We start from the raw sequence: 55,857 nt of genomic DNA, 5'->3' as shown, positions 1-55,857 counted from the left end.
TCGTCGGAGAGGGCCGGGTCGAGGTCCGGCGCCGGGGCGGTGACCTCGGCGCAGACGCCGTTCTCCTGGAGGCTCTCCACCACCGGGTAGGCGACGGCCTGGCCGCTGGGCGAGCGGACCACGTTGGCGGCCAGCTCGCGGACGAAGTCCACCTTCTCCTCGGCCAGCACGGGGACGCCGGCCAGGAACGGCGCGTGCGCCTGCTGCTCGTCGTCGACGACCCAGACGCCCTTGCCGTCGTAGCCGCCGCGGACCGTCTTGAGGACGACCGGGTAGCCGGCGCCCTCCTCGGCGAAGGCGGTCACGTCGGCCGGGTCGGCGACGAGCCGGTGCCGGGGGCAGGGCACCCCGATGGAGTCGAGCTTCGCGCGCATCACGCCCTTGTCCTGGGCATTGACCAGCGCCTCCGGGCCGGGCCGGACGGCCACGCCGTCGGCCTGCAGGGCCCGCAGGTGCTCGGTCGGCACGTGCTCGTGGTCGAAGGTGATCACGTCACAGCCGGCCGCGAAGCGGCGCAGCGTGTCGAGGTCGCGGTAGTCGCCGAGGACGGTGTCGGAGACCACCTGCGCGGCGGAGTCCTGGGGCGTGTCGGCGAGGAGTTTGAACCTGACCCCGAGCGGGATGCCCGCCTGGTGTGCCATACGGGCCAGCTGCCCGCCGCCGATCATGCCCACCACTGGAAAATTCGCATTGCCCGGGGAAGTCACCCCGCCAGGATATCCGGGCCGGTCGGGGGCCATGGAACCGCTCCACCGCCGAGCACCGTCCCAGAGGGCGAGGAACCCTGGGGGCTGAGCCGATCGGCGGAACCGGGTAGCCTGGACCGCTAGGTCCTGGTACGCGTGATCCGATCATGTGCGTGCACGCAGGGCTCAAGGGCCAGCCGCGCATCCGCTCCGGGCCCCCTTGTCCGCTGGCACATGGAGGCAGCCCGGTATGGCGACGACCGCAGCGTCGAACCCCTCGCTGGCGCAGAAGTTGCGCGGGCTCAAGGGCGAGGTCGTGAAGTTCGGCATCGTCGGCCTGAGCGGCGTGGTGGTCAACTTCGCCCTCTTCTGGATCTGCATCAACGCGCTGGGCCTCGCCTCGGTGCGGTCGAACATCGTGGCGACGGTCGTCGCGATCGCGACCAACTACCTCGGCTACCGCTACTGGCTGTACCGGGACCGCGACGCCGCCGCCCGCAAGCGCGAGATCACGCTGTTCCTGCTGTTCAGCGGCGCCGGGATGCTGATCGAGACCGGCGTGCTGGGCTTCTCGCGGTACGTGCTCGGCCTGGACACGCCGTTCGAGCAGCTGGCCGCCAAGGTGGTCGGCCTCGCGGTGGCGACGGTGTTCCGCTTCATCTCGTACCGCACGTGGGTCTTCACGGTGGTCCCGGAGACGGCCGCCGAGGCCGAGCCGGCCGCCGAGGTCGTCGCGCAGGCCGAACTGGTGCTGGCCGCCGAGGAGATCCGGTACGCCAAGGCCGAATAGGCCGCCGCGCCGGTAGCCCCGCCCGACGGACCGCCCGACGGCCGCCCCACGTGCCCCGCCCGACAGGGCCGCCCCACTTGCCCCGCCCGCGCCCGCGGGAGGACAGTGGTGACCGAGGGCGAGCACGGCCGGCGAACGATCGAGGCCCGGGGGTTCCCAGGAGGCTCGCCATGGCGTTCGTCCAGATCATCGACTGCAGAACCGACAAGGTGGACGACCTCAACCGGCTGATGGACAGCTGGGCCGAGCAGACCGAGGGCCGGCGCACGGTCGGGCACGCGATGGTCGCCACCGACCGCGCCGACCCGCGGCACCTGGTGGAGATCGTCGAGTTCGCCTCGTACGAGGACGCGATGAAGAACTCCGCACTGCCCGAGACCGACCGGATCTTCCGGGAGATGGTCGCGCTCTGCGACGCGCCGCCGACCTTCACCGACCTGGACGTGGTCCGCGACACCCGGTTCTGAGCGCGGCACCCGGTCCGGAGAACGGGCGCCGCCGTCCTAGTCGTCCCGGCGGCTGCGCCCGAGGAAGATGGCGAACACCGGCGGCTTCAACGAGAGCAGTTCGAGCCTGGCGCCGTCGGCCTCCGCGAGGTCGCGGGCCACGGCCAGGCCGATCCCGGTCGAGTTGCGGCCGCTGACCGCGCGCTCGAAGACCCGGTTGCCCAGCTCCGGCGGCACCCCCGCGCCCTGGTCCTGCACCTCGACCACCACCGACGTCCCGGACGGCCGCACCCGCAGGGTGATCAGCCCGGCGCCGTGCATCAGCGAGTTCTCGATCAGGGTGGCCAGCACCTGCGCCACCGTGCCGGGGGTGCCGACCGCGGTGGCCCCGCGCAGGCCCTCCACCTGGAGCACCCGGCCGGCTTCGCGCAGCGACGGCCCCCACTCCTCCACCTGCTGCTTGACCACGTCGTCCAGGTCGAAGGCGACGGCGGTGGGGCTGCGCGGGTCCCGCTGGGTGGTGAGCAGCCGCTGGACGACGTCGGTGAGCCGTTCGACCTGCTGGAGGGCGATGGTCGCCTCCTCCTTGACCGTCTCCGGGTCCTCGGCGACCGCGGTGATCTCCTCCAGCCGCATCGAGAGCGCGGTGAGCGGGGTGCGCAGCTGGTGCGAGGCGTCGGCGGCGAGCCGCCGCTCGGCGGTGAGCATCCGGGCGATCCGCTCGGCGCTGACGTCGAGGACCTCGGCGACCCGGTCGAGTTCGGGCACCCCGTAGCGGCGGTCGCGCGGGCGCGGGTCGCCGGAGCCGAGCCGCTCGGCCGTCTCGGCGAGGTCGGTGAGCGGGCGGGCCAGCCGTTTGGCCTGCCAGACGGCGAGGGCCACGGCGGCCTGGACGGCGAGCAGGGCGACCACGCCGAGCAGCAGCAGCATGTTGGCGATCTCGTGGTCGACGGCGGCCCGGGACTGCTCGACCGTGACGGTCTCGCCGCTGGCGCCCTGCTCGACGGCCTTGAGCAGGTGGGTCCCGGCCGGCCGCTCGCCGCTGGAGACGACGGGCTTGCCGGGGATGTCCACCTCGACGTACTGGCCGTCGGTGACCTGGTTGGCGAACTTGTCGCCGGTGACCGGCTCGCCCGCCGCGAGCCGGTTCTCCACCAGGGCGAGCACCCGGACGGCGGCCGCGTCCACCCGGTCCTGCGCCGAGTTCACGATGGTGCGCTTCTCGACCAGGGCGAGCGGGACGCAGAACACCACGACCACCACCAGGACGACGCCCAGCAGCGAGTTGATCATCCGGCGTTTCACGCTGCCGCTCCCCGTCGTGGTTCGTACCCCTTGCCGGGGCTAGTTCTTCTCGAAGCGGAAGCCCACGCCGCGCACGGTGGCGATGTAGCGGGGGTTGGCCGCGTCGTCGCCGAGCTTCTTGCGCAGCCAGGAGATGTGCATGTCCAGCGTCTTGGTGGAGGTCCACCAGGTGGTGTCCCAGACCTGGCGCATGATCTCCTCGCGGGTGACCACCCGGCCGGCGTCCCGGACCAGCACCCGCAGCAGCTCGAACTCCTTGGCGGAGAGGGTGAGCTCCTCCTCGCCGAGCCAGGCGCGGTGCGACTCGATGTCGATCTTCACCCCGTGCGCGCCGGTGGTGAGCTGGTCGACGTTGCCGCGCCGCAGCAGGGCCCGGACGCGGGCGAGCAGCTCGGCGAGGCGGAAGGGCTTGGTCACGTAGTCGTCGGCGCCGGCGTCCAGGCCGACCACGGTGTCCACCTCGTCGGCGCGGGCGGTGAGGACCAGGACGGGGCAGCTCTTGCCGTCGGCGCGCAGCCGGCGGCAGACCTCCAGGCCGTCCATCTCGGGCAGGCCGAGGTCGAGGACGACGAGGTCGACCTCCTCGGTGAGCCCGGCGGCCAGTGCGGTCGGACCGTCCTCGCGGACGAGCACCTCATAGCCCTCGCGTCGCAGGGCCCGGGCGAGCGGTTCGGAGATCGCCGGATCGTCCTCGGCGAGCAGCACACAGGTCATGTGGTGATGGTAGTCCGCCGGGTTGGGGGCGACTGCCCTGTGAGGTAGTTCACAGAGCGTGATCGTTATACGGAGTGCGATCACCGCTCAACGGACATGGTCCGACCGCCCGTTCGGCGAAGATCCTGCCTCATGCTCTTGCATCCGAAGGAACAAATCCCGCTCTACCATGGATATGCCGATCAGATCGGCGGCAGACTTTGCCATCGCCATACCTAATTGGCGGGTTTTGTCAGCTGATGGCGCCAAATATCGCCACGTACAGTGGTTTGGTCCACGTCCGCCGTCACCCCCCTGGGCGGACGCTGTCAGCAAGGAACCCCTACACATGGCGTCTACGACCCTGGAGTCCGGCGTTCAGTCGGCCTCTCCCAGCGGCAAGACCTTCCTCGGGCACCCCCGTGGACTCGCCACGCTGTTCATGACCGAGATGTGGGAGCGCTTCAGCTTCTACGGCATGCGCGCCCTGCTGGTGCTCTACCTGGTCGCCGAGACCAAGAACGGCGGCCTCGGCTACTCGGCCGCCCTCGGCGCCGCGATCGTGGGCGTGTACAACGCCATGGTCTACCTCTTCGCCCTGCCCGGCGGCTGGATCGCGGACCGCTTCTGGGGGCCCCGCAAGACGGTGGCCGTCGGCGGCTGCGTCATCATGATCGGCCACTTCCTGCTGGCCGTCCCGGCCACGGCCTCGTTCTTCATCGGCATGGCCTTCATCGCCGTCGGTTCCGGCCTGCTGAAGGCCAACATCTCGACGATGGTCGGCCACCTGTACGACGGCCCGAACGACCCGCGCCGTGACGGTGGCTTCACCATCTTCTACATGGGCATCAACCTCGGTGCCTTCGCGGCGCCGCTGGTGATCGGCACGGTCGGGCAGAAGGTCGACTGGCACCTCGGCTTCGCCCTCGCCGGCGTCGGCATGGCCCTCGGGCTGATCCAGTACCTGGTCGGCACCCGCCACCTCAGCGCCAAGAGCAACCTGGTGACCGCGCCGATCTCGGCCGCCGAGAAGAGCGCCGTGCTGCGCAAGGCCGGCCTCTGGCTCGCCGTCGCCGCGGTGTTCTACGCCGTGGTCGCACTGACCGGTCACTTCACCATCCAGTGGGCGATCTGGCCGCTCTCCATCGCGGGCATCGCGATCCCCACCATCTACTTCGCCCGGATGAAGCGCGACAAGGACCTCAGCCCGGACGAGAAGTCCAAGATGACCGGCTACATCTGGTTCTTCGTCGCCGCCGCCGTGTTCTGGATGATCTACGACCAGTCCAGTTCCACGCTGAGCATCTTCGCCGAGGAGAACACCTCCTCCACGCTGCTCGGCTTCGACTTCCCGACCAGCTGGTTCCAGTCGCTGAACCCGCTCTACATCATGGCGCTGGCCCCGGTCTTCGCCTGGCTCTGGGTGTGGCTCTCCAAGCGCGCCAAGAACCCCAGCACCACCATGAAGTTCGCGTTCGGTCTGCTGATGATCGGCGCGTCCTTCCTGGTCATGATGATGGCGATGGCCGCCGCCTCGGGCGGCACCAAGGTCACCCCGCTCTGGCTGGCCGTGGTCTACCTGGTGCAGACCGTCGGCGAGCTGACCGTCTCCCCCGTCGGCCTCTCCGTCACCACCAAGCTGGCCCCGGCCAAGTACGCCAGCCAGATGATGGGCCTGTGGTTCCTCGCCGTCACGGCGGGCGACTGCGTCGCCTCGGTCTTCCAGCTGATCCTGGGCGATTCCGTGGTCGGCTCCACCTGGTACTTCGCGGTGCAGGGTGCGATGGCGATCTTCGCCGGTGTCGCCCTGGCGATGTACCGCAAGAGGGTCATCGCCCTGATGGGCGACGTCCACTGATCCGAAGGATCGAGCAGCAAGCCCGGAGGCCCGGGCGGTGGTCCCACCACCGCCCGGGCCTCCGGGCTTTCGCGTCAGGCGCCGCGGACCTCGGACGAGGCGCCGACCAGGAACGACTTGAAGCCGCACCGGATCGACGAGGTCTGGCCGGGCGACACCCACGGACCCCAGTAGGTCGACCGCACGACGCTCTCCCGGCTGCCCGTCACGACGTCACAGGTGATCTTCGCCCGGTGCGCCGCCCCCGACGGCAGCCGGCCGGAGCAGGTGGACTCGGCGGTCGGCCGGCCGAGGTTGTCCAGCTGGGCCCTGGCGCTGCATCCGCCGTCGATCGAAGCGGCGGACGCGGCCGGCGCGGCGGCCAGAGCCATCCCCACGGCGGTCACACCGACCAGTACGGCAGCCTTGAACTTCATCATTCACTCCATCCCCGAAAAGGCATGACGATTCGCCGCGGACACGTCCACGGAATCGCCTCCACCCCGATTGAGCAGATTCCCGCCGGAGTTCGGCGAACCCCGACACACCGGACCGTAGCGACCCGAATCCTCTCGGACAACCCCGCCGAGCAGCGGGTTTACACGGACATGGCAGATCGCTGACGATGTCCGATACGGCTCCCGCACCGCATTCCACAAGCCGTACGTCCACGATCCCGGAGGGATTTCACCGGACGTTCCGCCTATCCATTCGTACCGGGAAGAACGAATGTGAAAGGGCGTCAACCCGGACCTTCCCACGGGCACTTCGGGGAGCCCCGACGGGACCGGGCGCCGCAGCCCGGGGGCCGACCGCCCCCGGGCATGTCAGGGTGTCGGGCATGCCGACCGAATCCCTCCCCCGCCAACTCGCCCGCACCCGTCGCTTCTCCCTCGGCGCGCCCGCCGCTCCGGCCGTCTGCGCCGACGGCCGCACGGTGCTGTTCCTGCGCAGCCGGGCCGGGGACGACCCGGTCACCTGCCTGTGGGCGCTGGACGCCGACAGCGGCGAGGAGCGGCTGCTGGCCGACCCGGCCGCCCTCGGCGACACCGACGGGGACCTCCCGGAGGCCGAGCGGATCCGCCGCGAGCGCTCCCGCGTCCACGCCACCGGCATCACCGCCTTCGCCGTCGACCCGGCCGGCCGGACGGTCGCCTTCGCCCTGGGCGGGGCGCTCTGGACGGCCGACCCCGCCCGGGGCACCACCCGCCGGATACCGACCGCCACCACCGTCTACGACCCGCGCCCCGACCCGACCGGGCACCGGATCGCCTACGTGGGCGACGGCGCGCTGCGCGTGGTCGGCGCGGACGGCGGCGGGGACCGCGCCCTGGCCGGGCCCGAGCACGCCGAGGTCGGGTACGGCGTCCCCGACCACGTCGCCGCCGAGTCCATGCACCGCACCCGGGCGTACTGGTGGTCGCCGGACGGCACCCGGCTGCTGGTGGCGCGGGTGGACAACAGCCCGCTCAGCCGCCTCCACCTGGCCGACCCGGCCGATCCGGCCCGGCCGCCGCGCGTGCTGCGCTACCCGCTGGCCGGCACCGCCAACGCCGACGTCTCGCTCTGGCTGCTGGACCTCGACGGGGGCCGCACCGAGGTCCGCTGGGACCGCGCCGGCCACGAGTACCTGACCGCCGCCGGCTGGGACGCCCACGGCCCCTACGCCGCGGTGCAGAGCCGCGACCAGCGCACCGTCCGCACCCTCGCCGTCGACCCGGCCGACGGCGCCACCCGGACGCTCGCCGAGCAGCGGGACGAGCACTGGGTCGAGCTCGTCCCCGGCCTGCCGGTCCGCACCGGCGCCGGGGCGCTGGTCGACTCCGCCGACCTCGGCGACACCCGACGGCTCACCGTGGACGGCGAGCCCGTCACCCCGCCCGGCCTCCAGCTGCGCGCGGTGCTCGGGACCGACGGCGAGCAGGTGCTCTTCACCGGCTCCACCGAACCGACCGAGACCCACCTGTGGGTGTACGACCCGGCCGGGGGCGCCGTACGGCTCAGCTCCGAGCCCGGCGTGCACACCGGCGTGCGGAGCTCGGGCACGCTCGTCCACACCGCCCGGACGCCCGGCGCGCCCGGCGGGCACACCAGCGTCCACCGGGACGGGCGCCCCGCCGTCGCCCTGCGCTCGCACACCCGGCGGCCCGTCCTCACCGCCCGGCCCGAGCTCCTCCGGCTCGGCCCGCGCGAGCTGCGCGCCGCGCTCTTCCTCCCGGCCGGCCACCGGCCCGGCGACGGTCCGCTGCCCGTCCTGCTCGACCCCTACGGCGGGCCCGCGATGCAGAAGGTCACCGCGGCCGGCGGCTGGCCGGACCTGGTCTCCCAGTGGTTCGCCGACCAGGGCTTCGCCGTGCTGGTGGTGGACGGGCGCGGCACCCCCGGGCGGGGTCCGCGCTGGGAGAAGGCGGTGTTCGCCGACGTCGCCACGCCCGCCCTGGACGACCAGGTCGACGGCCTGCGGGAGGCCGCCCTGGCCCGCCCCGGGCTGCTGGACCTCGACCGGGTCGCCATCCGCGGCTGGTCCTACGGCGGCTTCCTCGCCGCGCTGGCCGTGCTGCGCCGCCCGGACGTCTTCCACGCCGCCGTCGCCGGGGCCGCGCCCACCGACCACCGGCTGTACGACACCCACTGGAAGGAGCGCTTCCTCGGCCACCCCGACGAGCACCCGGAGCGCTACGACGCCTGCTCGCTGATCCCCGACGCCGCCGGTCTGCGCCGCCCGCTGCTGCTGGTCCACGGCCTGGCCGACGACAACGTGCTGCCCGCGCACGCGCTGCGGCTCTCCGCCGCCCTGCTCGCCGCCGGACGCCCGCACGAGCTGCTGCCGCTCAGCGGGACAACCCACTCGCCGAGCGACGAGACGGTGGCGGAGAACCTGCTGCTGCACCAGCTGGACTTCCTCCGCCGCGGCCTGGCCCCGGGTTAGGCCGGTGGGGCGGCCGCGACCGCGGCCGCCCCACGCGGCCCGTTGTCAGACCTCCCGGACCCCGGCCCGCCAGACCGCCGCCGTCAGCGGCACGCCCGGCCGGTACGCGAGGTGGACGTGCGAGGGCGCCTCCAGCAGCTGGAGGTCCGCCCGGGCGCCGACCGTCACCGTGCCGACGTCGGTGCGCCGCAGCGCCCGCGCGCCGCCCGCGGTGGCGGCCCAGAGGGCCTCGTCCGGCGTCATCCCCATCTCCCGCACCGCGACCGCGATGCAGAACGCCATCGAACTGGTGAAGCTGGAGCCCGGGTTGCAGTCCGTGGAGAGCGCGACGACGGCGCCCGCGTCGAGCAGCCGGCGCGCGTCCGGGTAGGCGGCGCGGGTGGAGAACTCCGCGCCCGGCAGCAGCGTCGCCACCGTCGCCGAGCCGGCCAGCGCCGCCACGTCCTCGTCGGTCAGGTGGGTGCAGTGGTCGGCCGAGGCCGCCCCCAGCTCGACGGCGAGCTGCACGCCCGGGCCGTAGGAGAGCTGGTTGGCGTGCACCCGGGGGGTGAGGCCGCGCTCGACCCCGGCGGTCAGGATCGCCCGGGCCTGGTCCCCGTCGAAGGCGCCGTTCTCGCAGAAGACGTCCACCCAGCGGGCGTACGGCGCGCAGGCATCCAACATGTCGCCGGTGACCAGGTCCACGTACCCCGCCGGGTCGTCGGCGTACTCGGGGGCGACCACGTGGGCGCCCAGGTAGGTGGTCTCGGGGGTGTACGAGGAGGCGATCCGCAGGGCCCGGGCCTCGTCGACGACGGTCAGCCCGTAGCCGGACTTGCACTCGATCGCGGTCGTCCCCTGCCGCAGCGCCTCGCGGACGAACCGGGCCAGGTTGGCGTCCAGCTCGGCGTCGCTCGCGGCCCGGGTGGCCGCCACCGTCGTCCGGATCCCGCCCGCGGTGTACGACTGGCCGGACATCCGGGCGTTGAACTCCGCGGTGCGGTCCCCCGCGAACACCAGGTGGGCGTGCGAGTCGACGAACCCGGGCAGCAGGGCCCGCCCGGCCGCGTCGAACCGCTCGTCCGCGGCGGGCGCCTCGGCCGCCGGACCGACCCAGGCGACCGTGCCGCCGTCCACCACCACGGCCGCGTCGGCGAGCAGGCCGAGCGGCCCGGTCCCGTACGCGGGGTCGTTGGTGACCAGGCTGCCGATACCGGTGATCAGGGTGCTCGGCATGCCCTGGCTCTGCGGGCTGCTCGGGGTGCTCACATCAGGCCTTTCGGGACTGGACCCGGGGGCGGGCGGGATCAGCCCCCGCCCGCCCCCGGGAGTTACGGGGACTCAGCAGCTCAGCGCGGCGATCGAGGACCGCAGCGCGCCGGGGACGTCGGGCACCAGCCGGTGCACGCCGTCCTCGACGATCTGCCGCCCGCCGACCACCACGTGTCGCACGTCGGCGGCCGAGGCGGCGAACACCGCGATCTCGGCGCCGAGCCGGCTCGGCGGCCCGGCCGTGCGCACCGAGTCCAGGGCGATCACGGTGAAGTCGGCGAGCGCGCCGGCCTCGATCCGCCCGGCCTCCGGCCAGCCGAGCGAGGCGTGCCCGTCCTCGGTGCCCGCCCGCAGCAGCGAGTTGGCCGTCCAGTGGCCCCGGGTGCGGGTGCGCAGCCGCTCGTCCAGCTCCAGCGCGCGGGCCTCCTCGAACGGGTCGATGACGGCGTGGCTGTCACTGCCCAGGGTGATCGGGCAGCCCGCCGAGGCGAGTTGGCGGGCCGGTCCGATGCCGTCCGCGAGATCCCGCTCGGTGGTGGGGCACATGCAGATGACGGTCGAGGAGTCGGTGAGGAGCTTGATGTCCTCCTCGGTGAGGTGGGTGGCGTGCACCGCCGAGGTCCGCGGGCCGAGCGCGCCGTGGTCGGCGAGCAGCCTGGTCGGGGTGACGCCGTGCGCGGTGAGGCAGGCGTCGTTCTCGGCGGTCTGCTCGGAGAGGTGGACGTGCAGCGGGGCCCGGCGGGCCGCCGTCCACTGCGCGACGGTGCCGATCTGCTCGGCCGGCACCGCCCGCACCGAGTGGATCGCGGCGCCGATCCGGGCGTGCTCGCGCGGCTTGAGCGCGTCCACCCGCTCGGCCCAGGCGTCGGCGTCGCCGTCGCTGAACCGGCGCTGCGGCTTGGTCGGCTCGGCGCCGAAGCCGGAGGACAGGTAGCAGGTGTCCAGCAGGGTGATCCGGATCCCGGCCCGGGCGGCGGCCTCGATCAGCGCCTCGCCCATCGCGTTCGGGTCGTCGTAGCGGACCCCGCCGGGCGCGTGGTGCAGGTAGTGGAACTCCCCCACCGCGGTGATCCCGGCCAGCGCCATCTCGGCGTAGACGGCGGTGGCGAGCGCCAGGTAGCTGTCCGGGTCGAGCGCCCCGGCGAACCGGTACATGGTGTCGCGCCAGGTCCAGAAGGTGCCGGAGCCCACCTGCACGGTGCCGCGCAGCGCCCGGTGGAACGCGTGCGAGTGGGCATTGGCCTGGCCGGGCAGCAGCAGCCCCTCCAGCCGGACGGCGCCGGACGGGCAGGGCCCGCTGTCCGGCGTCACCGCGGTGATCCGGCCGTCGGCACCGGTGGCGATCAGGACGTCCTGCTCGACCACCGGCCCGTTGACGTGCGGCAGCCAGGCGTACTGCGCCCAGAAAGTCGTCGTTCGCGCGCCTCCGGCACGGCCTACTGACATGCCAGGTCCTCCAGTACGTCGGCGAGGGCGGCCACGCCGGCCAGGCAGTCGGCCGTCTCCGCGTGCTCGGCCGGGGAGTGCGAGACCCCGCTCGGGTTACGTACGAACAGCATGGCGGTCGGGATCGCCGATGCCAGGATTCCGGCGTCGTGTCCCGCACCGGTGGGCAGGATCGGCACGCCGCCGGGGGCCCCCGCCTTGTTGAGCCGCCGGGCCAGCCGGTCGCGCAGCGGGGCGTCGAACTCCACCACCGGGGTGTAGGACTCGCGGGTCAGCTCGACCCGGACGCCGTCCCGGTCGCCGCGCTCGTACGCCGCCCGCTCGATCTCCTCGACCAGCGCGGTGAGCGTCGCCTCGTCGGCGGCCCGCGAGTCCAGCCAGCCGCGCACCAGCGAGGCGATCGCGTTGGTGCCGTTGGGCTCGACCGCGACCTTGCCGAAGGTGGCCAGCGCGCCCGCCGTCCGCGCCTTCTTCCGGGCCGCGAGCACGGTGTTGGCGTAGGTGAGCATCGGGTCGCGGCGGTCCTCGATCCGGGTGGTGCCGGCGTGGTTCGCCTCCCCGTGGAAGTCGAACCGCCAGCGGCCGTGCGGCCAGATCGCGCCGGCCACGCCGACCGGCTGGTCCTCGGCCAGGTAGCGGCCCTGCTCGACGTGCAGCTCGACGAAGGCGCCGATCCGGGCCAGCCGGTCGCCGTCCGCGCCGATCGCGGCCGGGTCGTAGCCGGCCCGTTCCATCGCGTCGGGCAGCCGGACGCCGTCGGCGTCGCGCAGCTCGAACGCCTGGTCGCGGCCGAGCACGCCCGCGGTCAGCCGCGAGCCGATGCAGGCCACGCCGAACCGGGCGCCCTCCTCGTCCCCGAAGTTGACGATGGCCAGCGGCCGGTCGAACTCCGCTCCCCGCCCGCGGAGTTCGTCCAGGGCGGCGAAGGAGGAGACCACGCCGAGCGGGCCGTCGAAGGCGCCGCCGTCGGGGACGGAGTCCAGGTGCGAGCCGGTGACGATCGCGCCCTCGCCGGCCGGGTCGCCCAGCCAGGCCCACTGGTTGCCGTTGCGGTCCAGCTCGTAGGTCAGGCCGCGCCGGCGGGCCTGCTCCTCGAACCAGGCCCGGCACTCCGCGTCGGCGGAGTTCCAGGCGAAGCGACGGTAGCCGCCGGAGGAGGCGGAGCGGCCCACCGGGAGCAGCTCCGCCCACATCTCTTCGAAACTCACAGCTCACCCATCGGGATGCGCACGCCGCGCTCGGCGGCCACCTCGTCGGCCCGGTCGTAGCCGGCGTCGACGTGGCGGATCACGCCCATGCCCGGGTCGTTGGTGAGCACCCGGCGGATCTTCTCGCCGGCCAGCGCGGTGCCGTCGGCCACCGTGACCTGGCCCGCGTGGATCGAGCGGCCGATGCCGACGCCGCCGCCGTGGTGGATGGAGACCCAGGACGCGCCGGAGGCGACGTTGACCATGGCGTTGAGCAGCGGCCAGTCGGCGATCGCGTCGGAGCCGTCCAGCATCGCCTCGGTCTCCCGGTAGGGGGAGGCCACCGAGCCGCAGTCCAGGTGGTCGCGGCCGATCACGATCGGCGCGGACAGCTCGCCGGAGGCGACCATGTCGTTGAAGCGCTCGCCGGCCTTGTCGCGCTCGCCGTAGCCGAGCCAGCAGATCCGCGCCGGCAGACCCTGGAAGTGCACCTTCTCCTGGGCCATCTTGATCCAGCGGTGCAGCGACTCGTTCTCCGGGAAGAGGTCGAGCACGGCCTTGTCGGTCTTGGCGATGTCCTGCGGGTCGCCGGAGAGCGCCGCCCAGCGGAACGGGCCCTTGCCCTCGCAGAACAGCGGCCGGATGTACGCCGGGACGAAGCCCGGGAAGGCGAACGCGCGGTCGTAGCCGGCCAGCTGGGCCTCGCCGCGGATCGAGTTGCCGTAGTCGAACACCTCGGCGCCGGCGTCCATGAAGCCGACCATCGCCTCGACGTGCCTGGCCATCGACTCGCGCGAGCGCTGGGTGAACTCGGCGGGCTTCTCGGCGGCGTACGTCGCCATGTCGTCGAAGGCGACGCCGACCGGCAGGTAGCTCAGCGGGTCGTGGGCGCTGGTCTGGTCGGTGACGATGTCGATCGGCGCGTCCATCGCGAGCAGCTGCGGGAACAGCTCGGCGGCGTTGCCCAGCAGACCGATGGAGAGCGGCTGCTTCTTGTCGCGGGCGGCGGTGGCCAGCTCCAGCGCGTGCGCGAGGTTCTTGGCCTCGACGTCCAGGTAGCGGTGCTCGATCCGGCGGGAGATCCGCGACGGGTCGCAGTCGATGCAGATCGCCACGCCGCCGTTCATCGTGACGGCCAGCGGCTGGGCACCGCCCATGCCGCCGAGCCCGGCGGTGAGGGTGATCGTCCCGGCCAGGGTGCCCTCGAAGCGCTTGTTGGCCACGGCCGCGAAGGTCTCGTAGGTGCCCTGGAGGATGCCCTGGGTGCCGATGTAGATCCACGACCCGGCGGTCATCTGGCCGTACATGGTGAGCCCGAGGCTCTCCAGCCGCCGGAACTCCTCCCAGTTCGCCCAGTCGCCGACCAGGTTGGAGTTGGCGATCAGCACGCGCGGCGCCCACTCGTGCGTCTGCATGACGCCCACCGGGCGGCCGGACTGGACCAGCATGGTCTCGTCCTGCTTCAGGGTCTCCAGCGTGCGCACCATGGCGTCGAAGGAGCGCCAGTCCCGGGCCGCCTTGCCGGTGCCGCCGTAGACCACCAGCTTCGACGGGTGCTCGGCCACCTCCGGATCGAGGTTGTTCATCAGCATCCGCAGGGCCGCCTCCTGCTGCCACCCCTGCGCCGTCAGCCCCGTCCCGCGCGCCGCACGCACCTCGCGCGGCCCGCTCGCCTGCTGCTGCACCATGTCCCGGCCCCCTACGGATGAATTCATTCAAGCTCGACTCGGCTGAATATATCCAAACATTCAGCCTCCGGCCAGACCTGAACACATCCGATCAGCACCCGCATGCTCGACCACTGAGCGCTACCCTGAATCCGGCGAGTGCCAGCCACTCGGCCCAGCGCCCACGGACGGAGGACGCGATGACGGCCATCACCGTGCGCCCCGGGAGGCTCCGGGGCGTCGCCGAGGAGATCGGGCGAAGCACCGGCCTCCGCGCGCAGATCGTCGGCGGAACCCCGGTGACGTCCCCCACTCGCCGCGGCAAGCACGGCGAGCCCGTTCCGCTCGCCGCACCGCTGCCGCCGGAGCTGCGCACCAGCGCACTCCCGCTGTACGCCCCGAAGGCCTGATCCGCCCTCAGGCCGCCGCGTCGCCGTCCCAGTCGATGCCGATCTCGGCGAGCCAGCGCCGGTCGTCGGCGTCCGGGTCGGCCGGGGCCGGCGGGCGCGGCGGCCGGGGGATCTCCTGGACGGGACCGAGGCCGTACTGGTCGGCGGCGGCCGCCGCCGCACGGGCGTCGGGCTCGATGACGCCGACGTGGACGGCGCTCTCGTCGCCCGGTTCGAGGACGGTGAGTTCGGGCCCGGGCAGCCGCCGCAGGGTGACGCGGCGTCCGCAGGCCGGGCAGGACCACTCGTCGGCGCCCGAGGCGAGCCGGCCGACGAACTTCATCTCGTGGATCACGCGCATCACAGGCTCCCCCTGCCGGTCGGCCCTGCTCCGGGGCCTGTTGACAGGATTCCCGCCCAGGGCCCGGTCCTACTCCAAAAACAGCCCACGAGCCGTCGCGGACTGCTCGATCGCCTCCAACCGGGCCTCGGCACCCGGGAGTTCGTCGCACATGGTCTGCAGGAGCACCCGGCCGAGCATCATCGGCGCGCACGCGGTGTCGAAGACCAGGCCGGTGCCGACGGCGGCCGGCAGCATCAGGTCGGACAGCTTGGCGACCGGGGCGAACACGCTGTCGGCGACGGTCAGCACCGTCAGCCCGCACTCGCGGGCCACCGCCAGGGCGTCCATCAGTTCCCGCGGGTAGCGCGGCAGGGCGAAGCAGAGCAGCGCGCTGGCACCGGCGGCGGCGGCCTGTTCGAGGCGGTCGGCGAGCATGCTGCCGCCCTCGTCGAGCAGCCGGATGTCCGGGTGCACCTTGGCCGCGAAGTAGGCGAAGCCGCGGGCCTGGGCGGAGGCGGCCCGCAGACCGAGGACCGGCAGCGGGCGGGAGGCGGCGAGCAGCCGGGCGGCGCGGAGGATCGGCTCGGGGTCGGCGAGGAGCTCGGCGAGCAGGCGCAGGTGCTCGATCTCGGCGAGCACGGCCTGCTGGTGCTCGTTGCGCACCGCGTCGTCCGGGGTCTCCGGCGCGGCCGGCTCGCCCGCGCCGAGTTCGCGCAGCTGCTTGCGCAGCGCCGGGTAGCCGTCGTAGCCGAGCGCCACGGCGAAGCGGGTGACCGAGGGCTGGCTGACGCCGGCCAGCTCGGCGACCTCGACGCTGGACAGGAACGGCGCCTCGGTGGCGTGCCGGACGAGCGAGTGGGCGATCCGGCGCTGGGTGGGGGTGAGCCGGTGGCCCTCGAAGAGCTGGAGCAGCCGGGCGGAGGGGCCGACCGTGCCGGTGTCGTCGGTGGCGGTCATCAGCGGTACCTCCGGGTGCGAGCTGTTCGGACGACGACTGTGCAGCAGCGCGCTGCCGCTGGCAAAGACGTCTCGTACGCCGGGACGCCCGATGAGACGTCCCGACGGGGTGGGGTACCCCTCGGGGTGACCCTGATTTCCCCCTGATCCGCCCCGATTGCGGTGCGAACCGATGGACTGACGGCCCGGTGCTGCCCCAGGCTGAGCACCATGGACTCTCGCCAGGACGAACTGCGCCGCGACCTCGAAGCCGCTCTGCAGACCCGCAAGGAGCTCGGCAAGGAATACGAGTCGGAGATCGTCGACTCCTTCCTGGCCCGGCTGGACTCCCGGTTGGACGCCCGCCTCGACGCCCGGGTGGAGCGCCGGGTGGCGGAGCGCCTCGACGGCTACGGCCCGGCGGAGCACCTGCGCCGGCGGCCCTTCGGCCGTTCGGGCTCGAAGCTGCCGCTGGTCTCGCTGGTCATGGGCATCCCGCTGACGGCCATCGCGACCAACAGCGGCACCAGTGGGTTCAGCGGGTTCATGAGCCTGGTGGTGGTCTGGGCCGGCATCGCCGGGGTCAACTTCGCCGCCGTCCTGGGCGACAGGCGGGACGAGCGCCGGTCGAAGCCGCCGCGGGGCGAGTGGGACTGATCCCACCCGCCCCGGGCGGCCGCCGGCCCCGGGCCGGCGACCTCGGGCCGCTGGCCCCGGGCCGGTGAATCAGGCCAGCGGGCCGGTGACCTTCTCGACGGCCCGCACCAGCTCGCCGGAGGCGACCAGCGCGGCGGCGGCCTCCAGGTCCGGCGAGAGGAAGCGGTCGCGGCCGGCGCCGCCGACCCCGGCCTCCCGGGCCACGGCCAGCGCGGCGAGGGTCGCGGGCGCCGGCGTGCCGCTGGCGTCGGCCTGCCGGCGGATCTCCAGCGCGCGCGAGGCGGCGGTCAGCTCGACGGCCAGGATCCGGCCGAGGTTCTCGACGGCCTGACGCAGCTTGCGGGCGGCGGACCAGCCCATCGAGACGTGGTCCTCCTGCATCGCGGAGGACGGGATCGAGTCGACCGAGGCCGGCACCGCGAGCCGCTTGTTCTCGCTGACCAGGGCCGCCTGGGTGTACTGGGCGATCATCAGGCCGGAGTCCACGCCCGGGTCGTCGGCCAGGAAGGCCGGCAGGCCGTGCGAGCGGGCCTTGTCGAGCAGCCGGTCGGTGCGGCGCTCGGAGATCGAGCCGAGGTCGGCGGCGGCGATGGCGAGGAAGTCGAGCACGTAGGCGACCGGGGCACCGTGGAAGTTGCCGTTGGACTCGACCCGGCCGTCCGGCAGCACCACCGGGTTGTCGACGGAGGCGGCGAGCTCGCGGGAGGCGACCAGCGCGGCGTGGGTCAGGGTGTCGCGGCCGGCGCCGGCCACCTGGGGGGCGCAGCGGATCGAGTAGGCGTCCTGGACGCGCGGGGCGTCGTCCTGGTGGTGGCCGGTGAGGCCGGAGCCCTTGAGGACGGCCAGCATGTTGGCGGCGCTCAGCGCCTGGCCGGGGTGCGGGCGGATCGGGGCGTGCAGCTCGGGGGCGAGCACCTTGTCGGTGCCGAGCAGCGCCTCCAGGGTCATCGCGGCGGTGATGTCGGCGGTGGTGAACAGGCGCTGGAGGTCGGCGATGGCCATCACCAGCATGCCGAGCATGCCGTCGGTGCCGTTGATGAGGGCCAGGCCCTCCTTCTCCAGCAGCTCGACCGGCTCGATGCCGGCGGCGGCGAGCAGCTCGCCGGCGGGCTTGTCGACACCGTCGGGGCCGGTCGCCACGCCCTCGCCCATCAGGGCGAGCGCGCAGTGCGAGAGCGGGGCGAGGTCGCCGGAGCAGCCGAGCGAGCCGAACTCGCGGACCACCGGGGTGATGCCGGCGTTGAGGATGGCGGCCATGGTCTGCGCGACCACCGGGCGCACGCCGGTCCGGCCGGAGGCCAGCGTCTTCATCCGCAGGAACATCAGCGCGCGGACCACCTCGCGCTCCACGGCCGGGCCCATCCCGGCGGCGTGCGAGCGCACCAGCGAGCGCTGCAGCTGGGCGCGGAGCTCGGGGCTGATGTGCCGGACGGCGAGCGCGCCGAAGCCGGTGGAGACACCGTAGACGGGGCGCGGCTCGGCCGCGAGGGCCTCGATCCGGGCCCGCGCGGTCGCCATCTCGGCGAGCGCGTCCGGACCGATCTCGACCCGGGCGTTGCCCCGGGCGACGGCCAGCACGTCCTCGGCGCTGACGTCGGCCTTGCCGACCTGGACGAGGGGCGCATCGGGGGCCACAGCACTGTGCATATCCATATGCATCATCACACCAGTTGAATGAAGATATGACAACCAGTGGAGCCGTCCGACCCGCACGATAGGTTCCCGCCCATGACGCGGGTACCCGAGAGCCGCCGGACGGAGCGCGCGGCCGTGAACGCCGTGCGCACCCTGCTGGAGAGCGCTCACCACATCGTCCAGGAGATCGACGGCTCCAACGACTTCGGCGAGGACCTCTACGTCACCTTCGCCGACGGGGGCCACCGCACGCCGCACAGCATCGCCATCCAGGTGAAGGGCGGGCGGTCCTTCCGCCGCCGACAGGGGTACTCGGTGCCGGTCGGCGCCCACGGCGAGGAGTGGCGCGAGAGCAACATCCCGGTGATCTGCGTGGTGCACGACCCGGACGGCGACACGCTGCACTGGGCCAACGCCACCCAGCAGCTGCGCGCGGCCCGGGCCGCCGGCCGGACGGCCCGGACGGTACGGGTCCCGGCCGGGGTCGTGCTCACCGGCGCCACCCTCCCCGAGGCGGTCCGGCAGTGGCGCCAGTACGTCCGCAACGCCCGGGGGCTGCACGCCTTCCTGGCCGACCTCACCGGCCGCGACTTCGACCCGGGCGACTACCTCTCGTACTTCGTCAACGACTGCGGCGAGGAGGCGGTCTTCCAGCAGCGGACCGGCGAGGCCTTCGCCATGCTCTGGCACCGCGACCTGGACTGGCAGCCGCACCCGGTGACCGCCGAACGGACCGGGCGGATGCGCGACCGGGTCACTCCCGAGCTGCTGGCCCGCATCGACCCCGCGACCGCCGCCGACCCGGCCCTGGTCGAGCAGCTCATGGCCCACCCGTTCCTGGACGTCCCGCTGGCCGGCACGGTCGTCCTCAACGACGCCGAGCTCTCCTGGCTCCGCGCCTGCTTCGCCGCCAGTGACTGGATGACCCGAATCCCGCCCCGCTGAGCCGCCGCCGATTTCCGCCACGCCGCCCCGATACCGCACGCTGGGGTCGACGGACGGCACGGAGGCGGAGGACCGATGACGCGGGCGACGGCACGGCGGCGGGTGGTACGGCTGCACGGGGACGACCGCAGTGCGCGACCGGACGCCCTGGCGGCGGAGGAGCCGCTGGAGATCCGGGTCGGCGGCGAGCCGCTGACGGTGACCATGCGCACCCCCGGACAGGACTTCGACCTGGTGGCCGGCTTCCTGGTCGGCGAGGGGCTGGTGCACGCGGCGGAGGACCTCGCGGCGCTGCGCTACTGCGCCGGGACGGACGAGGTCGGCGCGAACACCTACAACGTGGTGGACGCGGCGCTGCGCGGCGCCCGCCCCCTCCCGCTCTCCGCCCACCGCAACCTGCTCACCACCAGCGCCTGCGGCCTCTGCGGCCGCGACACGGTGGATGCCGTGCGCACCCATGTCCGCCACCCCGTCGCGGCCGACCCGCTGGCCGTCCCCCCGTCGCTGCTCTACGGGCTGGCGGACCGGCTCCGGGCCACCCAGCGGACCTTCGACTCGACCGGCGGCCTGCACGCGGCCGGCCTGTTCGACGGGACGAGCGGCGAGCTGCTCTGCGCCCGCGAGGACGTCGGCCGGCACAACGCGGTGGACAAGGTGGTCGGCTGGGCGCTGCGCGAGGGCCGGCTGCCGCTGACCGGGCACGTGCTGCTGGTCAGCGGCCGTGCCTCGTTCGAGCTCACCCAGAAGGCCGCACTGGCGGGGATCCCGCTGCTGGCGGCCGTCTCCGCGCCGTCCTCCCTCGCGGTGGACCTCGCCGAGGAGCTGGGCCTGACCCTGGTCGGCTTCCTGCGCGGCGAGCGCGCCAACGTCTACACCCGGCCGGACCGGATCATCGGCTGACCGGCCGACCCGCCCGGGCCGTCACGCCTGCCCCGCGGCCCCCGCCGCCGCCTCGGCCTTCAGCCGGCGCAGCGAGGCGGGGGTGAGCCGCCGCGCGAGCACGTCCAGCGCGGCGCGCACCTCGGCCAGCTCCTGCGGGTCGTCGGTGCCGAGCGCCCGGGCGAGCGCACCGTCGATCGAGGCGGCGGCGACCTCCGCGCGGCGCGGGGAGATCCCGGGGGCCTGGCGGGCGAGCAGCCGGCGGCGGTCCCGCGGGTCGGTCTCGGTGACGATCGAGCCGGCCTCCCGCAACCGGGCCACGGCCGCGGACACCTGACTCTGCGGCAGGCCGGTCCGGGCGGCGATCTCCCCGACCGCACTGTCCGGGTGCTCGTAGACGTCGCTCATCACGACGACGACGGCCTTGACCCCGGTGGGCTGCCGTCCGCCCTCCGGCGCCGGGACGGCCTCCTCGCCGATCTTCATCAACGTCCGACCGAGCAGCAGCAGTTCGACTCCGTTCACATCCGCCACGGTACATCAGAAGAGATGCATCGAAAGAGATCCATCTATCTTGATGCATCTCTTTCGATGCTTTACGGTGGAGCCAACGGCGGCCGCCAGGGCCGCCCGGGGGAGGGACCCACCATGACCACCGCTCTGCTCACCACCGCCGGCGCCCGCATCCACTACCGCGTCGAGGGCACCGGCCCGGTGCTGCTGATCGCCCAGAGCGGCGAGGGCGACGCCGACCGCAGCGCCGATCTGGTCGCCCGCCTGACCGACCGCCACACCGTGGTGACGTACGACCGGCGCGGCCTCTCCCGCAGCACCCTCGACGAGCCCGGCCGCACGCCGACCGTCGAGGAGCACGCCGACGACGTCCACCGGCTGCTCGCCGCCGTCACCGACGAACCCGCCCTGATGCTCGGCTGCAGCCTCGGCGCCCTGATCGGGCTGCAGCTCGCCCACGACCACCCCGGCCGGCTGCACACCCTGATCGCCCACGAGCCGGCCGCGCCGCGGCTGCTCCCGGCCGAGGAGTGCGCCGGGACGCTCGACGCGCTGGCCGGGATCCAGGACGTCTTCCACCGGGACGGCTGGCGGGCGGCCCTGGGCGGCGTGATGGCCGCCACCGGGATCGCGGCCCACCAGGAGCGCGAGCCCGACGCCCGTCCGCAGTCGTTCGGCCCGGAGCGCGCGGCCAACTTCACCGCGTTCCTCGCGCACGACCTGACCACCCTGCGCCGCAGCACCTTCGGCCTCGCCGAGGCCGACGCCCTCGCCACCGGGCCGACCCGGGTGGTGCCCGCCATCGGCGCGACCACCGACCCGACGGTCTACAGCTACCGCTGCGCCGAGGTGCTGGCCGAGCGGCTCGGCACCACGCCCGCCCGCCTGCCGGGCGGCCACAACGGCAACCTCACCCACCCCCGGGCGTTCGCGACCCGGCTCCGCGAGCTGCTCGCGGCCGCTGTGCACGGCGGCTGACCCCCGAGGGGCCCCGAGCGGCCCCGGGCGGCCCGGAGTGGCCCGGAGCGACCCTGAGCGGCCCCGGGCGCCGTCAAGACGAGACGTATCGTTCCACCGGGCCCCTAGAATGACCCCATGACCCGCAGCAGCTCCCCCGACCCCGGCCGCCGCAGCGAGCGGTCGCGCCAGGCCGTCCTCACCGCCGCCGCCGAACTGGTGGCCGAGGTGGGCTTCGGCAAACTGACCATCGAGGCGATCGCCGCCCGGGCCGGCGTCGGCAAGCAGACGATCTACCGTTGGTGGCCCTCCAAGGGCGCGGTGGTCTTCGACGCCTTCCAGGCCGCCAACGAGGACGCCTCCGGCAGCCTGGCCCTGCCGGACACCGGCGACCTCGCCGCCGACCTGCGCACCGTCCTGCGGCCGACGGCCGACCAGCTCGCCGACCCCGGCTTCGGCAACACCGGCCGCGGCCTGATCTCCGAGTACCTGCGCGACCCGGCCCTGCTGCGCGAGTACCGCCAACGCCTGCTGGACCCGTTGCTGGAGGTCACCAAGGCCCGCCTGCACAGCGCCCGGGAGGCCGGGCAGCTCGCCGCCGACGCCGACCTCGACCTCGCCGTCGAGCTGCTCTACGGCCCGATGTACTACCGCTGGCTGCACGGCCTCGGCCCGCTCGACCACGCCTACGCGGACCGCCTGGTGGACGCCGCCCTGCGCGCCCTGCGCCCCTGACCCTGACCCGGGCCGGGGCCGGGGCCGTCACGCCGGCGGTCGGCCCGTGACCCACCGGGTCCACGGGCCGACGAGGCCGGCGAGGCGCACGAGGCCGACCGGGCCCGCGAGGGCTACGACCGGTTGCGGCGGCGGAGCATCACGATCACCGCGATGATCACGGCGATCACGATCAGCACCACCACGATGCCGATCACCACACCGATGAGCTTGCCGAAGAAGCCCTTCTTCTTCTTCGACTTGGACTTCGACTTGTCCTTGGACCCGGCCAACCGGGTGCCGTCGTGGTGCCCGGCGACGACCGGGGCGGCCGGGGCCGCCTGCACGGCACCCCCCGCGGCGGCGGTGCCGGCGGCGACGGTGCTCACCGCGGCGGCGCGCGGCGCCGCCTCGGCCGCCGGTGCGGCGGCCAGCGTGGCACCGCCCAGAGCCAGTACCGCGGAGAGGACAAGGCTCGTCAGACGAGCGCGCATTGGTTCGACCCCCGTTCCGGCTCGGCCACCCTGGCCCGCCGACCGCCGATACCATCCCACGTCCGCGCCACCCCGCCCAGCCCTGCGACAGCCTCCGCACCGGACCGCGACCCGCTCGGAACAGGCCGGTCACCGAACCGGCACAAGCCGGTGATCCGCTCCGCCCCCGGACCCGCCCGGCCTCAGCCCGGGGGCGGGGAGGCCGGGCCGGAGAGCGCCACCGCGACCAGCGCCCGCATCGCGCTGGCGACCTGTCCGAGCGGCAGCGTCGCATCGTCGGCGAACAGCTCCACCAGCCAGCCGCCCGCCGGGTTCTGGCCGCCCGCCGCGACCATCCCCCGGTAGCCGCTGACCACCAGCATGGCCTCCTCGGACGGGTCGTTCCCGGCCGCGCCCGCGCGCAGCGCGAAGGACCCGCCGCGCACCGCCCGCCGGGTCATCGGGTAGTGCCGCAGGTCGAAGACGGCGTCCGGGGCCTCGATCTGGGCCCGCTGGGTCTCCGCCCGCGAGCTGCTCGGCCCGCTGGTCATCCGGTACACGGCGTGCTGGGCGGTGCGCATCAGGTGCGAGCCGGGCGGCACGTAGGAGACCCACCAGCCGACCGCGTCCAGCAGCCGGGCCGAGGTCTCGGCGACGACGGCCAGCTTGCCGATGGTGTCGGCGGGGTGGACCGACCGGGAGACGCCGTGCTGGTCCAGTGCGGCGAGCACCGCGGTGAGCAGCTGCCCCGGGTCGGCGCTGTGCGCGGCGCCGCGGAACCGCCGCCGGTCGCCGGCTCCGGACCGCCCGGGGACGCGCCCCCGGGCGTCGGCCCGGTGGTGCGGGTCGGCGGCGTCGGCCAGCAGGACGGTCGGGTCCGGCGAGAAGCCGGGGCCGTGGCTGCGCCCGGCCACCACGGGGTGCGCGGCGCGGGCCGCCTTGGCCCGGTACTGGGCGGCGTCGGCGAGCCGGAACAGCCGGTCGGGGGTGGTGACCGGGCCGATCGAGTCCCCGGTGGAGGCGACCCCGCAGGCGACGCCCTCGCCCTCGGCGAGCGCCAGCGCCCGCGCGCAGAGCTCCTCGGCGACGGCGACCACCTCGTCCGCCTTCTGGCCCTCCACCAGCAGGCAGAACTCGTCCCCGCCGAGGCGGGCGGCGAGGCTGCCGGGCAGCCTGGCGGCGGCCAGCGACAGCTGGTGGGCGAAGCGCTCCAGCAGCCGGTCGCCCATCTCGTGCCCGAGCTGGTCGTTGACCCGCTTCAGGCCGTTGACGTCGCAGACCACCAGCGAGACCACCGTGCCGTCGCGGTTGTGCGCCTCCAGCGCGCTCTCCAGCCGGGCGTCCACCGCCCGGCGGTTGGCCAGGCCGGTCAGCGGGTCGGAGAAGGCGAGCTTGCGCAGGTCGGCGAGGCGCTCGGTCTGCGCGAGCCCGGCCGAGATCTGGGCGGCGAGCAGGGTCGCGTAGTCGGCGTCGCCCTCGGTGAACTCCGCCGTTCCGGTGGACCTGGCCAGGTAGAGCTCGCCCCAGGCCTGGCCGTGCAGCACGATCGGGGCGACCACGCAGCAGGCCCGGCCGCGCCGGCGCAGCGCGGCGGCGCGCTCCTGGCAGTACGCCCCGGCGGTGGGGTGCACGTGCCCGGCGTGCGGCTCGGTGTTCTCGGCGCTCTGCAGCCAGGCGCGGGGCAGCCGGCCGGTGGTCCAGCGCTCCTCCAGATAGGTGACGATCTCGGGGAAGTCCGCCACCGGGTAGGACTCGTCCTCCGGCAGCTCCTCCTCGCCCGGCGCCAGCTCCCCGTGGTTGACCAGCACCCGCAGCCGGCCGGACTCCCGGTCCCAGACCGAGACGGCCGCCATGGTGGCGCCGAGGGCCTCGGTGGCGCGGGCGGCCGCCGCGCGGACGGCCTCCAGCGGGGTGAGCGCCCCCGCCATGTCCTGGGCGAGCTCCACCACGGACGTCAGCCGGGGGTCGGGGAGGGCGGGCGGCTCCGTACGGTCGCACACGCAGCCGCGGTCCGTCGTGGTCGCCTCACTGCCCACCGGCTCGCCTCGTTCCCTGTGCTCGGTCCTGTTCGGTCCCGTGGCGCACCCCACCGAGAACCGGACCCGTCCAGCCGCTTGCACCAAGACTATGGCGGTTTCGTTCGGTTATGCCCCGTTTGCCCGCGCGGATCCTCCGGACCGGACCGGTTTCAGCCGTACGGCTTTCGGACGACGGCCGCCGACCCCGGCGGGCGGCCGGGCCGGACGCCCCGCCCCGGGCCGCCTCGTGCGAAGACCCGCCTACCCCGTACGCCGGCGAGCATTCCGGGCGATCCGGGAAACCCGGCGCGCGGCCGACCGCTCCCCCGGGAGGGCTACGCCCCGCGCGGCCGCCGCGACAGCAGCCACGGCTCGACCAGCCCGAGCCCGCGCACCGGGCGGCGCCACATCGGCTGGAGGTTGAACCGGTGCCCGGCGTCCGGCCCCGGCACCGGGAGGCCGGAGGCGGGCAGCCCGGCGGCGGTCGCCAGGGCGTCGGCCAGCCCCGACCCGTCCGCGTCGGCCGGGGCGACGCTGCCGTTCTGCTCCAGCGCGGCGGCGAGCTCGCCGTCGATCAGCACCGCGTCCTTGGGCGCGATCGAGGTGAGCCGGCTGGCCAGGTTGACCGTGGTGCCGAAGACGTCGCCCATCCGGGAGGTGACGGTGCCGAAGGCCATGCCGACCCGCAGCGCGGGGATGGTGTCGTCCTCGGCCAGGGCCTCGATCAGGCTGAGCGCGATCTCGGCGGCCGTCCCCGGGTCCTCGGAGACGTAGAGGATCTCGTCGCCGAGGGTCTTGATCACCCGGCCGCCCTGGCCGGCGATCAGGTCGGAGCAGGTGTTCTCGAAGGTCTCGACCAGCTCGCCGAGCTCCTCCTCCTCCAGCCGGCGGGAGAGCCGGGTGAAGCCGACCAGGTCGGCGAAGCCGACGGCCAGCCGGCCGCTGGTGATCTCGGTGTCCTCGGCGGCCTGCACCACCCGGCCGGTGACGGCGGCCAGCTGGCGGCGCCAGACGTACACCAGGAACTGCTCCAGCTCCGGCAGCAGCAGCTCGACCAGCGGGTAGGCCACGTCGGCGCGGGTGAGCCCGGGCTCGACGGACTGGGTGAGGTTCTCCAGGAAGGTGTCCATCTGCCAGCCGGCCAGCCGGGCGGTGGTCTGCCCGGTCGAGCGGGCCACCTGGATCGCCATCGGCTCGCTGAGCAGGCCCGACTCCACCAGACCGGCGAGCCGGCGCAGCGCGATCACGTCCCCGTCGGTGAGCGCCCGGGACTGCCCGATGTCCGGGAAGCCCATCGCCCGCCAGAAGCGGGTGGCCAGCTCCATCGGGACGTCGGCGGCCCGCGCGGCCTGGTACGGGGTGTAACGGCGTGGTGCGTCCAGGATCAGGCGTTCCAGGTCGAGCGCGACCGTCTGGTCGTCGGAGCCCGCCGTACCGCCGTTGCCGCCGTCCTCTGCCACCGGTCCGTCCCCGTGCGGTTGCCGCACTTGCCTCGTGTCCTACCTGTCCGGGCGCGCCCGCAACCCTTCGGGCAGTGGCGCGCCTCACACTGCTGCCAGGTGGAATGTTCGCACGGAATCCCGCGATCCGGGGCATCCGCCCGGGTCAAGGAGAGGTGAAGAGTGCCGCTCAGCGCGGCTCGGGGCGCACATGGACGACGTCTCCCGCGCCCACCGGCCGCCGTGCGCCGTCGGGCGTGCGGACCACCAGCCGGCCGTCGCCGTCGATCGCCACCGCCTCGCCGAGCAGCTCCCGGTCACCCGGCAGGTGGACCTTGACCGGCCGGCCGAGGGTGGTGCAGCGGTCCGCGTAGGCGGACAGCAGGCCGCTGGCGTGCGGGTCGCCGGCGGCGGCCGTCCACTCGGTGTAGAGGCCGGCGAACTCGCGCAGCAGCGCGCGCAGCAGGGTGGCCCGGTCGGTCACCGCGGCGCCGGCCAGGGCCAGCGAGGCGGCGGTGGGGACGGGCAGCTCGCTCTCGCGCAGCGAGACGTTGACGCCGAGGCCGGCCACCACCGCGCCGCCGCTCAGCTCGGTGAGGATGCCGCCGAGCTTGCGCTCCGCGCCGTCGATCCCGACCTGGAGGTCGTTGGGCCATTTCAGGCCGACCCCGACCTCGGCGACCCGGCTCAGCGTGGCGGCCGCCGCGACGCCGACCAGGATCGGCAACCAGCCGTACCGCTCGACGGGTACCTCGTCCGGGCGAAGCAGGACGGAGAGGAAGAGCCCGGAGCGGGGCGGCGCCGTCCACTGCCGCTCCAGCCGGCCGCGCCCGGCGCTCTGCGCCTCGGCGACCAGCACGGCGCCCTGCGGCGCGCCCTCCCGGGCGCGGGCGGCGAGGTCGCTGTTGGTGGAGCCGGTCTCGGTGACGACGTCGAGCGAGGTCCAGAACCCGCCCGGCAGGACGAGGTCGCGGCGCAGGGCCTCGGCGTCCAGCGGCGGCCGGTCCAGGTCGGTCCAGGGCGACGGCCCGGCGTGGCCGAAGCCGCGCAGTCCACTGCGGCGGGGGGTGACGGGGTCGGTCATGACCACGAGACTAGGGCCCCGGCCGGCGCGGTGGCCGTAGGCCGCCATATCGTCCCGCAGAACGGGCGTTGACACACTGTGTCGCTGGCCATAACGGGAAACCGTGCGCGCTGGCTACGCTACTCGACGGTAGTTCGTTGCGCCGCCCTGCCCTCATGCGCGTGTCCCGCCCAGACCCGCGTACCACCGAACAGGCCGCGGCCCATGGATCAGGGAGAGCCCACCCGATGACCGAGGCCCCGTACGACCCCCACACCACCGCCGGCAAGCTCGCCGACCTGCGGCGCAGGATCGACGAGGCGGTGCACTCCGGCTCCGCCAAGGCCGTGGAGAAGCAGCACGCCAAGGGCAAGCTGACCGCCCGTGAGCGCGTCGTCGAGCTGATGGACGAGGGCTCCTTCGTGGAGTTCGACGAGTTCGCCCGGCACCGCTCGATCAACTTCGGCCAGGAGAAGAACCGCCCGTACGGCGACGGCGTGGTCACCGGCTACGGCACCGTCGACGGCCGTCAGGTGGCCGTCTTCGCGCAGGACTTCACCGTCTTCGGCGGCTCGCTCGGCGAGGTGTTCGGCGAGAAGATCGTCAAGGTGATGGACTTCGCGCTGAAGACCGGCTGCCCGGTCATCGGCATCAACGACTCCGGCGGTGCCCGGATCCAGGAGGGCGTGGTCTCGCTCGGCCTGTACGGCGAGATCTTCCGCCGCAACGTGCACGCCTCCGGTGTCGTCCCGCAGATCTCGCTGATCATGGGCCCCTGCGCGGGCGGCGCGGTGTACTCCCCCGCGATCACCGACTTCGTGGTGATGGCCGATCAGACCTCGCACATGTTCATCACCGGCCCGGACGTGATCAAGACCGTCACCGGCGAGGACGTCGGCATGGAGGAGCTGGGCGGCGCGCGCACCCACAACACCAAGTCGGGCAACGCGCACTACCTGGCCGCGGACGAGAAGGAGGCGATCGAGTACGTCAAGAGCCTGCTCTCGTACCTGCCCTCCAACAACCTCTCCGACCCGCCGTCCTTCCCCGAGGAGGCGGACCTCTCGGTCACCGACGAGGACCTCGAACTCGACACCCTCGTGCCGGACTCGGCGAACCAGCCGTACGACATGCACACGGTGATCGAGCACGTCCTGGACGACGGCGAGTTCCTGGAGACCCAGCCGCTGTACGCGGGCAACATCATCACCGGCTTCGGCCGGGTCGAGGGCCACCCGGTCGGCGTCGTCGGCAACCAGCCGATGGACCTCGCCGGCTGCCTGGACATCGCCGCCAGCGAGAAGGCCGCCCGGTTCATCCGGACCTGCGACTCGTTCAACATCCCGGTGCTCACCTTCGTCGACGTGCCCGGCTTCCTGCCCGGCACCGAGCAGGAGTGGGACGGCATCATCCGCCGCGGCGCCAAGCTGATCTACGCCTACGCCGAGGCCACCGTCCCGCTGATCACCGTGATCACCCGCAAGGCCTTCGGCGGCGCGTACGACGTCATGGGCTCCAAGCACCTGGGCGCCGACCTCAACCTGGCCTGGCCGACCGCGCAGATCGCCGTGATGGGCGCGCAGGGCGCGGTCAACATCCTGCACCGGCGCGAGCTGGCCGAGGCGGACGACGTCGAGGCCAAGCGGGCCGAGCTGATCACCTCCTACGAGGACACCCTGCTCAACCCGTACCTGGCCGCCGAGCGCGGCTACGTGGACGCCGTCATCGCGCCGAGCGACACCCGCCGGCACATCGTCCGCGGGCTGCGCGCGCTGCGCGGCAAGCGCGAGGTGCTGCCGCCGAAGAAGCACGGAAACATCCCCCTGTAAGCGGCTGTCGCGAGAGGATTGAGCCATGGCCCCGATCCACGTGCTGCACGGGCAGCCGACCCCCGAGGAGCTGGCCACCGTCCTGGCGGTGGTCCAGTCCCGGGCCGCCGCCGCACAGGCCGCCGCCGAGGCGGCCCGTCGTGCCGGCGCCGGCCCGGACTCCCCCTGGAACGACCGCGCGCGCCGGCTGCGCGCCGCCCCCCGCCCCGGCGTCAACGCCTGGCGCACCTCGGGCTGGGCGGGCTAGGCCCCGGTACGTCGGGGGTGGGCCGCCCGGCCCGCCCCCGACGCCCGGATTGCCCCGAAAGCTGAGTACGCGTACTCAGGCGTCACCGCCGCGGCGCGGCGCACCCTGGAGGGGTGCTCTGGTCAGACCCCCGCGACGAGCCCTCCCCGGAGGCCCGGCGGATGCAGGAGAGACTGCGCCGCGCCGGCCATGTGCTCGCGGCCTCCCTCCTGCTGATCGCCGTCCTGCTGATGGTCTGAGCGCCCCTCCCGGACCGTGCGGACGGCGACCGGGCCACCCCCTACCCTGGTGGGCATGACCGACCGCCGCGCCCTCGTCCTCGCCTCCGCCTCCCCCGCCCGCCTCGGGCTGCTGCGCCAGGCGGGTCTCGACCCGCGCGTGGTGGTCAGCGGCGTCGACGAGGACGCGATCACCGCCGCCACCCCCGCCGAGCTCGCCCTCGTGCTCGCCGAGGCCAAGGCCAAGGCGGTCGCCGCCGAACTGACCGGCGGCGAGCTGGTGATCGGCTGCGACTCGGTGCTGGAACTGGACGGGCGGGCGCTCGGCAAGCCCGCCGACGCCGCCGAGGCGCTGGCCCGCTGGCAGGCGATGCGCGGCCGGTCCGGGGTGCTGCGCACCGGGCACTGCGTGATCGACACGGTGACCGGCGAGCAGTCCTCGGCCACGGCCTCCACCACCGTCCGCTTCGGCACCCCGGACGACGCCGAGGTCGCCGCCTACATCGCCTCCGGCGAGCCGCTGCACGTGGCCGGCGCGTTCACCCTGGACGGCCGCTCGGCGCCGTTCGTCGAGGGCATCGACGGCGACCCGGGCAACGTCATCGGCCTCTCCCTGCCGCTGCTGCGCAGGCTCCTCGCCGACCTCGGCGTCCGGATCACCGACCTCTGGGCCTGACCCGCCGCCGCACCGCCCGCCGGCACCGCGGTGCCCGGCCCGCGCCGGTCTGCGGGCGCCGTCGACCTCCCCGTGCGGGAACTCCCTTGCCGCGCGCCGGGAGTACGGCGGGCGCCGTCGACGATCCGGACCCGGGCCGTCACGGCGGACCGCTAGGCTGACCGCCGCCGTTCGAACGGGGAGGGGACAGGCCGATGACCGACAGTCTGCTCAACGTGCTGCTGGGGCTGGTGGCGAGCGCGATCAGTGCCGCGCTCGGCTGGCTCGCGCAGAACCTGCGCCGCCGCAGGCGGCTGGAGCGGGTCCGCTCGTTCTTCGGCCTGCCGGCCGGCAGCGACTGCCTGATCGTGGTGAACCGCAGCGTCGGGGTCGGCGCGCACGCCCGGACGGTCACCCGGCGGGACGCCTACGCGCTGATGGAGCTGGCCGCCCTGGTGAAGGAGTGCGGGGCGCAGACCGAACTGGTCGCGCACGACGCCGTCCACCGCGGTCTGGGCGCCAAGACCGAGTTCTGCTTCGGCGGCCCCAGCAGCAACGAGCGGATGGCCGCCCACCTGGCCTGGGGGCTGCCCGGGGTGACGGTCACCAGCGGGTCGGACGGGCCGGCCAACGTCATCCTGGCGGGTGACCGGTCGTTCACCGTCGACTGGGACCACGAGGTGTACGCCCTGCTGGCCCGGCTCTCCACCCCCGAGGGCGGGCGCCCGGTCTTCCTGATCTCCGGCCAGACCGGCATCGCCAACCACGCCGGCGTCCGCTACCTCGTCGCCAACCACCGCCGGCTCGCCCGCCGGTACGGCGAGGACGGCACGTTCGCCCTGGTTCTCAAGGTCGTCAACCCCCGGGCGTACGGCCCCGATGTGGTGGAACTGGCCGCCGACGTCACCGCGCGGGCCCGCGAGCGGGCCGCCGCCGCGGCCCCCGCCGGGTGAGTGTGGCCAAGGCCACCGCGCCGCCGCGCCGCCCCGTCGCCGTCCGCACGGGACGGCCCCCGGCAGCGGCACCCGCCGCTACCTGGGACGACCCGTTCCGGGCCGCGGACCGGGTCCCGAAACGCATCACCCTCCGTGTGGGATAGTTCACAACCTGGGGCTACTCGCCGGTACCACCCAGAAATCCATAAACTCGACCAGGTTCAAGAAGGGAGCCACAGTGCGCAAGGTGCTCATCGCCAACCGCGGAGAAATCGCCGTCCGCGTCGCCCGGGCCTGCTCGGACGCCGGTATCGCCAGCGTCGCCGTCTACGCCGAGCCGGACCGGGATGCGCTGCACGTCCGCGCGGCCGACGAGGCTTACGCGCTGGGCGGCGACACCCCCGGTACCAGCTACCTCGACATCGCGAAGGTCCTCAAGGCCGCCGCCGACTCCGGGGCGGACGCCGTCCACCCGGGTTACGGCTTCCTGTCGGAGAACGCCGACTTCGCCCAGGCCGTCCTCGACGCGGGGCTGACCTGGATCGGCCCGCCGCCGCAGGCCATCCGCGACCTCGGTGACAAGGTCACCGCCCGGCACGTGGCGCAGCGCGCCGGTGCCCCGCTGGTCGCCGGTACGCCGGACCCGGTCTCGGGCGCCGACGAGGTCGTCGTCTTCGCCCAGGAGCACGGCCTCCCGGTCGCCATCAAGGCGGCGTTCGGCGGCGGCGGCCGCGGCCTGAAGGTCGCCCGCACGCTGGAGGAGATCCCGGAGCTGTACGAGTCCGCGGTGCGCGAGGCGGTCGCCGCCTTCGGGCGCGGCGAGTGCTTCGTCGAGCAGTACCTGGACAAGCCCCGGCACGTCGAGACCCAGTGTCTGGCCGACCAGCACGGCAACGTGGTGGTCGTCTCCACCCGTGACTGCTCGCTGCAGCGCCGGCACCAGAAGCTGGTCGAGGAGGCGCCCGCGCCGTTCCTCACCCCCGAGCAGAACGCCGAGCTGTACCGGGCCTCCAAGGCCATCCTGAAGGAGGCCGGCTACGTCGGTGCGGGCACCTGCGAGTTCCTGGTCTCCCAGGACGGGCTGATCTCCTTCCTGGAGGTCAACACCCGCCTCCAGGTGGAGCACCCGGTCTCCGAGGAGGTCACCGGCCTCGACCTGGTCCGCGAGATGTTCCGGATCGCCGACGGCGAGGAGCTCGGGTACGACGACCCGCCGGTGCGGGGTCACTCGATCGAGTTCCGCATCAACGGCGAGGACCCGGGCCGCGGCTTCCTGCCCGCGCCCGGCACGGTGACGCTGTTCGCGCCGCCGTCCGGCCCCGGCGTCCGCCTGGACGCGGGCGTGGAGAGCGGCTCGGTCATCGGTCCCGCCTGGGACTCGCTGCTCGCCAAGCTGATCGTCACCGGTGCCACCCGCAAGCAGGCGCTGCAGCGTGCCGCCCGCGCGCTGTCCGAGTTCAAGGTCGAGGGCATGGCCACCGCCATCCCGTTCCACCAGGCGGTCGTGACCGACCCGGCGTTCGCGCCCGAGGTGCACGGCGGCGACGGGCCGTTCACGGTCTTCACCCGGTGGATCGAGACCGAGTTCGACAACACCATCCCCGCGTTCGCCGGTGCGCCCGGTGAGGGCGAGGAGGCCGAGGGCCGGGAGACCGTGGTGGTCGAGGTCGGCGGCAAGCGGATCGAGGTCTCGCTGCCGTCCTCGCTGGGCGTCGCGTCGGCCCCGGCGGCCGGTACCGGCGGTGCGGCCAAGGCCAAGCGCCGGGTCGGCGCCAAGAAGGCCGGCTCGGCGGTCAGCGGTGACACCCTGGCCTCGCCGATGCAGGGCACCATCGTCAAGGTCGCCGTCGAGGAGGGCCAGGTCGTCGCCGAGGGCGAGCTGATCGTCGTCCTGGAGGCGATGAAGATGGAGCAGCCGCTGAACGCGCACAAGGCGGGCACCGTGGTCGGCCTCAAGGCCGAGGTCGGCGGCAGCGTCAGCAGTGGCGCCGCGCTCTGCGAGATCAAGGACTGACGGCTCAGGCCGACCGGACCGGTCCGTACGCCCCTCGGGGTGTGCGGACCGGTTCCGTTTCCGGCCTGCTCGGGACCGGTCGGCGGCGGCCCCGGTCGGTGCCGCGGGGGCCGGTGCCGGTGCCGGTCAGCGCCCGCGCGGGACGGCCCCCAGCTCGGCGAGCCGGGCCGGCAGCGGGCCGCCGGGGCCGCCGTGCGCGCCGGGGCGGCGCTGGCCGGGCAGCGGGGCGCCACCGGGCGGCGGGGCGGCCCGCCGGGCCAGCGGGCCGGGCGGGGTCTGGTGGACGGGCCCGCTGCCGGTGCCGTGCACGGGGGCGTCCCCGGTCGGCGCGACGCCGAGCGGCGCCAGGTCGATCTGCACCCCGCAGTCGGCGAGCGCGTCCAGCTCGCGGGCGGTGGTGTCGTCGGCGGCGGAGTGCTCGTCGGTGACCAGCCGGGTGATGGTCTCGGTCGGGACGGTCTGGAACATGGTGTCCGCGCCGAGCTTGGTGTGGTCGGCGAGGACGATGACCTCGGCAGCCGACTGCACCAGAGCCCGGTCCACGCTCGCGGAGAGCATGTTCGTGGTCGACAGCCCGCGCTCGGCGGTCAGTCCACTGCCGGAGATGAACGCCTTGGAGACCCGCAGCCCGTGCAGCGACTGCTCGGCGCCACTGCCCACCAGGGCGTAGTTGGAGCCCCGCAGGGTGCCGCCGGTCATCACCACCTCCACCCGGTTCGCGTGGGCCAGCGCCTGGGCCACCAGCAGGGAGTTGGTGACCACCGTCAGCCCGGGCACCCGGGCCAGCCGGCGGGCCAGCTCCTGGGTGGTGGTACCGGCGCCGACCACCACGGCGTCGCCCTCCTCCACCAGGCCCGCGGCGAGATCGGCGATGGCGCTCTTCTCGGCCGCGGAGAGGTGGGTCTTCTGCGGATAGCCGGGTTCGCGGCTGAAGCCGCCGGGGAGCACCGCGCCGCCGTGCCGGCGGTCGAGGAGCCCTTCTGCCTCCAGCGCCCGTACGTCACGACGTACGGTCACTTCGGAGGTCTGGACGACGCGGGCCAGTTCACGGAGCGACACAGCTCCGTTGGCGCGCACCATTTCGAGGATCAACTGGCGACGTTCTGCTGCAAACACAGAACCGACGGTAACCTGCGTGACCGTCTGCTTTCAGGCGTTTGCAGCTAGTAGCGGGAATTGCTCACGCCCGAGCGGCGCGTGACCGTACAATACGCGCCGTCAGCAACCCGGGACTGCGCCCGCCGTCCGGGTGACGACCCCTGCTGCGCGAAGGGCGGCCGCCGAACGGCAGCCGCCCTCAACTGTGCCTCGGGGGCTCAGGATTCGCCGTCGGCGCGCTTGCGGATGTGCAGCTGGCGGGCGGCCTCGGCGGTCGATCCGGAGACGGACGGATAGACGGTGAAGGCGCTGGCCACCTGTTCGACCGTCAGATTGGCGTCCACCGCGAGCGCGATCGGGTGGATCAGTTCGCTGGCGCGCGGGGCGACCACCACGCCGCCGACCACGATGCCGGTGCCCGGGCGGCAGAACAGCTTCACGAAGCCGTCCCGGATGCCCTGCATCTTGGCCCGCGGGTTGCCGCGCAGCGGCAGCTTGACCTCGACCGCGTCCATCTTGCCGCAACTCACGTCGGCGGCGGTGTAGCCGACGGTGGCGATCTCCGGGTCGGTGAAGACGTTGGAGGCCACGGTCTTCAGGTTCAGCGGCTGCACCGCGTCGCCGAGCGCGTGGTACATCGCGATCCGGCCCTGCATGGCCGCCACCGAGGCGAGCATGAACACACCGGTGCAGTCACCGGCCGCGTACACGCCGGGGGCGCTGGTGCGGGAGACCCGGTCGACCTTGATCTGACCCCAGTCGTTGAGCTTGACCCCCGCCTCCTCCAGGCCCATCTCGGCGGTGTTGGGGATCGAGCCGACCGCCATCAGGCAGTGCGTGCCCTTGATCACCGTGCCGTCCGAGAGCGTCACCTCGACGTGGTCGCCCACGCGCTTGGCGCCCTCCGCCCGGCTGCGGCTCATCACGTTCATGCCGCGGCGGCGGAAGACCTCCTCCAGCACCTCGGCGGCGTCCGGGTCCTCTCCCGGCAGCACCCGGTCGCGGCTCGACACCAGGGTCACCTTGGAGCCGAGCGCCTGGTACGCGCCGGCGAACTCGGCACCGGTGACGCCGGAGCCGACCACGATCAGCTCGCGCGGCAGCTCCTCCAGGTCGTACACCTGGGTCCAGGTCAGGATCCGCTCGCCGTCCGGCTGGGCGTCCGGCAGCTCGCGCGGGTGCGCGCCGGTGGCGATCAGCACCGCGTCCGCGCGCAGCGACTGGACGCTGCCGTCGGGCGCGTCCACCAGCACCTCGCGGGAGCCGTCCACGGCCTGCCCGCCGCCGCCGAGCCGGCCCCGGCCGCGCAGCACGGTCACGCCGGCGCGGGTCACCGACTGGGTGATGTCGTGGGACTGCGCGATGGCCAGGCGCTTGACGCGTCGGTTGACCTTGCCGAGGTCCACGCCGACCACCCGCGCCTGCCGCTCCAGCGGCGGGGTGTCGTCGGCGACGATGATGCCCAGCTCCTCGTAGGAGCTGTCGAAGGTCGTCATCACCTCCGCGGTCGCGATCAGCGTCTTCGACGGAACGCAGTCCGTGAGCACCGCCGATCCACCCAGACCGTCGCGGTCGACGACGGTCACCTCCGCGCCGAGCTGGGAGGCGACGAGCGCCGCCTCGTAGCCGCCGGGTCCGCCACCGATGATCACGATCCGAGTCACGTCCCCCATTGTCCCGTACGCCGAGCGCGCCGCCACGCCGGGGTCGGGGCTCCCGCCCGACCGCCCGGCCGCCCCGGACCGCCCGTCGGCCGGGGGCCGGCGTCCCCACCCCGCGGTCGGCGGACGGTCTAGGCTGCACCCCATGCCCCTCTACGCCGCGTATGCCACGAACCTCGATGCACGGCAGATGACCCGCCGCGCTCCGCACTCCCCCCTGCGCGGTACCGGCTGGCTGGACGGCTGGCGGCTCACCTTCGGCGGCGAACAGCTCGGCTGGGAGGGCTCGCTGGCCACCGTGGTGGAGGACGAGAAGGAGCAGGTCTTCGTCTCGCTGTACGACGTCGCGCCGATGGACGAGGAGGGCCTGGACCGCTGGGAGGGCGTCCAGCTCGGCATCTACCGCAAGATCAAGCTGCGCGCGCACACCCTGGACGGCGACATCCCGGTCTGGACGTACGTGCTCAACGACTACGAGGGCGGCCTGCCCGCCGCCCGCTACCTCGGCCTGGTCGCCGACGCCGCGGAGAGCGCCGGCGCGCCGCACGACTACGTCCTGGACCTGCGCCGCCGCCCCTGCTGACCGTCCGCACGGCGCGGCCGCGGTACGCGGGAGGCCGGAGCGGCCGACGGCGGCCGCCGCGTGGCCCGGCCGGCCCGGCCGCGCCACGCCGGGGAGGCTGGAGGTTGCTCCCGCCCGGCGCCCGGAAGCAGGCCCGCGAGCTGTACTTTCACGCCATCCGGGTAACGATCCGGCACGTCGTACCGGGATTTTCTACGCGCGTAGCCGATTCCCGTCTATCCTCGGACGTGTGAACGCATCTCCTCAGTCGGTCGTCTCCGCCGACCCCTACGCCGCCGCCCAGGCCGCCGCCGAGCGCCTGCGCGAGCTGACCGGCGCCGAGCGCCACGACGTCGCCCTGGTGATGGGCTCCGGCTGGGTGCCGGCCGCCGACGCCCTCGGCGAGACCGTGGCGGAGTTCCCGGTCACCGACCTCCCGGGCTTCCCCGCCCCCGCCGTGGCCGGCCACGCCGGCACGATCCGCTCGGTGAAGATCGGCGACAAGCGCGCCCTGATCTTCCTGGGCCGCAACCACTACTACGAGGGCCACGGCGTGGCCACCGTGGTCCACGGCGTGCGCACCGCGGCCGCCGCGGGCTGCGGCATCATCGTGCTGACCAACGGCTGCGGCGGTCTGCGCGACGGCTGGGTCCCCGGCCAGCCGGTCCTGATCAGCGACCACATCAACCTGACCGCGGACTCCCCGATCGTCGGCGCCAACTTCGTCGACCTGACGGACCTCTACTCCAAGCGGCTGCGCGACCTCTGCCGCGAGGTGGACTCCACCCTCGACGAGGCCGTCTACGTGCAGTTCCGCGGCCCGCACTACGAGACCCCGGCCGAGGTCCACATGGCCCGGGTGATCGGTGGCGAGCTGGTCGGCATGTCCACCACGCTGGAGGCCATCGCCGCCCGTGAGGCCGGCTCCGAGGTGCTCGGCATCTCGCTGGTCACCAACCTGGCCGCCGGCATCACCGGCGAGCCGCTCAACCACGCCGAGGTGCTGGAGGCCGGCAAGGCCTCCGCCGAGCGCATGGGCGCACTGCTGGCGAAGGTCCTGGAGCGGATCTGACCCGGGGTGGTCCGACAATTCCCGCCGCGCGCGTGTGTGGCGGGCGTCGTCGGACCCGCACCGACGCACAATCGTGAGCGACGGGGTCCGCGGGCGGCTGTGATCCGCTGATCACACCCGCCCGCGGGCCCCGTCCGCATGCGCCCCCACCACTTGCGGAACCCTCCGGCCGACCGAACCGACGCACTTCCCGATGGAGCTGCAGCCATGACGCAGGCACCCACCACCGATCTCCTCGCCCGGGCCCGGACCTGGCTGGCCGAGGACCCCGACCCGCAGACCCGTGAGGAGCTGGCCGCGCTGCTGGCCGAGGCCGAGGGCCCGGACGCCGAGTCGGACAGCAAGCTCGCCTGGTCGCGGCTGGCCGAGCGGTTCTCCGGCCGGCTCCAGTTCGGCACCGCCGGCCTGCGCGGCGAGCTGGGCGCGGGCCCGATGCGGATGAACCGCGCCGTGGTGATCCGGGCCGCCGCCGGCCTGGTCGCGTACGTCAAGAAGGAGAACCTGGGCGACCTGGTCGTCATCGGCTACGACGCCCGGCACAAGTCGTACGACTTCGCCCGGGACACCGCCGCCGTGGTGGTCGGCGCCGGCCTGCGGGCCGCGCTGCTGCCGCGCGCCCTGCCCACCCCGGTGCTCGCCTTCGCCGTCCGCCACCTGGGCGCGGCCGCCGGCGTCACCGTCACCGCCAGCCACAACCCGCCGCAGGACAACGGCTACAAGGTCTACCTGGGCGACGGCTCGCAGATCGTCCCGCCGGCCGACGCCGGGATCGCCGCCGAGATCGACGCGATCGGCTCGCTCGCCGACGTCCCGCTCGCCGCGGACGGCTGGGACGTCGTCGGCGAGGACGTCGTGGACGCGTACCTGACCCGCGCCGTCTCCATCGTGGACCCGCACAGCCCGCGCGACCTGGACGTCGTCTACACCCCGATGCACGGCGTCGGCCGGGACACCCTGGTCGCCGCCTTCCGGCGGGCCGGCTTCCCCGCGCCCACCGTGGTCGCCGAACAGGCCGAGCCCGACCCGGACTTCCCGACCGTGGCCTTCCCCAACCCGGAGGAGCTGGGGGCGATGGACCTCGCCTTCCGCACCGCCGCCTCGGTCGGCCCCGACATCGTCATCGCCAACGACCCGGACGCCGACCGCTGCGCGGTGGCCGTCCCGGCCAACGGCGGCGCCGACGGCAACGGCACCGGCTGGCGGATGCTGCGCGGCGACGACGTGGGCGCGCTGCTCGGCGCCGCGCTGGTCGCCAAGCGGGCCACCGGCACCTTCGCCACCACCATCGTCTCCTCCACCCTGCTCGGCCGGATCGCCGAGGCGGCCGGCCTGGGCTACGCCGAGACGCTGACCGGCTTCAAGTGGATCGCCCGCGCCGACGGCCTGCGCTACGGCTTCGAGGAGGCGCTCGGCTACTGCGTCGACCCGCAGGGCGTGCGCGACAAGGACGGCATCACCGCCGCCCTGCTGGTCGCCGAGCTGGCCGCCACCCTCAAGCGGTCCGGCCGCACCCTGGCCGACCTGCTGGACGACCTGGCGCTGGAGCACGGCCTGCACGCCACCGACCAGCTCTCCGTCCGGGTGGAGGACCTCTCGCTGATCGCCGAGGCGATGCAGCGCCTGCGCGAGCAGCCGCCGACCGTGCTGGCCGGCCTGACGGTCACCCGGGCCGACGACCTGACCGCCGGCTCCGCCGACCTGCCGCCCACCGACGGCCTGCGCTACTACCTGGCCGGCGAGGCCGTCCGGTCGGCCCGGATCGTGGTCCGGCCGTCCGGCACCGAGCCCAAGCTGAAGTGCTACCTGGAGGTCGTCCTCCCGGTCGGCTCCGCCGCCGATCTGGCCGCCGCCCGGGAGCGCGCCGCCGAGCTGCTCGGCGCGATCAAGCGCGACCTGGCCGTGGCCGCCGGCATCGACGGCTGATCCGCCCGCGCACGACGAAGGGGCCCCGCCGTCACGGCGGGGCCCCTTCGGCACGTTCCCGGACCTTCCGGTCCTCAGGCCACGATCGCGGCGATCAGCAGGGCCAGGCCCACCAGGGTCGGCGCGATGATCCACCAGCACCAGCGCACGGCCACCGGGCCGGTCGCGTCGGGGCGGCCCGCGTTCCGCTCGGCCATCTCCTGCAGGATCGCGACCACCTGGTCGGACCAGGCCCGGTTCGGGTCGGGCGAGCCCTCGACCACCGCCGGCGCCGGCCGGCCGAAGGTCGTGCCCAGCCGGGAGGCGTGCTGCTCCCCGCCGCGCTGCTGCATCCGGTTGGCCCGCTTGCGCTGGCGCAGCGACACCGGCACGGCCCACACCTGGTACTTGTGGCCCCCGGCCAGCAGCTCCACCGAGTAGCCCGCACGCAGGGCGTCCACGGCCGCCCAGGGCGCCGTGATCGTCCGCAGCGGGTTGCGCACCACCAGCCGCCGGTCGTTCGCCCGCACCGCCGGCCGCAGGGTGTACGCGATCACCGGGAAGGCGAACACCGGCACCGCGGCCAGCGCCACGAGCGGGGTCTTCCCCGTGCCGTTCACCGCCGCGTCCCCGATCAGCCAGCCGGCCACGGCCAACAGCAGCACACCGGAGATCACACCGGGAATGGAGCGGTACACGCGGTCCGCGTACACGGGCTCCCCGTCGGAGCCGGCCGGGCCCTGGTGGGGCCTGCCGTCGGATTCGGTCATGGCGACGATTCTGCCCCATGCTCCCCCTGATCTACAGGGGTGGCGATCACCGTGGTGACCCCGGCCGCCCCCCTTCCCCGCCCGGCCGGGTCCGCCCACCGTCCGCGTCCGCCCGGCTCCGGCCGGTCGGCGATCGGCGCGCCGGGGTGCCGAGATCTCGGTCCGGCATCGAAAGGTGGGGGGCCTAGCGGTTGACTACGCGCGTAGATATGCTGGTGTGGTGACTATGTCCACTCTTGCAGCCAATGCCCTCGGCGTTGCGGGCAGCGGTCTTCAGGACGTTGCGGCGTCCGAGGCCTCGCTCCGCCGCTTCCTGCACGGCCTGCCCGGCGTCGACCAGGTCGGCCTGGAGGCGCGCGCCGCCACTCTCGGTACCCGCTCGATCAAGACCACGGCGAAGGCGTACGCCATCGACCTGGCCATCTCGATGATCGACCTGACCACCCTCGAAGGCGCGGACACCGCCGGCAAGGTGCGCGCACTGTGCGCCAAGGGCCGGACCCCGGATCCGTCCGACCCGACCACTCCTCGCGTCGCCGCCATCTGTGTCTACCCGGACATGGTCGCCACCGCGAAGGACGCCCTGCGCGGCACCGACATCCAGGTCGCGTCCGTCGCCACCGCCTTCCCCGCCGGGCGCGCCGCGCTCCCGGTCAAGCTCGCCGACACCGCCGACGCGGTCGCGGCCGGCGCCGACGAGATCGACATGGTGATCGACCGGGGGGCCTTCCTCTCCGGCCGCTACCTGGACGTCTTCAACGAGATCGTCGCCGTCAAGGAGGCGTGCAAGCGCCCCGACGGCACCGCCGCCCACCTCAAGGTGATCTTCGAGACCGGCGAGCTGCAGACGTACGACAACGTGCGCCGCGTCTCCTGGCTGGCGATGCTGGCCGGCGCCGACTTCATCAAGACCTCCACCGGCAAGGTCGCCGTCAACGCGACCCCGCCGGTCACCCTGCTGATGCTGGAGGCCGTCCGCGACTTCAAGGCGCAGACCGGCGTCCAGGTCGGCGTGAAGCCCGCCGGCGGGATCAAGACCACCAAGGACGCCATGAAGTACCTGGTGATGGTCAACGAGACCCTCGGCGACGACTGGCTGACCCCGCACTGGTTCCGCTTCGGCGCCTCCAGCCTGCTCAACGACCTGCTGATGCAGCGTCAGAAGCTCACCACCGGACGGTACTCCGGTCCCGACTACGTGACGGTGGACTGATCACCATGGCCAAGAAGAAGAACATCGAGGAGCCCGTGGCCCAGCCGGCCGGCGGCCTCTTCAGCTACGCCCCGGCCCCCGAGTCGCCCGCCGCCGCGGGTGACATCGCCACCTCCTACGGCCACTTCATCGGCGGCGAGTTCGTCGACTCCTCCGGCAGCGAGGCCCTGAAGACGGTCAACCCGGCCACCGAGCAGGTGCTCGCCGAGTTCGCCCAGGGCACCGACGAGGACGTCGACCGCGCGGTCGCCGCCGCCCGCAGGGCCTTCGCCGACTGGTCGGCGCTGCCGGGCAGCGAGCGCGCCAAGTACCTGTTCCGGATCGCCCGGATCATCCAGGAGCGCAGCCGCGAGCTGGCCGTGCTGGAGTCGATCGACAACGGCAAGCCGATCCGCGAGACCCGCGACGTCGACCTGCCGCTGGTCGCCGCGCACTTCTTCTACTACGCGGGCTGGGCCGACAAGCTGGACTTCGCCGGCTACGGCCCGAACCCCCGCCCGCTGGGCGTGGCCGGCCAGGTCATCCCGTGGAACTTCCCGCTGCTGATGCTGGCGTGGAAGATCGCCCCGGCGCTGGCCACCGGCAACACCGTGGTGCTGAAGCCGGCCGAGACCACCCCGCTGACCGCGCTGCGCTTCGCCGAGATCTGCCGCCAGGCGGGCCTGCCGAAGGGCGTCGTCAACATCGTCACCGGTGACGGCCGCACCGGTGCCGCGCTCACCGCGCACCCGGACGTCAACAAGGTCGCCTTCACCGGCTCCACCCCGGTCGGCCGGGCGATCGCCAAGCAGATCGCCGGCACCCGCAAGAAGCTCTCGCTGGAGCTCGGCGGCAAGGCCGCGAACATCGTCTTCGACGACGCGCCGATCGACCAGGCGGTCGAGGGCATCGTCAACGGCATCTTCTTCAACCAGGGCCACGTCTGCTGCGCGGGCTCGCGCCTGCTGGTCCAGGAGTCGATCCACGACGAGCTGCTGGACGCGCTGAAGCGCCGGATGGGCACCCTGCGGGTCGGCGACCCGCTGGACAAGAACACCGACATCGGCGCCATCAACTCCGCCGCCCAGCTGGCCCGGATCACCGCGCTGACCGACGCCGGCGAGGCCGAGGGCGCCGAGCGCTGGTCGCCCGCGTGCGAGCTGCCGGGCACCGGCTTCTGGTTCAAGCCGACCCTCTTCACCGGCGTCAGCCAGGCCCACCGGATCGCCCAGGAGGAGATCTTCGGCCCGGTCCTGTCGGTGCTGACCTTCCGCACCCCGGCCGAGGCGGTCGACAAGGCCAACAACACCCCGTACGGCCTCTCCGCCGGCATCTGGACGGAGAAGGGTTCGCGCATCCTGTGGACCGCCAACCGGCTCAAGGCCGGCGTGGTCTGGGCCAACACCTTCAACAAGTTCGACCCGACCTCGCCGTTCGGCGGCTACAAGGAGTCGGGTTACGGCCGCGAGGGTGGCCGCCACGGTCTGGAGGCCTACCTCGATGTCTGATGTCGTGAGTCGTCTTGATGTCCTCAAGACCTACAAGCTGTACGTCGGCGGGAAGTTCCCGCGCTCCGAGAGCGGACGGGTGTACGAGGTGACGGACTCGAAGGGCGAGTGGCTCGCCAACGCCCCGCTCGGCACCCGCAAGGACGCCCGGGACGCCGTGGTGGCCGCCCGCGCGGCGGTCAAGGGCTGGGCCGGCACCACCGCGTACAACCGCGGCCAGGTGCTGTACCGCGTCGCCGAGATGCTGCAGGGCCGGCGCGAGCAGTTCGCCGCCGAGGTGGCGCTCTCCGAGGGCGTCGGCCCGAAGAAGGCCGCCGCCCTGGTGGACGCCGCCATCGACCGCTGGGTCTGGTACGCGGGCTGGACCGACAAGGTCGCCCAGATCGCGGGCGGGGCCAACCCGGTCGCCGGGCCGTTCTTCAACCTCTCCACCCCGGAGCCGACCGGTGTGGTCGGGATCGTCGCCCCGCAGGCCGGCTACGGGCACTCGCTGCTCGGCCTGGTCTCGGTGATCGCGCCCGCCGTCGCCACCGGCAACACCGTGGTGGTCGCGGCCGCCGCGGACGCCCCGCTGCCGGCCCTGTCGCTGGGTGAGGTGCTGGCCACCTCGGACGTCCCCGGCGGCGTGGTCAACATCCTCTCGGGCCGTACCGCCGACATCGCGCCCACCCTGGCCTCGCACCAGGACGTCAACGCGGTGGACCTCACCGGCGCCATTGCCGCCGACGGTCCCGGCGCGGCGGGTGCGCTGGAAGCGGCTGCCGCGGATACCCTGAAGAGGGTGGTCCGTCCGGAGCTGGACCCGTTCGCCCAGGACTGGACCAATGCTCCCGGTACCGACCGGCTACTCTCGTTCCTGGAGACGAAGACGGTCTGGCACCCGATGGGGATCTGACCTCCTCGTCACCCGCGGGCTCAGCGAGCCCGCCGAGCAACAACTCCACAGACTGGCCGTCCCCAGTGCCCTCACCCCCCCAGGGCCCGGACGGTCATTGGACGGACCCGCGCCTCTCCCCCCCTGGCGCGGGTCCGTCGACTTTCCCGGTTCTTTCCGGCGTTTCCGGCCCGCAGCCGCGCCCGGGTGGATCCGTCGACTTTCGTCGCCGCCGCGCCATCCTTTCGGCGCTCCCGGCCGGTCCCCGCCGCCGCGCAGACTGGGGCGACACACACCGAGGGGGAGCACCGTGGGAGAGATTCTCGGCGAGCTGATGGCACTGTTCGCGGACGGGTTCGTCCGCACGCTGGGGGTGGCCCGCGCCCGGCGCCGGCTGGCCGCCCGCAAGCCGGTCCGGATCCCGTGCTCGGCCCGCTCCGACGCCCCCGGCTGGCCGCCGCGCTACGTCAACGGGGGGATCCGCGTCACACCGGGCGCCGCGAGCGCCGACTTCGGCTCGCGCGAACTCGGCGGCGCGGGCCCGATCGCGCTGCTCGCCGGCGGGACCTTCCACGCCCCCGAACCCGACACCTGGCACGACCAGGACTGGGCCGCCACCGCCTACCGGGCCCCCGGCGCCGGTCAGCCGGTCTTCCTCCAGGTCGACAGCCGGTACCTGCCGCTGCTGCACCTCGCCCTCACCGCGCCGAAGTCGCTGCAGAAGGTGTGATCCGACCGGTTTCGGCATCGGGCCCGGATGCGTCAGACTGGTGTCCCGTGAGTGACTCCCCGCTGAATGCCGTGCCGATAGCCCGCGCCCGAGTGGTCCTGCTGTCCGGGCCCTCCGGATCGGGGAAGTCCTCACTGGCGGAGCGCAGCGGCCTGCCGGTGCTCCAGCTCGACGACTTCTACAAGGACGGGGACGACCCCACCCTGCCGCTGCTGCCCGACGGCGCGGTCGACTGGGACTCCCCGCTGGCCTGGCACCGCGAGCAGGCCGTGACCGCGATCCGCAGCCTGTACGAGACCGGCCGCGCCGAGGTCCCGGTGTACTCGATCCCGGCCAACGGCCGCGTCTCCACCCGGGTCCTGGACCTGGCCGGCGCGCCCGCGTTCATCGCCGAGGGAATCTTCGCCGCCGAGATCGCCGGTGACTGCGCCGCCGAGGGCCTGCTGGGCGACGCCCTGTGCCTGCGCAACGGCGCGCTGACCACCGCCTGGCGCCGGCTGCGCCGGGACGTCCGGGAGAGCCGCAAGTCGCTGCCCGTGCTGGTGCGCCGCGGCTGGCGCCTGATGCGCGCGGAGCGCTCGATCGTCGGCCGGCAGGTCGGGCTGGGCGCCCACCCCTGCACCGGCCCGGAGGCGGACCGGCGGATCCGGGCGGCGGCCGGGCGGCAGCTCTCGGCGGTCTGAGGTCCGAGGTCCGAGGTCCGCGCGGGCGGTCGGTGCGGTCGCGCTGCCGCGCCCCGGCCCGCCCGGGTGGTCCGGGTGTGGGGCCGCGAGGGCCCGCCCTGGGCCGAACGCGAACGCGAAGAACGGCGGGCCCGGTGCGTCTCCCCCGCACCGGGCCCGCCGCCTTCCCGGACGGCCACCGGGCTCCCCCGACGGCGCCGCTCCCCCGAGCCGGCGTCGCCAGTTCCCCTGACCGTCCTCACCCGTCCCCCGACGGGAGTCCCTGCCCCTCTCGGGGCCCCTCTCAGGCGACCAGCTCGCCGAACGCCCGGGCGGTGTCGCCCGACTTGTTCAGGTGCTCGTCGTCGCGCAGCCGGCGCAGCGCGCGCCAGATGCTGCTCTTGACCGTCCCGACGCTGATGCCGAGCACGTCGGCGATCTCCGGGTCGGTCTTGCCCTCGTAGTAGCGCAGCACCAGCATGGTCCGCTGGTTCTCCGGCAGCTTGGCCAGCGCCTGCCACAGCACGGCGCGCAGCTCGGTGCCGCCCATCGCGTCGGTGTCGCCGACCGTCTCCGGCAGCTCCTCGGTCGGGTACTCGTTGACCTTGCGGCGCCGCCAGGCGGAGATGTGCAGGTTGGTCATGGTGCGGCGGAGGTAGCCCCCCACCGCGGCCTTGTCGGTGATCCGGCCCCAGGCGCGGTAGGTGCTGAAGAGCGCGCTCTGCAGCAGGTCCTCGGCCTCGTAGCGGTCACCGGTGAGGTGGTACGCCGTGGCGTACAGGGAGGCGCGGCGCTCGCGCACGTACGCGGTGAACTCCTTGGTGTGGTCCTCCGCGACGGCCGAGTGCTCCCCCTGCGCGTCTCCCTGTCCCGCCTCGGTGGTGCGGGCCGCCGCGGGGTTCAACCGCAGCAGCGTCGCACCCGCGGCCTCGCGGCCGGCCGACTCCCCCGAATCGACCTTCCGCAGCCCGCTTCCCCCGACCCCCCGGGTTCCCCCGTTCCCCCCCAGGGTGTCCGTGCCCTCGACGCGGACGGGGAGGATCCCCCGCAGCGTGAGGGTGTTGGCGGAGTCGGCCACGTTCCCCCGGTGGCCGATTCCGTACAGCTCCCCCTGCCTGCCGCCGCCGCTCACCCGGCGGGCGACAGTGTTTCCACCGGCGCTGTGTGCGCACCCCCGCACGATCACGGCACCGGAGGTCTCGTCGGTCCTGACCTCGTACCGGGTCCGGTGGGTCGCCGATGACGAACGCGCGGTGCGGTCAGCCGGGTTGGTCCGGGTCTGCAGCCTGGCGTTCATCGTGCGCCCCCTTGGTCGGTACGAGCGGTTCCTGTTGCCGCCGTTCAGCCGGCCTGTTGGCCCGCTGTACTGCGGCGACATGGAAAATCTTGCCCGCCGGTTGTGATGACGCTGTCCGTCGACTGTCACAGGGCTGTCACAGGGGCGGGCCTTTCGTCCCGCACCGCCTCCCGCCGTGACGGACGCCGGTGGCTCCGGTTCCGGTTCCCGCGCGGGCGGTGGCAGGTGCCGGGGGGTGATTCGGCGCTCCGGGTGAGCCAGAATGAGGCCGTGCCTTTCCTCCTACTGATCGAGGACGACGACGCCATCCGTACCGGCCTCGAACTCGCCCTCACCCGCCAGGGCCACAAAGTGGCCACCGCCGCCTCCGGCGAGGACGGTCTGAGGCTCTTCAAGGAGCAGCGGCCGGACCTGATCGTGCTGGACGTCATGCTGCCCGGAATCGACGGCTTCGAGGTCTGCCGCCGGATCCGCCGCACCGACCAGCTGCCGATCATCCTGCTCACCGCCCGGTCCGACGACATCGACGTCGTGGTCGGCCTGGAGTCCGGCGCGGACGACTACGTCGTCAAGCCGGTGCAGCCGCGCGTCCTGGACGCCCGGATCCGGGCCGTGCTGCGGCGCGGCGAGCGCGAGAGCTCGGACTCCTCCGCCTACGGCACGGTGGTGATCGACCGTGCCGCGATGACCGTCACCAAGGACGGCGAGGACCTCCAGCTGACCCCGACCGAGCTGCGGCTGCTGCTGGAGCTCAGCCGCCGGCCCGGACAGGCGCTCTCCCGCCAGCAACTGCTGCGCCTGGTCTGGGAGCACGACTACCTCGGCGACTCCCGGCTGGTGGACGCCTGTGTCCAGCGGCTGCGGGCCAAGGTCGAGGACGTGCCCTCGGCGCCGACCCTGATCCGCACCGTGCGCGGGGTCGGCTACCGCCTGGACCCGCCGGCGTGACCGCCCCCGGCCACCGCCCCCCGCTCCTGATATCCCGCCTCTCCTGATCTTCCGCAACGACAGGCTCCCGTGACTGACCTTCAGACGACGACCAGCCGCTTCTCCTCGGGCCCGTGGCGACGGCTGCGCTCCCTCCGGGTGCGGCTGATCGCGGTGTTCGCCGCGGTCGCGCTGCTCGCCGCCGTCTCGGCCTCCGGCATCGCGTACTGGCTGAACCGGGACGCGGTGCTCAAGCGCGCCCAGGACACCGCGCTCAACGACTTCCGGGTCTCGCTCACCCGCAACGTCTCCGAGCTGCCGCTGAACGCCACCTGTGCCGAGCTGGTCCAGCTGGCCACCAGCGTCGCCAACTCCGGCCTCAGCTACGAGGTGGTGGTCTCCGACCCCGCCCGCCCGGACTGCGTCGCCTCCTCGGACCCGGTGAACTACACGCTCGCCGCCGTCCCGGCCAAGCTGCAGGACACCGTCGCGAAGCCGCGCGAGGTCACCGAGAACAACCCGTACGCGTACCACCTGTACTGGCAGCGGCAGAACCTGGCGGGCCGGCCGTTCGTGATCGGCGGCACCAAGGTGGTGCCGACCGGGCCGACGGCGTACATGTTCAAGTCGCTGGAGAACGAGCGGGCCGACCTGAACACGCTCGGCTGGTCGCTGGCGATCGCCACCCTGCTGGCGCTGATCGGCTCGGCGCTGCTCGCCCAGGCCGCGTCGGCCACGGTGCTGCGCCCGGTCAAGCGGCTCGGCGAGGCGGCCCGGCGGCTGGGCGAGGGCCATCTGGACACCCGGCTCGAAGTCGAGGGCTCGGACGAACTCGCGGACCTCGCGAGGACGTTCAACCGCACCGCGGAGTCGCTGCACGAGCAGGTCGAGGAGCTGAGCGCCCGGGAGGCGCAGAGCCGGCGGTTCGTCGCCGACATGTCGCACGAGCTGCGGACGCCGCTGACCGCGATGACCGCCGTGACGGACATCCTGGAGGACGAGGCCGAGTCGCTGGACCCGATGATCGAGCCGGCCGTGCGGCTGGTGGTCAACGAGACGCGCCGGCTCTCCGACCTGGTGGAGAACCTGATGGAGGTGACCCGCTTCGACGCCGGCACGGCCAAGCTGGTCGCCGACGAGGTGGACATCGCCGATCTGATCATGTCCTGCATCGACGGCCGGGCCTGGTACGACGCGGTCGAGCTGGACGCCCCGCGCGGCGTCCGGGCCGTGGTCGACCCGCGCCGGCTGGACGTCGTCTTCGCCAACCTGATCGGCAACGCGCTCAAGCACGGCGGCTCGCCGGTGCGGGTGACGGTCCGGGAGGAGGGCCCCCGGGAGGGCGGTCCGCTGGACGGCCCGCAGGACGAGCCGGTGGGCGGTCCGACGGGCGGCCCGGTGGGCGGTCCGCTGGACGGCCCGCAGGACGGGGTGGCGGGCGGCCCGGCGGTCGGCTCGGTGATCGTCGAGGTCTCCGACAGCGGCCCCGGCATCCCGGAGGACGTGCTGCCGCACGTCTTCGACCGCTTCTACAAGGCGGACAAGGGGCGGGCGCGGTCGGAGGGCAGCGGCCTCGGCCTGTCGATCGCGATGGCCAACGCACAGATCCACGGGGGGACGATCACGGCCGCCAACGGGGAGGTGGGGGCGGTGTTCACACTGACGCTGCCGCGGACCCAGCCTCCGCCGCCGCCGGCCGCCGACTCCGAGGAGAGTGCGCAGTGACCTCCCGCCCGTCCGTTCCGGCGGGTCCGGCTCGTCCGGCCCGCCCTGCCCGCCCGGCCGGTGCGTCCCGGGTGTCCCGTCCGGCCCGGGTGCTCGGCACCGTCGGACTGGTGGCCCTGGCCGCCCTCGCCGCCGGGTGCGGCATCCGCCCGACCGCCGTCCCGGTGGACGCGGGCGCGCCCGCCCGCCGGACGGCCTGCCCGACCGCGCCGACCATACCGACGGCGCCGGCCGCACCGACGCCGGTCGGGCCGACGGCGCCCGCCGCGCACTCCTCGGTGAAGCCGTTCGCGAGCCCGACGCCGTCGGTCACGCGGGCCTCCGGGCCGTCCACCCCGCCGGCGGACAACGTGTTCAGCGCGGTGGCGTCAGCGTCCCCGACGGCCACGCCGACCTGCCGCTGATCGATTCCGCCCGCTTCCGACCCGATCGGACCGGACCGGAGCCGTCCCGGACCGCTCCGAGGGGCTCTGGGCCGCTCTCCGGGGGCTCCGGGCCGCCATCCGGGCGTGCGGCGGAATGTTCACGCCGGGCGTGGAACCGCCGCGCCACCGGCTCACGTCCTTCCCCGCGTGCAGCGAGATGGCACCAGGGCACGCGAGCAGCGTTCCGTCGTGCGGACCGAGACCGGACCGGCGGCGGCCGTCCACCGTCCCCTACGGACGGCGGGCCTCGTCGGCCTCGTCCTCCACCTGACCCTGGCCGGCTGGTTGGTACTGAGACCGTTGCCGGTGGCCTGGGTCTACGACGCCAACCTGACGCCGCTGGCCTCGCTCCGCTCCTCCACCGCCTGGCAGTTGCTCGGCGAACTGCTCCTGCTGGCCCCGCTCGGCGTCCTGCTCCCGCTCGCCGGCGGCCGCCTCCGGGCCCCCTGGCTCCCGTCCTTCCTCCGCACCACGGGTGCCTCCGCGCTGCTGGCCACCGCCCTGGAGTTCCTCTCCTCCTGGACGCCGGGTCACGTCCTGGACGTCGACCACATACTGTTCGCCGTCGTCGGTGTGGCCGTCGTCCACGTGGCCCTGGTGCCCGCCTGCCGGTCGCTGCTGCTGCGGCCCCGCCGACCGCGTGCCGACCGGCCGGCGCCCGCCCCGGCCCCCGCGCCCGCGCCCGCGCCCGTCTACGCGGAGCCCGTTTCGTCCCACGGCCACTGAGGCGGCTCGCTGCTCGCGGGGCAGTAGTACGCGCCGGGAGCGGCGACCGCGCAGGGGGCGGGGTCGAGCAGCCGCCCGCGTCCGGGGGCGTCCCGCCCGCAAGCCCGGCAGCGCACCACGACCCGCGCCCCGGCGGCGCGCAGCCGGGCCACCGCGGCGTCCAGGTCGCGCAGGTTTCCCTCCTGGACGGGAGCGGGCAGGTCGTCCAGGAGCAGCCTGCCCTGCCAGAGGCTCAGCCCGGTCACCAGGCGGATTGCGCGGAGCAGTTCGATCCGCTGCTCACCCGCGCCGGTCAGCACGGCGACGAACTCCGGTTCCTCCACCTCGCCCCGTCCCGCCGGCTGCCGCGGACCCGCCGGGCGGTCAGCGGCCGGAGCGCTGCGCGGCCTGCCGGCGGCGCACGACCAGGATGCCCAGGGTGCCCACGCCCATCGCGATCGCCGTGGCACCGGTGATCGCCATCGGCGCGGAGGAGGAGCCGCCACCGGTCGAGGCCAGCGTCGACGTCGGAGCCGGCGCCGGAGCGGCCGCGTCGGCGGAGTGGCTCGGCGCCGAACCGGTGACCTGCACCGCCGCGACCACCGCAGCGGCGGACGGCGAGGTCGCGACCGGGGCCGGAACCGCCGGCGGGCTCGCCGCCCCGGTCGGGGTCGCGGTGGCCGTGACCGTCACCGTGGGCGCGGGCGACGCCGGGGCGGACGGCGTACCGGGGCCGCCCGACGCCACGATGCCGAACCCGACCGCCCGGCTGGAGGTCGTGACGCCGAGGCCGCCGCCCTCCGGCAGGCTGTGGCCGGTCAGCAGCACCGACGCCGTCCCGAGCGGCGCGTCCGCGGTGAAGGCCAGCCGGACGTCGATCGTGCGGGACGCGCCGTCCCGCAGATTCACGAGGTCGGCCTCCTTGTTGCCCGAGCTCAGCGCCAGGTGCAACCGGCCCGTCGCGGGGTCCTCCGACCGGGGCGTGGCGGCCAGCCACTCGCCCTCCGGGGTCCGGAATTCGAGCCGGACCACCTCGGCCGGCAGCGGGTGCCCGACCTGGACGGCGACCTCGGGGAGAACGCGGACGTCCTTGCCGCTGCGGTTGGCGACGACCAGCTTGAAGGGCTTCGCCGGGCCGCCCGCGGTGAAGGAGCCGGGCACGGCCTCGACACTCAGCTCCGCCGGGCCGGGCGCGGGGGCCGGCGAAGGCGTGGCCGGACCACCGACCGGCGCGATGGTGAAGCGCCCGTACTCGCTGAACGGGGTGGAGATCCGCTGCTCGGGCGGGAGCGTCGGGTCCGACACCACGGCCCGGAACCCGGCCGTCGCCGTGCCGCCGACGGCGCCGGCGGTGACGGCCAGGCGCAGCCGGTAGGTCACCGAGGCACCGGCCGGCACGCTGATCCTGGTGGCGAAGGTGTCGAGCTCCCACACCGCGCCGACCGACTGGCCGGGGCTGAGCAGGGCGCCCTTCCACTGGGCGCTGCCGGGCGCCTGGAACTCCAGCTTGAGCTGGGTCTCCTTGATGCCGGAGTTGACGTCCGCCAGGGTGAAGCCGGTGGTGGCGTCGACCGCGTGGTCGGCGGAGTTCTTCAGGGTCGCGGTGAACTCGGCGGCCGCCGCACCGGCGGTGAAGGTGCCGGGGAGACCGTCCAGCGTGATCGACACCGGGCCGTTCTGTGCCTGGGTGCTCCCGGTGCCCTGGGGGCTGCGGGGGCCCTGGGTGCCGCCCTGCGCGCTCCGGGCCGAGGAGGGGGCCGCGAGGGCGGCCGGGGCGGCGGAGAGGGCGGTACCGGAAACCAGGGTGGCGGTGGCGACCAGGGCGAGGAAGCTGCGGTGCTGAGTAGGCAATGGAACCTCACGGAGGAGAGCGGGCCTAGCCCGGCAAGAGAGTGGGTCGCCAGGACTGTGTGGGAACCCGTCGCAGGCCATGACCGTCCCGCTGCTCCGCCCCCAAACTCCAGCAACGGCGGCATCATATCCGAACGCGTGGACCATTCATGAAGGAGTTTCCGTCGCCGGGACGAACACTCGGCGCGGGTCGCGGAAAGCGCCGGCGCCGCCCGGTTTCCCCCCGCCTCCCGGCCGTTTACCGGGCTCGCCGCACCCTGCCGCCGACCTCGATCAGACCGCCGGGCCGGACGGCCGTGACGAGCTGCGAACCGAGCCCCTGGGTGATCGTCAGCCCTCGTCCGAGCCCGGCCGTGAGGAGCAGGGCGGCGGCGCCGGTGGCCTCGTCCTCGTCGATCCCGTCACCGCGACCGGGGAAGGCGCGCGCCCGTACGGTGCCCGCCGGCTCGTCCTGCCAGGCCCACGCGTAGATCCACTCCCCCGGCGGCGGGACGTCCAGGGCGTCCACCTCGGCCGCGGAGCCGTACTGCTTCAAGGTGCGCCCCGGCGCCCAGGCGGCGGGGGCCTCGATGCGGGTGAACTCGGCGTCGTGGCGCACCCGTACGGTGCCGGCGGCGGTGACCAGCCGGTCCGCGCCGAGCAGCCAGGCCGCGCCGACGCACGGGTGGCCGGCGAACGGCAGGCGAACGCCGGGCGTGTAGATGTCGATCGCGCCGCGCTCGGCGTCGTCGACGAACACGGTCTCGCTGAAGCCGAGTTCACGGGCGACGGCCAGCCGCTCGGCCTCGGTCGGGACGGCCGCGCCGTCACGGATCACGCCGAGTTCGTTGCCGTGCTCGCCGTCGGGGCCGCAAAAGACCCGAAGGACCTCATAGTCAGTCATTCGCCCACCCAACCAAGGGCGGGGGGCGGATTCAGCAATGGGTCCGTGACGAAAACGCGGCGGCGAATGTCGGCGGGCTCCAGTACTGTGCGCTCTCGTCCCCATCGGTTTCCCCCTTCTCACCTCCCACAGGAATTTGCCTCCGTGAACCTCGACTTCACCGTTGACCCTCTTTTCTCCTGGTATGTCGTGCTGCTGGCGATCAGCGGCATAGCCATGGTCGTGCTCGGCGCGATCAACCTCGGCGGCGGCCTGAGCGCCGGCTGGCGCATCATCAACGTGATCGCCGGTATCGCGTTCGCCGGCTACGCGTACTACCTTGCCTTCGTCTTCGAGGGCGGCACGTACCGCATGTTCTTCCAGGCGTTCATCCTGCCGGTGCTGCTGATCGTCAACGCCGTGAAGGCCATGGTGGCCCGCAGTAACACCCCGGCCCCGCAGCCGGTGGCCCACCCGGGGGCGTACGACCCGAACGCGCAGTACAACCCCAACGCGCCGTACAACCCCAACGCGGCCTACAACCCGAACGCCGCGCAGAACCCGTACGCGCAGCCGGCTCCGGCCCCGCAGGGCGCCCCGGCCCCGTACGCCCCGCCGGCCGCCCCGGCCGCCCAGCCCGGCACGCAGCCGCAGCCCCCGCAGTACCCGGCCAGCTGAACCCGGTGGCCGGCTCCGCCCTTCCGGTGACCGGCCACCCCTGGTGCAATGGCGGGGCACCACCTCACGCATCCGCCGCCGGACCGGTTCCGGCAGGACCCCGCAGAGGCCAACGATGACACCTGACGAACCGGACCCGGTGCCGTCCCCGGACCGCAGCGAGGAGCAGCCCGACATGGGCGACGCTCATGTCGGGCTGCTCGTGGCCGTGGGCGCGGTGGCCATCACCTGGTGGGTTGCCGAGCGGCCCGGTTGGTCCCTGGCCATCGCGGCCGTCCTCGCCGTCTGGTTCGTGATCGCCCTGGCCGTCATCACCGCACTCGGCGGCCGCGGCCGCAACGCCGTGCGCCGCGCGTACTTCGCCACCTTCGGCTGGCTGACGTACTTCTGACCTGCCCGCCGTCACCCCACCCGGGCGACGGCGGGCAGGTCAGGGCGTCAGACGGTGCAGGTCCCGGGGGAAGATTGTGGGCGGCGGCACAGCCAGCCGCAGATTTCCTCCCTGCATTCAGGAGTGTCTTCCCTCCGGACAGTGAGGCCGCCTTCGCAGCAACCGACGACTCTCTCGGCCCACAGGGCCCGGAGGTACTCGGCTCCCTCGACGTGTTGAGGAGGACAGCAGGTCGCGGCCGAGCCCCCGTGCAACGGGACTCCCCTCAATGCCTCACCCCAGCAGTTCGGCCGCCGCTCCGATCAGGGCACGGGCCTGCTCGCCGTGGACGGCCTGCTCGGCCAGCTCGCCGAAGGCCTGGACATAGAGGGCGATCTCGCTGGGCTGGCTGATCGTGAGGTACCCGGAGACCAACTCCACGTTCACCTGGGCTGCGTCGTAGATCCAGAAGCCCTCGACCGGCATCCGCACGCGGTCCGGGCTCATCGGCACGATGCCGAGGCTCACATTGGGCAGCGCGCCGACGGTGAGCAGGTGGGCGAGCTGTTCGTGCTGGACGTCCCGGCCGCCGGGGCCGGAGCGCAGCACGGACTCCTCCACCAGGAACGCGAACCGGCGGTCGCCTTCGTGGAGGACCCGCTGCCGCTCCATCCGCACGTCCACGGCGGCGTCCACGTCGTCCACGATCGCACGACGCTGCTGGACGGCCCGAAGCACCGAGGCGGTGTAGGCGCGAGTCTGCAGGAGCCCGGGGACCAGCCAGGAGGAGTAGGCGCGGAAGCGGCGGGTGCGCTCGTAGCGCGGCAGAACCGCCTCCTGAACACGCTTCAGGCCGTCTTTCTCCATGCGCCGCCATTCGACGAACATGCCGTCTACCGCCCGCAACGAGGCGATGAGGTCGGGCGCCCGGTCGTCGGCGCCGGCCGCCCGGCACCAGGCCAGGAGATCGCCGGGCGAGGGCAGCGTCCGGGCGTTCTCGATCCGCGAGGACTTCGACGGATGCCAGCCGCAACGGTCGGCGAGTTCCCGCCCGGACAGGCCCGCCTCCCGCCGGATCTCGCCGAGCCGATCGGCGAGATCCCGCCGGGCCTGCTGGACACTTGACGATGCTGGATCGGACATGGGCTTCGGCCGCTCAGCGCGGCTGGTACTCCTCGTGGGGGACGGCCCGCTGCCACACGGATTCGAAGGCTGACCCGCACAGCTTCGCCAAGGCCTGGTCGGTCACGTATTCGCGGCCGTCGATGTCGAGTTGGCCGTCGCCGGTGAAGTGGTGGAAGAGCACGGTCTCGTCGTCGAAGACCCAGAAGTCCGGCCCCGGGAGCGCGAGATCACGGGTCTGCCGCCTGGGAAGCCAGCGCACCAGCTCCCCTGCGGCGCGGTTGGCGAACGTCTCGTCGTACTCGAAACGGACGTAGTCGCTGATCGGCTCCGAGACGATGCGCGCCCGCCGGACGACCACACCTCGGGCCACCGCCGCACTGACCACGTCGTGCCAGGACCCCCACCAGGAGGCCCGGTGCGCGGGATCCGTTCGATGCCCGTTCTGCCAGGCGATGAAGGCGGGATCGTCCCGCATGTAGCTGTCGCGCATCTCCAGATGCACGGCCGAATACCGGGCCACGGCCAGAGCCTCACGAGCTGGTGGTTGCACGCTCTCCCCCGAAGCATGAGCGGTCGACGTTCCGCCGCAAGACTTCTCCCGGGACGCTCACGGGGTCAAGAACGCCGCCCCGGCGCCCGGAGGCACCGGGGCAGCGCAGGGGCGCATCTGTGCCTGGTTCGGCGAGGTGACCGGGTGGAAGCACGGGGTGTCCGGCTTCAACCAGTCCGTGGTGGTGCGGGTGCCGCGGGAGGCCGACCGGGCCT

Annotated in this window: 53 protein-coding genes and 2 pseudogenes (1 of these 55 only partly in view); 30 read left to right on the top strand and 25 right to left on the bottom strand. The window is 73.7% G+C overall.

What is annotated here, in order from left to right:
• On the bottom strand, positions 1-740 hold the 5' portion of the coding sequence (locus ACWDRR_RS35105; protein ID WP_449776316.1) for a 5-(carboxyamino)imidazole ribonucleotide synthase. 451 nt of this gene lie to the left of the window's left edge; 740 of the gene's 1,191 nt are visible here — the first part of the coding sequence; its start codon is at positions 738-740; the stop codon falls past the left edge of the window.
• 196 nt (positions 741-936) lie between these two features.
• Here ACWDRR_RS35105 and ACWDRR_RS35100 point away from each other — a divergent pair, with 196 nt between their 5' ends.
• Both ACWDRR_RS35100 and ACWDRR_RS35095 read left to right on the top strand, forming a co-directional pair.
• The gene (locus ACWDRR_RS35100; protein WP_449776315.1) at positions 937-1,476 is read left to right on the top strand and encodes a GtrA family protein; all 540 of its coding nucleotides are present in this window, start codon (positions 937-939) and stop codon (positions 1,474-1,476) included.
• 170 nt (positions 1,477-1,646) lie between these two features.
• Positions 1,647-1,931: pseudogene (locus ACWDRR_RS35095) on the top strand (ester cyclase); the annotation flags it as partial.
• A gap of 48 nt (positions 1,932-1,979) precedes the next feature.
• On the opposite strand, the gene ACWDRR_RS35090 reads toward ACWDRR_RS35095, so the two are convergent.
• Both ACWDRR_RS35090 and ACWDRR_RS35085 read right to left on the bottom strand, forming a co-directional pair.
• Positions 1,980-3,227 (bottom strand): ATP-binding protein, encoded by a 1,248-nt coding sequence (locus ACWDRR_RS35090; RefSeq protein WP_449776314.1) that lies wholly within the window; start codon positions 3,225-3,227, stop codon positions 1,980-1,982.
• A 39-nt stretch (positions 3,228-3,266) separates the two neighbouring features.
• Complete coding sequence (locus tag ACWDRR_RS35085; protein WP_030290974.1) at positions 3,267-3,941, bottom strand: response regulator transcription factor; 675 nt, start codon at positions 3,939-3,941, stop codon at positions 3,267-3,269.
• Positions 3,942-4,269: 328 nt separating this feature from the next.
• Between ACWDRR_RS35085 and ACWDRR_RS35080 the strand changes: the two genes are divergently transcribed.
• Entirely contained in the window at positions 4,270-5,778 is a 1,509-nt protein-coding gene (locus ACWDRR_RS35080) for a peptide MFS transporter (protein WP_449776313.1), read from the top strand.
• A 74-nt stretch (positions 5,779-5,852) separates the two neighbouring features.
• On the opposite strand, the gene ACWDRR_RS35075 is transcribed toward ACWDRR_RS35080, so the two are convergent.
• A complete protein-coding gene (locus ACWDRR_RS35075) occupies positions 5,853-6,194 on the bottom strand; it encodes a hypothetical protein (RefSeq protein ID WP_449776312.1) in 342 nt (113 codons plus the stop codon).
• A gap of 404 nt (positions 6,195-6,598) precedes the next feature.
• Here ACWDRR_RS35075 and ACWDRR_RS35070 point away from each other — a divergent pair, with 404 nt between their 5' ends.
• A complete protein-coding gene (locus tag ACWDRR_RS35070) occupies positions 6,599-8,686 on the top strand; it encodes a prolyl oligopeptidase family serine peptidase (protein ID WP_449776311.1) in 2,088 nt (695 codons plus the stop codon).
• 45 nt (positions 8,687-8,731) lie between these two features.
• Here the strand turns inward: ACWDRR_RS35070 and hutI are convergent, their stop codons facing one another.
• From hutI to hutU, 4 genes are all read right to left on the bottom strand, one after another.
• On the bottom strand, positions 8,732-9,901 hold the full coding sequence (gene hutI, locus ACWDRR_RS35065) for an imidazolonepropionase (RefSeq protein ID WP_449776325.1): 1,170 nt from the start codon (positions 9,899-9,901) through the stop codon (positions 8,732-8,734).
• Between the two features lie 105 nt (positions 9,902-10,006).
• Positions 10,007-11,383 carry a formimidoylglutamate deiminase gene (locus tag ACWDRR_RS35060; RefSeq protein ID WP_449776310.1) on the bottom strand — a complete coding sequence of 459 codons (1,377 nt, stop codon included), beginning with the start codon at positions 11,381-11,383 and terminating at the stop codon, positions 10,007-10,009.
• A complete protein-coding gene (locus tag ACWDRR_RS35055) occupies positions 11,374-12,576 on the bottom strand; it encodes an allantoate amidohydrolase (RefSeq protein ID WP_449776324.1) in 1,203 nt (400 codons plus the stop codon). Before ACWDRR_RS35055 ends, ACWDRR_RS35060 begins: the two co-directional genes overlap by 10 nt.
• Before the next feature lie 11 nt (positions 12,577-12,587).
• Entirely contained in the window at positions 12,588-14,258 is a 1,671-nt protein-coding gene (hutU, locus tag ACWDRR_RS35050; protein WP_449776309.1) for a urocanate hydratase, read from the bottom strand.
• A gap of 179 nt (positions 14,259-14,437) precedes the next feature.
• Between hutU and ACWDRR_RS35045 the strand changes: the two genes are divergently transcribed.
• Positions 14,438-14,647, top strand: coding sequence for a hypothetical protein (locus tag ACWDRR_RS35045; protein WP_449776308.1), 210 nt, complete (start codon positions 14,438-14,440; stop codon positions 14,645-14,647).
• 7 nt (positions 14,648-14,654) lie between these two features.
• Here the strand turns inward: ACWDRR_RS35045 and ACWDRR_RS35040 are convergent, their stop codons facing one another.
• Entirely contained in the window at positions 14,655-14,987 is a 333-nt protein-coding gene (locus ACWDRR_RS35040; RefSeq protein WP_449776307.1) for a hypothetical protein, read from the bottom strand.
• 69 nt (positions 14,988-15,056) lie between these two features.
• Entirely contained in the window at positions 15,057-15,926 is an 870-nt protein-coding gene (locus ACWDRR_RS35035) for a MurR/RpiR family transcriptional regulator (protein ID WP_449776306.1), read from the bottom strand.
• 210 nt (positions 15,927-16,136) lie between these two features.
• Between ACWDRR_RS35035 and ACWDRR_RS35030 the strand changes: the two genes are divergently transcribed.
• The gene (locus ACWDRR_RS35030; protein ID WP_449776305.1) at positions 16,137-16,562 is read left to right on the top strand and encodes a hypothetical protein; all 426 of its coding nucleotides are present in this window, start codon (positions 16,137-16,139) and stop codon (positions 16,560-16,562) included.
• A gap of 69 nt (positions 16,563-16,631) precedes the next feature.
• Here the strand turns inward: ACWDRR_RS35030 and hutH are convergent, their stop codons facing one another.
• The gene (gene hutH, locus ACWDRR_RS35025) at positions 16,632-18,215 is read right to left on the bottom strand and encodes a histidine ammonia-lyase (RefSeq protein WP_449776304.1); all 1,584 of its coding nucleotides are present in this window, start codon (positions 18,213-18,215) and stop codon (positions 16,632-16,634) included.
• A gap of 75 nt (positions 18,216-18,290) precedes the next feature.
• On the opposite strand from hutH, the gene ACWDRR_RS35020 reads away from it, so the two are divergent.
• Both ACWDRR_RS35020 and fdhD read left to right on the top strand, forming a co-directional pair.
• A complete protein-coding gene (locus ACWDRR_RS35020) occupies positions 18,291-19,142 on the top strand; it encodes a DUF4365 domain-containing protein (protein WP_449776303.1) in 852 nt (283 codons plus the stop codon).
• Positions 19,143-19,217: 75 nt separating this feature from the next.
• Positions 19,218-20,042, top strand: coding sequence for a formate dehydrogenase accessory sulfurtransferase FdhD (fdhD, locus tag ACWDRR_RS35015; protein WP_449776302.1), 825 nt, complete (start codon positions 19,218-19,220; stop codon positions 20,040-20,042).
• A gap of 21 nt (positions 20,043-20,063) precedes the next feature.
• On the opposite strand, the gene ACWDRR_RS35010 is transcribed toward fdhD, so the two are convergent.
• A complete protein-coding gene (locus tag ACWDRR_RS35010; protein ID WP_449776301.1) occupies positions 20,064-20,546 on the bottom strand; it encodes a MarR family winged helix-turn-helix transcriptional regulator in 483 nt (160 codons plus the stop codon).
• 123 nt (positions 20,547-20,669) lie between these two features.
• On the opposite strand from ACWDRR_RS35010, the gene ACWDRR_RS35005 reads away from it, so the two are divergent.
• The gene (locus ACWDRR_RS35005; RefSeq protein ID WP_449776300.1) at positions 20,670-21,512 is read left to right on the top strand and encodes an alpha/beta fold hydrolase; all 843 of its coding nucleotides are present in this window, start codon (positions 20,670-20,672) and stop codon (positions 21,510-21,512) included.
• A 117-nt stretch (positions 21,513-21,629) separates the two neighbouring features.
• Positions 21,630-22,226: a TetR/AcrR family transcriptional regulator gene (locus ACWDRR_RS35000; RefSeq protein ID WP_449776299.1), complete on the top strand. Its 597-nt coding sequence runs from the start codon at positions 21,630-21,632 to the stop codon at positions 22,224-22,226.
• Positions 22,227-22,339: 113 nt separating this feature from the next.
• Here the strand turns inward: ACWDRR_RS35000 and ACWDRR_RS34995 are convergent, their stop codons facing one another.
• The 4 genes and pseudogenes from ACWDRR_RS34995 to ACWDRR_RS34980 all read right to left on the bottom strand — a co-directional run bounded on the left by ACWDRR_RS34995 (position 22,340) and on the right by ACWDRR_RS34980 (position 27,219).
• Positions 22,340-22,699, bottom strand: coding sequence for a hypothetical protein (locus tag ACWDRR_RS34995; protein ID WP_449776298.1), 360 nt, complete (start codon positions 22,697-22,699; stop codon positions 22,340-22,342).
• Between the two features lie 770 nt (positions 22,700-23,469).
• Positions 23,470-24,606: pseudogene (locus tag ACWDRR_RS34990) on the bottom strand (diguanylate cyclase domain-containing protein); the annotation flags it as partial.
• Between the two features lie 425 nt (positions 24,607-25,031).
• Positions 25,032-26,156, bottom strand: coding sequence for an adenylate/guanylate cyclase domain-containing protein (locus tag ACWDRR_RS34985; protein WP_449776297.1), 1,125 nt, complete (start codon positions 26,154-26,156; stop codon positions 25,032-25,034).
• A 169-nt stretch (positions 26,157-26,325) separates the two neighbouring features.
• Positions 26,326-27,219 (bottom strand): biotin--[acetyl-CoA-carboxylase] ligase, encoded by an 894-nt coding sequence (locus tag ACWDRR_RS34980; RefSeq protein WP_449776296.1) that lies wholly within the window; start codon positions 27,217-27,219, stop codon positions 26,326-26,328.
• Positions 27,220-27,446: 227 nt separating this feature from the next.
• Here ACWDRR_RS34980 and ACWDRR_RS34975 point away from each other — a divergent pair, with 227 nt between their 5' ends.
• From ACWDRR_RS34975 to ACWDRR_RS34950, 6 genes are all read left to right on the top strand, one after another.
• Entirely contained in the window at positions 27,447-29,027 is a 1,581-nt protein-coding gene (locus ACWDRR_RS34975) for an acyl-CoA carboxylase subunit beta (RefSeq protein ID WP_449776295.1), read from the top strand.
• A 25-nt stretch (positions 29,028-29,052) separates the two neighbouring features.
• The gene (locus ACWDRR_RS34970; protein ID WP_449776294.1) at positions 29,053-29,274 is read left to right on the top strand and encodes an acyl-CoA carboxylase epsilon subunit; all 222 of its coding nucleotides are present in this window, start codon (positions 29,053-29,055) and stop codon (positions 29,272-29,274) included.
• 113 nt (positions 29,275-29,387) lie between these two features.
• Entirely contained in the window at positions 29,388-29,513 is a 126-nt protein-coding gene (gene mmpB / locus ACWDRR_RS34965; protein ID WP_449776293.1) for a morphogenic membrane protein MmpB, read from the top strand.
• A 55-nt stretch (positions 29,514-29,568) separates the two neighbouring features.
• Positions 29,569-30,168, top strand: a complete 600-nt coding sequence (locus ACWDRR_RS34960; RefSeq protein WP_449776292.1) for a nucleoside triphosphate pyrophosphatase — start codon at positions 29,569-29,571, stop codon at positions 30,166-30,168.
• 194 nt (positions 30,169-30,362) lie between these two features.
• Positions 30,363-31,100, top strand: coding sequence for a hypothetical protein (locus ACWDRR_RS34955; RefSeq protein WP_449776291.1), 738 nt, complete (start codon positions 30,363-30,365; stop codon positions 31,098-31,100).
• Positions 31,101-31,320: 220 nt separating this feature from the next.
• On the top strand, positions 31,321-33,096 hold the full coding sequence (locus tag ACWDRR_RS34950; protein ID WP_449776290.1) for an acetyl/propionyl/methylcrotonyl-CoA carboxylase subunit alpha: 1,776 nt from the start codon (positions 31,321-31,323) through the stop codon (positions 33,094-33,096).
• 126 nt (positions 33,097-33,222) lie between these two features.
• On the opposite strand, the gene ACWDRR_RS34945 is transcribed toward ACWDRR_RS34950, so the two are convergent.
• The gene (locus ACWDRR_RS34945) at positions 33,223-34,176 is read right to left on the bottom strand and encodes a DeoR/GlpR family DNA-binding transcription regulator (protein ID WP_449776323.1); all 954 of its coding nucleotides are present in this window, start codon (positions 34,174-34,176) and stop codon (positions 33,223-33,225) included.
• A 236-nt stretch (positions 34,177-34,412) separates the two neighbouring features.
• Positions 34,413-35,867: an NAD(P)H-quinone dehydrogenase gene (locus ACWDRR_RS34940; protein ID WP_449776289.1), complete on the bottom strand. Its 1,455-nt coding sequence runs from the start codon at positions 35,865-35,867 to the stop codon at positions 34,413-34,415.
• 133 nt (positions 35,868-36,000) lie between these two features.
• Here ACWDRR_RS34940 and ACWDRR_RS34935 point away from each other — a divergent pair, with 133 nt between their 5' ends.
• The 3 genes from ACWDRR_RS34935 to ACWDRR_RS34925 all read left to right on the top strand — a co-directional run bounded on the left by ACWDRR_RS34935 (position 36,001) and on the right by ACWDRR_RS34925 (position 39,412).
• The gene (locus tag ACWDRR_RS34935) at positions 36,001-36,438 is read left to right on the top strand and encodes a gamma-glutamylcyclotransferase (protein ID WP_329487974.1); all 438 of its coding nucleotides are present in this window, start codon (positions 36,001-36,003) and stop codon (positions 36,436-36,438) included.
• A 229-nt stretch (positions 36,439-36,667) separates the two neighbouring features.
• Complete coding sequence (locus ACWDRR_RS34930) at positions 36,668-37,489, top strand: purine-nucleoside phosphorylase (RefSeq protein WP_449776288.1); 822 nt, start codon at positions 36,668-36,670, stop codon at positions 37,487-37,489.
• A 207-nt stretch (positions 37,490-37,696) separates the two neighbouring features.
• Complete coding sequence (locus tag ACWDRR_RS34925) at positions 37,697-39,412, top strand: phospho-sugar mutase (protein ID WP_449776287.1); 1,716 nt, start codon at positions 37,697-37,699, stop codon at positions 39,410-39,412.
• Positions 39,413-39,486: 74 nt separating this feature from the next.
• Here the strand turns inward: ACWDRR_RS34925 and ACWDRR_RS34920 are convergent, their stop codons facing one another.
• Entirely contained in the window at positions 39,487-40,161 is a 675-nt protein-coding gene (locus tag ACWDRR_RS34920; RefSeq protein WP_449776286.1) for a PH domain-containing protein, read from the bottom strand.
• A gap of 226 nt (positions 40,162-40,387) precedes the next feature.
• Between ACWDRR_RS34920 and deoC the strand changes: the two genes are divergently transcribed.
• From deoC to ACWDRR_RS34895, 5 genes are all read left to right on the top strand, one after another.
• Positions 40,388-41,374 (top strand): deoxyribose-phosphate aldolase, encoded by a 987-nt coding sequence (gene deoC, locus ACWDRR_RS34915; RefSeq protein WP_449776285.1) that lies wholly within the window; start codon positions 40,388-40,390, stop codon positions 41,372-41,374.
• A 5-nt stretch (positions 41,375-41,379) separates the two neighbouring features.
• Positions 41,380-42,861 carry an aldehyde dehydrogenase family protein gene (locus tag ACWDRR_RS34910; RefSeq protein ID WP_449776284.1) on the top strand — a complete coding sequence of 494 codons (1,482 nt, stop codon included), beginning with the start codon at positions 41,380-41,382 and terminating at the stop codon, positions 42,859-42,861.
• The gene (locus ACWDRR_RS34905; protein ID WP_449776283.1) at positions 42,854-43,756 is read left to right on the top strand and encodes an aldehyde dehydrogenase family protein; all 903 of its coding nucleotides are present in this window, start codon (positions 42,854-42,856) and stop codon (positions 43,754-43,756) included. The genes ACWDRR_RS34910 and ACWDRR_RS34905 overlap by 8 nt, the downstream gene beginning before the upstream one ends.
• 289 nt (positions 43,757-44,045) lie before the next feature.
• On the top strand, positions 44,046-44,465 hold the full coding sequence (locus ACWDRR_RS34900) for a hypothetical protein (protein ID WP_449776282.1): 420 nt from the start codon (positions 44,046-44,048) through the stop codon (positions 44,463-44,465).
• 47 nt (positions 44,466-44,512) lie between these two features.
• Entirely contained in the window at positions 44,513-45,148 is a 636-nt protein-coding gene (locus ACWDRR_RS34895; protein WP_449776281.1) for an ATP-binding protein, read from the top strand.
• 283 nt (positions 45,149-45,431) lie between these two features.
• On the opposite strand, the gene ACWDRR_RS34890 is transcribed toward ACWDRR_RS34895, so the two are convergent.
• The gene (locus tag ACWDRR_RS34890; RefSeq protein WP_449776322.1) at positions 45,432-46,094 is read right to left on the bottom strand and encodes a SigE family RNA polymerase sigma factor; all 663 of its coding nucleotides are present in this window, start codon (positions 46,092-46,094) and stop codon (positions 45,432-45,434) included.
• Positions 46,095-46,694: 600 nt separating this feature from the next.
• Between ACWDRR_RS34890 and ACWDRR_RS34885 the strand changes: the two genes are divergently transcribed.
• The 4 genes from ACWDRR_RS34885 to ACWDRR_RS34870 all read left to right on the top strand — a co-directional run bounded on the left by ACWDRR_RS34885 (position 46,695) and on the right by ACWDRR_RS34870 (position 50,227).
• Positions 46,695-47,372 (top strand): response regulator transcription factor, encoded by a 678-nt coding sequence (locus ACWDRR_RS34885; RefSeq protein WP_329487983.1) that lies wholly within the window; start codon positions 46,695-46,697, stop codon positions 47,370-47,372.
• Positions 47,373-47,441: 69 nt separating this feature from the next.
• Positions 47,442-49,076, top strand: a complete 1,635-nt coding sequence (locus ACWDRR_RS34880) for an ATP-binding protein (protein WP_449776280.1) — start codon at positions 47,442-47,444, stop codon at positions 49,074-49,076.
• A gap of 71 nt (positions 49,077-49,147) precedes the next feature.
• Entirely contained in the window at positions 49,148-49,480 is a 333-nt protein-coding gene (locus tag ACWDRR_RS34875; RefSeq protein WP_449776279.1) for a hypothetical protein, read from the top strand.
• Between the two features lie 210 nt (positions 49,481-49,690).
• Positions 49,691-50,227, top strand: coding sequence for a VanZ family protein (locus ACWDRR_RS34870; protein WP_449776278.1), 537 nt, complete (start codon positions 49,691-49,693; stop codon positions 50,225-50,227).
• On the opposite strand, the gene ACWDRR_RS34865 is transcribed toward ACWDRR_RS34870, so the two are convergent.
• The 3 genes from ACWDRR_RS34865 to ACWDRR_RS34855 all read right to left on the bottom strand — a co-directional run bounded on the left by ACWDRR_RS34865 (position 50,194) and on the right by ACWDRR_RS34855 (position 52,940).
• Positions 50,194-50,550 carry a ribosomal protein L7/L12 gene (locus tag ACWDRR_RS34865; protein WP_449776277.1) on the bottom strand — a complete coding sequence of 119 codons (357 nt, stop codon included), beginning with the start codon at positions 50,548-50,550 and terminating at the stop codon, positions 50,194-50,196. The two genes, ACWDRR_RS34870 and ACWDRR_RS34865, sit on opposite strands and share 34 nt — an antisense overlap.
• 40 nt (positions 50,551-50,590) lie before the next feature.
• Positions 50,591-52,057 (bottom strand): hypothetical protein, encoded by a 1,467-nt coding sequence (locus ACWDRR_RS34860; RefSeq protein WP_449776276.1) that lies wholly within the window; start codon positions 52,055-52,057, stop codon positions 50,591-50,593.
• Between the two features lie 238 nt (positions 52,058-52,295).
• Positions 52,296-52,940, bottom strand: coding sequence for a PhzF family phenazine biosynthesis protein (locus ACWDRR_RS34855; RefSeq protein ID WP_449776275.1), 645 nt, complete (start codon positions 52,938-52,940; stop codon positions 52,296-52,298).
• Positions 52,941-53,084: 144 nt separating this feature from the next.
• Between ACWDRR_RS34855 and ACWDRR_RS34850 the strand changes: the two genes are divergently transcribed.
• Together ACWDRR_RS34850 and ACWDRR_RS34845 are read left to right on the top strand one after the other, a co-directional pair.
• A complete protein-coding gene (locus tag ACWDRR_RS34850; protein ID WP_449776274.1) occupies positions 53,085-53,597 on the top strand; it encodes a hypothetical protein in 513 nt (170 codons plus the stop codon).
• Positions 53,598-53,712: 115 nt separating this feature from the next.
• The gene (locus ACWDRR_RS34845) at positions 53,713-53,988 is read left to right on the top strand and encodes a hypothetical protein (protein ID WP_449776273.1); all 276 of its coding nucleotides are present in this window, start codon (positions 53,713-53,715) and stop codon (positions 53,986-53,988) included.
• Positions 53,989-54,261: 273 nt separating this feature from the next.
• Here ACWDRR_RS34845 and ACWDRR_RS34840 read toward each other — a convergent pair whose 3' ends face one another.
• Together ACWDRR_RS34840 and ACWDRR_RS34835 are read right to left on the bottom strand one after the other, a co-directional pair.
• On the bottom strand, positions 54,262-55,110 hold the full coding sequence (locus ACWDRR_RS34840) for a helix-turn-helix domain-containing protein (RefSeq protein WP_449776272.1): 849 nt from the start codon (positions 55,108-55,110) through the stop codon (positions 54,262-54,264).
• A gap of 13 nt (positions 55,111-55,123) precedes the next feature.
• Positions 55,124-55,642 (bottom strand): DUF6879 family protein, encoded by a 519-nt coding sequence (locus ACWDRR_RS34835; protein ID WP_449776271.1) that lies wholly within the window; start codon positions 55,640-55,642, stop codon positions 55,124-55,126.
• Positions 55,643-55,857: the final 215 nt, after the last annotated feature.

The organism is Kitasatospora sp. NPDC003701, assembly GCF_053587085.1.
This window is presented reverse-complemented; position numbering and strand designations above follow the sequence as displayed.

Coding starts and splice junctions, on each gene's coding strand:
- ACWDRR_RS35055 (WP_449776324.1), bottom strand. CDS start 12,576: ATGTGGGCGGAGCTGCTCCCGGTGGGCCGCTCCGCCTCCTCCGGCGGC.
- ACWDRR_RS35040 (WP_449776307.1), bottom strand. CDS start 14,987: ATGCGCGTGATCCACGAGATGAAGTTCGTCGGCCGGCTCGCCTCGGGC.
- hutI (WP_449776325.1), bottom strand. CDS start 9,901: ATGCCGAGCACCCTGATCACCGGTATCGGCAGCCTGGTCACCAACGAC.
- ACWDRR_RS34905 (WP_449776283.1), top strand. CDS start 42,854: ATGTCTGATGTCGTGAGTCGTCTTGATGTCCTCAAGACCTACAAGCTG.
- ACWDRR_RS35085 (WP_030290974.1), bottom strand. CDS start 3,941: ATGACCTGTGTGCTGCTCGCCGAGGACGATCCGGCGATCTCCGAACCG.
- ACWDRR_RS35035 (WP_449776306.1), bottom strand. CDS start 15,926: ATGACCGCCACCGACGACACCGGCACGGTCGGCCCCTCCGCCCGGCTG.
- ACWDRR_RS34855 (WP_449776275.1), bottom strand. CDS start 52,940: ATGACTGACTATGAGGTCCTTCGGGTCTTTTGCGGCCCCGACGGCGAG.
- ACWDRR_RS34960 (WP_449776292.1), top strand. CDS start 29,569: ATGACCGACCGCCGCGCCCTCGTCCTCGCCTCCGCCTCCCCCGCCCGC.
- ACWDRR_RS35080 (WP_449776313.1), top strand. CDS start 4,270: ATGGCGTCTACGACCCTGGAGTCCGGCGTTCAGTCGGCCTCTCCCAGC.
- ACWDRR_RS34840 (WP_449776272.1), bottom strand. CDS start 55,110: ATGTCCGATCCAGCATCGTCAAGTGTCCAGCAGGCCCGGCGGGATCTC.
- ACWDRR_RS34945 (WP_449776323.1), bottom strand. CDS start 34,176: ATGGTGCGCGCCAACGGAGCTGTGTCGCTCCGTGAACTGGCCCGCGTC.
- ACWDRR_RS35045 (WP_449776308.1), top strand. CDS start 14,438: ATGACGGCCATCACCGTGCGCCCCGGGAGGCTCCGGGGCGTCGCCGAG.
- ACWDRR_RS34935 (WP_329487974.1), top strand. CDS start 36,001: ATGCCCCTCTACGCCGCGTATGCCACGAACCTCGATGCACGGCAGATG.
- ACWDRR_RS34925 (WP_449776287.1), top strand. CDS start 37,697: ATGACGCAGGCACCCACCACCGATCTCCTCGCCCGGGCCCGGACCTGG.
- ACWDRR_RS35060 (WP_449776310.1), bottom strand. CDS start 11,383: ATGTCAGTAGGCCGTGCCGGAGGCGCGCGAACGACGACTTTCTGGGCG.
- ACWDRR_RS35030 (WP_449776305.1), top strand. CDS start 16,137: ATGGACTCTCGCCAGGACGAACTGCGCCGCGACCTCGAAGCCGCTCTG.
- ACWDRR_RS34995 (WP_449776298.1), bottom strand. CDS start 22,699: ATGCGCGCTCGTCTGACGAGCCTTGTCCTCTCCGCGGTACTGGCTCTG.
- ACWDRR_RS35100 (WP_449776315.1), top strand. CDS start 937: ATGGCGACGACCGCAGCGTCGAACCCCTCGCTGGCGCAGAAGTTGCGC.
- ACWDRR_RS34920 (WP_449776286.1), bottom strand. CDS start 40,161: ATGACCGAATCCGACGGCAGGCCCCACCAGGGCCCGGCCGGCTCCGAC.
- ACWDRR_RS34980 (WP_449776296.1), bottom strand. CDS start 27,219: ATGACCGACCCCGTCACCCCCCGCCGCAGTGGACTGCGCGGCTTCGGC.
- ACWDRR_RS35070 (WP_449776311.1), top strand. CDS start 6,599: ATGCCGACCGAATCCCTCCCCCGCCAACTCGCCCGCACCCGTCGCTTC.
- ACWDRR_RS35005 (WP_449776300.1), top strand. CDS start 20,670: ATGACCACCGCTCTGCTCACCACCGCCGGCGCCCGCATCCACTACCGC.
- deoC (WP_449776285.1), top strand. CDS start 40,388: ATGTCCACTCTTGCAGCCAATGCCCTCGGCGTTGCGGGCAGCGGTCTT.
- ACWDRR_RS35075 (WP_449776312.1), bottom strand. CDS start 6,194: ATGAAGTTCAAGGCTGCCGTACTGGTCGGTGTGACCGCCGTGGGGATG.
- ACWDRR_RS34975 (WP_449776295.1), top strand. CDS start 27,447: ATGACCGAGGCCCCGTACGACCCCCACACCACCGCCGGCAAGCTCGCC.
- ACWDRR_RS34955 (WP_449776291.1), top strand. CDS start 30,363: ATGACCGACAGTCTGCTCAACGTGCTGCTGGGGCTGGTGGCGAGCGCG.
- fdhD (WP_449776302.1), top strand. CDS start 19,218: ATGACGCGGGCGACGGCACGGCGGCGGGTGGTACGGCTGCACGGGGAC.
- ACWDRR_RS35000 (WP_449776299.1), top strand. CDS start 21,630: ATGACCCGCAGCAGCTCCCCCGACCCCGGCCGCCGCAGCGAGCGGTCG.
- hutU (WP_449776309.1), bottom strand. CDS start 14,258: ATGGTGCAGCAGCAGGCGAGCGGGCCGCGCGAGGTGCGTGCGGCGCGC.
- ACWDRR_RS35020 (WP_449776303.1), top strand. CDS start 18,291: ATGACGCGGGTACCCGAGAGCCGCCGGACGGAGCGCGCGGCCGTGAAC.
- hutH (WP_449776304.1), bottom strand. CDS start 18,215: ATGGATATGCACAGTGCTGTGGCCCCCGATGCGCCCCTCGTCCAGGTC.
- ACWDRR_RS34845 (WP_449776273.1), top strand. CDS start 53,713: ATGACACCTGACGAACCGGACCCGGTGCCGTCCCCGGACCGCAGCGAG.
- ACWDRR_RS34910 (WP_449776284.1), top strand. CDS start 41,380: ATGGCCAAGAAGAAGAACATCGAGGAGCCCGTGGCCCAGCCGGCCGGC.
- ACWDRR_RS34940 (WP_449776289.1), bottom strand. CDS start 35,867: ATGGGGGACGTGACTCGGATCGTGATCATCGGTGGCGGACCCGGCGGC.
- ACWDRR_RS34970 (WP_449776294.1), top strand. CDS start 29,053: ATGGCCCCGATCCACGTGCTGCACGGGCAGCCGACCCCCGAGGAGCTG.